The sequence below is a fragment of the Pantoea sp. B566 genome (assembly GCF_024793925.1).
Lineage (GTDB): Bacteria > Pseudomonadota > Gammaproteobacteria > Enterobacterales > Enterobacteriaceae > Pantoea > Pantoea ananatis.
Window position 1 is genome coordinate 1,209,479 of sequence record NZ_JANUQL010000003.1, and the last position, 57,671, is coordinate 1,267,149.

Sequence of the window (57,671 nt, forward strand, 5' to 3'; positions counted from 1 at the left end):
CAGCCTGAGTGGATTTGCATAATGTGGAAATGCGCCCAGTTCATATTTTTCGTGATGATGTCCCACCGTTCACCGTCGGTCGTAACAGGAAACGGTGAAAGATGTTGGATCATCATGGCGACTATCTTTTCCAGCTGTCGGTCTGACGTTTGGAAGCCAGACAACAGGGAAGATGCCAGATTGCCAATATCGGCCCAGGCCTGCGGCGTCGTTTCGCGTCCAGCAAACCGGTCGGCGCACAGTGTTTGCCACTGCGCCAGTAGCGTTATTAGCTCGGGCGCACGCAGATGATTATCCCAGGGGAAGAACCCATCGCTCAGCCACCACTGCATAAACGCTGGCGGCACCAGTCGGTAATCTTTACCTGCCCGTAACGCCCCAAACAGGCCTTCCACCTGTTCCACCGTGAGATATTCACAACGGTCAAGCAGGCAGCCCAGTGCAGGGGAAAGCCCGGTGATACGTTCAAATGCATTACTGTCGGGTTGATGGACCATCGCCGCCGCAAGGGTGCCTTTACCCTCGATCCAGTAGCGACTCTGGCCCGTGGTAATCTCTCGCTCGCGGGCATGTCGCAGCACACGTGCCGCAATAAAAGCGAGCAGTTCGTCATCCCCATAGAAACTGCCCCATTCCAGACTTTCGTCCTGCTGTACGTGCACTGTGGGTACCGAGATGTTGACCTGATGGTTGGCAAGCCATTCGTTGAGCTGAGCCAGAGACTGAGCGCCCACTAACCGAACCGGGTCCTGAGCCGGGTTAAACAGCAATAAGGTGGGAATGCCCCGTACGCTAAAGCGCTGCATGATGGAAGGATATTTTTCGACATCAAGTTTGGCGACCAGTAAATGTCCCGCCGTGTTGCGGGCCAGCTTATCGATAATCGGCGACATCGCTCGGCAAGGCGCGCACCAGGGGGCCCAGAGATCGACGAGAACCGGTAACTGAGCATCGGCCAGAAAGACATCAAGCTCAAGATCGGTTAATTCAATGGATTTATGCGTCATAGTGTTTCCTTTGCAAGCGTTAACGCTCATTAACGGGCCGTGAGCGTGAGAATATGAGGGTGGAAGTGTTCAAGCTCTTTACGGTGTGCCACGCTGATAAGCGTACAGTTGGGCAACTGGTCGATAAGCGCCTGATAAAGTCGGTTTTCTGTCTGCGGATCGAGTGCGCTGGTCGCTTCATCAAGAAACAGCATTTCGGGTTTGTGCAACAGCACCCGGGCCATCGCCAGCCGTTGCTGTTCGCCGCCGGAGAGCACCTGCTGCCAGCGGTCAAATTGTGTTAACGAAGCGGCGTGAGCCTCCAGGCAGCAGTCAATTAACGCCTGTTGGCACTGCTGATCGGTAAAAACGTCAGGTTCAAGCGGATAGGTCAGCGCACTTTTTAACGTGCCTACCGGGATATAGCTTTTCTGGGGTAAAAAAAGCGTACGAACAGACTCGGGGGCAATAATAGTGCCTTCGCCATAAGGCCAGAGCCCGGCACAGGCGCGCAATAGCGTGCTCTTACCACAGCCCGAACGGCCGCGAATCACCCAGCGCTCGCCCGCCTGTACCTGCCAGTGCGGCAGATGGGACAGTAACGAACCATCTGGCTGCCGAAGCGTCAGGTTCTCGCACTGCAGGCGCGTCCCCTGGTGCTTCAGTAAAATCCCTGAGGGCTTATCGCGCGCTTTATTTAACGCCCAGAGCAGATCACGAAGTCGGTTGGACAGCGCCATCCAGTTGGTAAATGACTGATAAGCCTGTGGGAAAAAAGAAAGCGTGCTAAGCAAGGTTCCGTAGGCCATCGTGATCTGCGTCAGGCCGCCCATCGTTATTTTTCCCGACAGTAGCAACGGGAGTGCCAGCAGCGTGGGTAAGGGCGAAAATACCTGCGAAAAAAAGCTCTGGAAAAAGTTGAGTCTGAACGTCTTACGCATCATCAGCAGGGTATTGGCGCGCACCCGTTCAAAGCGCGAAAATAGCCGCCGCCGTTCACGCTCTCCACCTTCAAAAAAAGCAATTTGCTCGGCGTTTTCCCGAACCTGCATGCCAAGGAAACGAAAGTCAGCTTCCACCGTTTGTTTATTCATATTCACGCCGATCAGGACTTTACCCAGCCAGTGCGCCAGCGCGAGATGGGCAACAGAATACAAATAGACGACAATCACCATGTAACCGGGAATAGATAATGTCGTGCTGCCCAGGCTAATGGATAACGCGCCTGATAATCCCCACAGCACAATGGTGAAAGTGACCATGTTGACCAGCACATTAATAATGTTGGTCGATAAATTGATTGTGACGTCGGTAAAAAGATTGATATCTTCCGCAACGCGTTGATCGCTGTTGCTGATAACGTTGTCCCGTTCTAACTGATAATAAGCAGGATGTTCTGTCCAGCGTTCCACAAAGCGAGCGGTCATCCATGTCCGCCATCGCAACGTGAGATAGTTTATCGCCAGTACGCTTATCAAAGGCAATACCGTGGTTAACGCGCCGATAATCAGGCTTTCAATCATGACATTGCTGATTACCGGCCAGTTGAGTGCGACCAGTGCATCGGTTAATTTTCCGTGTAGCCTGTTCAATGCGACAAAGGCATAGGTCGTGGTAAAATTAATTGTCAGGATGATAGCCAGTAATAATATAGCCAGCCATTTCTCTGATGATATCCAGAAAGGATAGATTAATTGCCACGTACCCGGACGGTTATCATCCGATGGGATTTTATTTACCACGTTAGTATACTCTGGTGATTTACATGTATCAGAACGAATAAGTCAGCGTCAGACGTGCTGTCCTGTCAGGTTTCACACTGATAAACTGAGGGGTTGAGGTGTAATAATAGAGCGTGCGATTAAATATATTATTCACGCCCAGCGTCACCGTATATTTAGGCTGATGATAGAAAACGGAGGCATCCGTTTGGGCCCAACCGCCCTCTTTAAAATAGTTGTTTCTGTAACCGTTCCAGGTACTGCTTGCTGCCTGTACCCCGACACCCGCACCCAGTCCCTGTAATTTCCCTTGCTGTATTTCATAGGTGGTCCAGAGGCTCGCGGTATGTTTTGGCTGACCCACAACTTTGCTTTGGTAACCGATAAGTGCCGCGTTGTCGGGATCTTTTGACTGAGAGAAAGTATAACTGGTGGTGATATTCCACCCCGGCAATATCTGACCATTCAAATCGAAATCGAAACCTTTGGTTTCCCTTCCTTGTGTCCCGACTGGTTGACCGGCAAAATTCGTAATGATGAGATTTTTTTGAATAATGTCAAAGGCTGACGTCGTAATCGTCAGGTTATCGTCGAGCAGACTGAATTTAAAGCCGGCCTCCTTCGATTTTCCTGTGGAAGGTGCAAATGCACTTCCGGTCCGGGGGTCCAGCAATCCACTTGTCTGAAAACTGTTGAGTAAATTAGCATAGACGGTGACCTCAGGCGTAATGTCATAACTCACACCGTAGCTGGGCACCCATTTCGTTTCATCTGAAAAGGTAATTAAAGTGCGCGTCGGTGAAACATAGGCTGTCGATTTTGACGTCCATTGCGCTCGCTTGGCGGACAATTGCAGATGCAGCTTTTTCCAGAAATCAATCTGGTCCTGAAGAATAATTCCCTTTTGTTGTTCAAGCGTATTATAGTTTTTAGCGGTTGGATCGGGTATTGGCGGAAAAGAAAGGCTGTCAGGATTGTTATAATTTCCCGTCGTGAAGATTCGCCCTTGAGCCAGTTCCCAGTCGGTGGTCTCTGTATGTTGGTAATCATAACCCACCAGAACATTATGGGTTAACGGCCCGGTATCGAATTTGCCCCGGATATCGTTCTGCAGGCTTAAGGACGTGGTGTCCTGTCTGATACCCAGCTCGTGGCTCAGTAAATTGCCATTGCGCGCGGCATTGTAAACTTCATGAACGCGGAAATTATTCACGCTGTCCACATAAGCGGCTTTACTGTTAAACGACCAGTTATCTGACAGATCCTGCTTTAGTTCATAATAGGTAGTTTTAGAATCAAGAGCGAAGTGGTCATCTTTATCACCCAGTCGGTATTCAGGCAGTTTTAAAATATGGCCGTTACTATAAAGAGTTGCTGCAGGGCCTGATTTTCGGGTATTGGTAAATTCGGCGCCCACTTTTATATGTGTTTTTTCCCCTTCCCATGCGAGAACCGGTGCAAGGTAGTCGGCACGATTACCATTAAAATCCGGGAAGCTGTTATCGGAGTGCATGGTGGATGCATTAAGGCGGTAGCGGAACGTTTTATCGTCGTTTAATGGTCCGCCGAGATCGATTGCGGTTTTGACTTCACCATATTTGGCCACCTCGACTTTTATTGTATGCAGTGGGTAAGCCGTCGGCGCTTTACGGACAACGTTAACCGAACCCGCAGGTGAGCTGTTTCCTGCTAATACCGCCTGTGGTCCTTTTAATACCTCAATACGCTCAACACCATCAATACTGGAGTAACCTAAAGGGCTGCCGTTTACCGCGTTGCTGGGATTGGATACGCCGTCTGTGGAACCTGAGGTGATGGCAAAACCTCGGATGCTAACGCCATTTTGTCCGCGATTACCGGTACTAAGATTGACCCCTCCTACGTTACGCAGCGCATCTTCCACAGAGGTGGCCTGCTGATCGTCCAGCACTTTGCGGCTGATGACCTGAACGGACTGTGCCGTATCCTGCAGGGATAAATTGGTGCGCGTCGCAGAACTCGACATTGATGGATTATATACCGTTTCATCTTCGCTGCGTTCTGCCTCACCGTTAACGGTAATCGTTGGCAGAGTCTGACCGCTGTCCTGCGCAGCTTGCAGATCTGAGGCGGGTTTAACCGGCGAGGTGGGATTCATCGCATAGATAGTCAGCGTACCATTAGGTGTGGTAGTGACGGAAAGTGGCGTTCCCTGCAACTGTTGCAAAAGAGCCTGCTTCAGCGTGAAGTGACCTTTAATCTCTTTAGCCTGGTAAGGCGCCACCAGTTTAGGATCGAACGAGATGGTTTGATGACTTTGACGGGCTATCGCTAATAAACCTTGCTCCAGAGAACCGGAAGGCACGGAATAATTGATTGCCGCAGGCGCTGCAGCATAACCATCCTGCAACGCAAGTAGCGGAAAGGCAGTAATGGCCAGGGCAATATTTACCGCCAACGCCAGACGGCCTTGGGTAAAATACGTTTTCTTTGCATGATGCGGTGCTTCGTTCATTGCTACAGCTCCAGCAGAAAAGGTAAAGGGACTACGTCATATTGTTATGAGTCGATTATTCTTCTCAGTAGGTATGTGCAATGAGATTTAAAAAGTGACACCTCATTAAGGTGTTTGTGTGAAAAAAATCACTTAACTTGAAAACATTAATAATATTAACTATTTAAATTCAAAATTAATTTATAAGTTATTCATCACTGTGTAACCCAACGCCGAGTGAACGGCGACGCATTAGCGCACCATTCTGGTGCTTAATTGGATGTGAGTTTTTACTGGGCGCTCTCTGGTGAATCAACACTCGCATCAATGACGCTTCGCCTCAGGAAGATGAAACACGTTAATAAAAAAATCATACTCTTGTCTTTCGTTCTGTCTTGTCTCCGCCGTCAGCGACAGATGAACGCAGCACCTTTGCGGTGCAGACTACTGAGGCTGGCCTTCCAGCGTCAAAAAGATGGCACAAGAGAAGTGAGTGGCAGAGCGTAACGATGCATTTATAACAAGCTGAATAGTAATAAATAAAAAAAATAAACTTAAAAAAGAAAAGTCCGGAAACACATTGGCCTTTCTTTTGCTTGGTAGGCAAAGGTTTTTCCCACAATAAGCTGCACCTTAGCGCAAGGTAGAAAGTGGGTTCCATTTCTCGGTCTTTATTGAGGCGCTGAGAAAGGTGTTAAGTTTTCAGATGGGGGACATTATGCCTGCCGACATGACCGATCGTTCAGATATATTAACGCTTATTTTTCGCAGCGATTATCGCTGGCTGACGGATAAATTACGGCGTCGAATTAGCTACGGCACCATGGCAGAAGATATCGCTTCTGAAGCGTTTTTACGTCTGGCGGCAATTCCGGAACTGCCCCACATTCGCGAGCCCAGGGCCATGCTGACGACACTGGCCCAGCGCGTGTTATATGAAAACTGGCGACGCCGCGACCTTGAACAGGCTTATCTCAAAGCTCTGGCAGATAGCCCGCAGCATTGTCACCCCTCGCCCGAAGAACTGGAGATGGTGATGGAGTCTTTACTGGCTATCGATCGCGCTCTGGATGGCCTGTCCGTAAATGCGAGAAAGGCCTTTTTGCTCAACCAACTGGATGGCATGACCTATGCTGAAATCGCTAAAGAGCTTGGCGTATCAGCCAGTATGGTGCGTAAATATGTGGCTAAAGCACTGACGAATTGTTATCTGGTGGCTCAGGGTCAATCTGACCCGATGGCGGGACATCACAAATGAAACTTACCCAGCGTCCCGACGACGTCGCGCAGGAAGCAATTGAGTGGATGGTACTGTTACGCTCGGGCGATGCCACAGAAGATGACTTCCGGCAGTATGAGCGCTGGCGTTATTCCGACGATCGTCACGACGCCGCCTGTGCAAAAATTGAAGCAACGTTGGGTAAAATTCAGACGCTAAACCACAGTATACCCACAGAAAATCTGCGCCAGACGTTGCTTGCGCCGTCAAGCCGCCGTCAGTTCCTGCAAAAAGCCTGTGGCGTTGCCGCGTTAGGTGTGTTCAGTGGGTTGATATTAAACCAGCGATATCCTTTGCCCTACCTGTTATCCGATGCTTATACCGATACCGGACAGCGGCGCAGGATCCAACTTAACGACGGCAGCACGCTGGATATGAATGCCCGCACGGCGTTGAATATTTCGCTGGATGAAACCTTGCGCAAAGTGGAACTGCGCACCGGTGGCATTATTGCCGAAGTGGTCGACGATCAACGCCCGTTCACCATTGCCACCCACGCAGGGCGAATTCTTGCGCAGGAAGCCCGTTTCCATGTTCGGCAGGAATCGAGCGGTATTCATTTGGCCGTCCTGAACGCGGTGGTAAAAGTGACCAATCGAAACGGTGACAGTCGGCAGGTTCAGGCAGGCCACGGTCTGTGGTTCGATCATCAGTCGTTTATTCCGCTGGGCGTCTCGCCCTATGAGGAAACCGCATGGACGCAGGGTCGCCTGGAAGTGAAAGATGCTACGCTGGGTTCCGTGATTAACTCACTGAAAAATTACAGTCCTGCCGTCATTCGCGTCGCCCCGGCCGTCGCTGACCTGCGAGTCAGCGGCAACTTCCCGCTTGATAATATTCCCTACACGCTCGACGCGCTTGCCCAAACAATGCCGATTGCGATCACTCGCACTACGAATTACTGGATCAGGATCGAGCCGGCCGCGTCATAAAAATTTGCGTTTTTTCTTCCCCGGCCGGTGTCATTTTTTCATTCTCGTTGCACATACAGGATAAGTCTTCCAGAAACTGCTGCTGAGAATCATTAAGCAGTAGCGATTTATCGTGAGGTAGTAGTGAAAGCAGAGCGCCTTATTTTCAAAGATCATCTTTCAGTGCCTGGAATACCAACGGCTCCCCTGATTGCTCCGCAAGGCGCGCAGAGTTCCTGTAAAAAAAATCTGCCAAAGCTGGCGGTGAGCGCGGTGGTTATCTTGCACCTGGCACTGATTGCCATGGCTATTACCCACACCACTCAATACCATCCGCTGAATATTATTAATCCCGCGACCCAAACCAGTATTGAAGCAACCATGGTCGAGGCGCCCGCTGAACCCGTATCGGTTCCGGAGGTCGTCAAAGCGCCACCTGTCCTGACCGCCGATAACAGCACGCGCGAAATCGATCAGGATGACGTCAAGCCGGTTGTACCGCCACCTGAGCCAAAAGTCGTGCCGCCTAAGCCCAAACCAAAGCCGGTTGTTCGACACAAAACGTTAACGGAAAAAACGCACCCGGTCGAACCGGTTAAACCTTCACCCGTGCAAAATGCAAAAGTGGCGGAACGAACGGCGATTCCCGCCACGTCTCAAGGGCAAATGCTGAAAAGCGTACCGAATGCTGCCCCCAGGAATGTCGCCACAGTGGGTTGCCAGGTACCGGCTCCGGACTATCCACGTAGGGCGAAACGGCTTCAGGAACAGGGCGAGGTGCTAATCCGCCTGATCATTAACTCCGATGGCACGGTGAAACACCGCGAAATTGCACGGAGCAGCGGCTTTGACGATCTGGATCAGGCGGCAATGGAAGCCGTTTCCCGAATACGCTGTAATCCATACATGGAAAACGGCCAGGCGATTTCCGTTATGACGATTCAACCCATCACGTTCAAATTATCCAGCTAGGGCAGGATGATGATGAGCGGGCGCTTTTCTTACTAATTGAGGATGCATTATGAATGAGTTTGGCATTGAACATGTATGGGAACAGGGTGACATCATTACCCGGTCAGTGGCCATTATCCTGCTAATTATGTCGGTCATGTCCTGGTCGGTCATTGTTATAAAATGCATACAAGGCGCGGGCATGAAAAAGATAGCCCACCGCACCAAGCATTTATTCTGGAGTCAAAAGACGCTACCGGCAGCCATTGATACCTTGGGTGCCAACGGTAACAACCCGTTTCGCGACCTTGCCATCGCCGGACACGCGGCCATGTCCCACCAATATACGATTGAAGCAGGCATCAGCAACAATCTGGATATTAGCGACTGGCTGGCCCGCGCCCTGAAAAACAGTATCGACGACAGCGCTGCCAATCTGCAATCAGGCCTGGGGATCCTTGCCTCCATTGGCAGTACGGCGCCATTTGTAGGTTTGCTTGGCACCGTTTGGGGGATCTATCATGCGCTGCAGTCCATCAGCATGGCCGACCAGCCCGATCTGGCTCACGTTGCCGGGCCGGTGGGCGAAGCGCTTATCATGACGGCATTTGGCCTTTTCGTGGCTATCCCGGCAGTTCTGGGGTTTAACACCATAAGTCGTCGCAACCGCGCCCTTCAGCACGCCATCGCGCGTTTTGCCAACGACCTGCACGCTTATTATCTTACCGGATCACGTATTACGTCTAACGTAGAGCAACTGCACGCTGGCGATAAAGCTCAGTCGAGCCCTGTTCAGCCATTTCGCGCCAGTCAGCCAGTTTAGCGCGGCCTTCTCAGGAGACGTGAAAAATGAGTATGTCAGGTAAATCACAGTTTGAGTCAGATGACGATCCGCTGGTCAATGATATTAATATGACCCCTTTTATTGATGTCATGCTGGTATTGCTGATTGTCTTTATGATTACCTTGCCGGTGATCAATCCGGCGGTAAAAGTCAATTTGCCCAAAGCTAACGCCAGCATGGTCGATAAGAACATTAAATCGGTGAATATCTCGCTGACGGCCAACGGGAATATTGCCTGGGATAAAGAAACACTCGATGACGCCGCCTTTGTAGCCCGGCTGCAGGATGCGGCAAAACTGCCTGAACCGCCGCATATCCGTATCTATGCGGATCAGGGAACCCCGTATGGGCGAGTGGCCTTCGTGATGACAAGTGCCCAGAGTGTTGGTTTAACAAAGTTTGATTTTGTGGTGGATAAAAAAGTGCCGGCTGCCTGAGCGTCATTTAACTGCATTTGTCAATAACAGATAAAAAACACAGGCTGTTCGATAGTCAGGAATGACTGTGCCGAGCGGGTTAATCAATGATCAACAGCGAATAAAGGCCAATATGCGCTGTTAAAAAAGCATCATGCCAGGATTTCGTTTAAGGGAAACATTTATTCTGATGCGTAGAACGTCGCCCCGATAAACAGGGTTCATGATTCCGGAAAGGCGCGATAAACAATGATAAAAAACCCACGCGCTGTCAGATTGTCGATTGTCGCTGCGGCCGTATGGGGCGAAGGTTTTTTACTGGAACCTATTAGCAAATATCCGTCATGAACGGGAATTTGATAAAAGGTCAATTGCCTTTATCTCCTCACGTTATATCGTAAATCTGGCCGAAATCCTGGAGTAAGGCGATCGATAAACCCGGCCCAGTTCGGTCAAAACCCACGCGATAGTGGGTTTTGAGTGGCTCCGCCGCTTCATCACCTTCGCCAGAAACATCCGACACTGGCGGGTTTATCCCTGTTCAGCATTGCAGATCGATCAGCACCATGTTCCAGCTGAGAGGCGGGAGCGACACCTGTTTCTGGCGACGCTGCTCATTTGTCAGCGTGCGGGGTTGCGGCACCACATTATCCGGCTGAGAGAAGGTATTTCTGGCATCCAGCGCATAGCCGGCTAACACGATATGTTGTGAGAGTACTCCCTCACCAAACGCATCCAGCATAAACCTGATGTCTGTTGCGTCATGGTCGTGTGTATTGAGCGCAAAGAAGGCAATTTGCTGCCTCTCTTCATTGTACACCGCCGCGCTTTGTACCTGCCGGGTTTCGCCATGCACCGTGTTAACGGTGGGAACGTTGGCAAAATAGCGCAGCGCGTGCCCGCGTCCATACTGGCTCACCATTTGGAAAGGCCAGAAGATGGTCTGGCGAATCACCTCGCCGCCGGGGCGGGTAAAGATGGGAGCAATCACATTGACCAACTGGGCCAGCGACGCCATTTTCACCCGGTCACAATGATTGAGTAATGAACACATCAGCCCGCCAAACGTCAGCGCGTCCAGGAAGGTATAAGACTGCTCCAGCAGGGGCGGCGCTTCCTGATAAAGGTTGTTGGGATCGATAAAATGATCCTGCCAGGGTTCGCCTTCGATTGACCAGATGTTCCATTCATCAAACGACAGCATCATCTTTTTATCGCTGCGCAGTTTGGCTTTTACATAGTCCGCCGTGGCCGTGATGGTATGAATAAAATCATCCATTCTCTGGAACGACGCTAAGAAATCCTGCGGGTTACCGGTGCTGTTTTCAAAATAATGGTGGCATGAGAGGTAATCGATCTGATGATAGAGCCCTTCCAGAACGATACGATCCCATTCCGGGTAGCTGGCCTGTAACGAGTTAGAACTGCCGCAGGCGACCAGCCTGATATCCCGGTCGACCCAGCGCATGATTTTTGCCGTTTCCCGCGCTTTTTTGACGTAATCCTCCGCGCTCAGCTGCCCGGTTTGCCACTCGCCGTCCATCTCATTACCCAGGCACCAGAGTTTAAAATTATACGGCGTTTCCCGACCATGCTGGATGCGCAGATCGCTGAGCGCAGTGCCGGACGCCAGATTACAGTATTCAATAAAGTAACCGGCCTCCTGCGGCGTACCTGTGCCAAGGTTGACGGCGATCATTGGCGTCACCACATATTTCTCACACCAGGTGGCGAACTCATCGATGCCAAACTGGTTGCTTTCTTTCGTCAGCCACGCATAATCCAGCCTGACCGGGCGCCCGGCTTGCGGGCCAATGCCGTCACGCCAGTTATAGCCCGAGACAAAGTTACCACCGGGATAACGTACGGTGCTGATCCCCAGATCCTTCACCAGTTCCCCCACGTCCTGCCGAAAGCCGTGTTGATCTGCCGTGGCATGCCCAGGTTCATAGATGCCGCTATAGACAGCGCGGCCAAGATGCTCAACAAAGGAGCCGTACAGGGCATCGTCCACCTGGTCGATGTAGTTTTGTTTTTGGAAAAAGTACGTAATCATTTTCTTCCCTTCTGTCTTCATAACGAATTACGGATAAAGGCTTACTCGGGATGCGTTGAGAACAGATCGTCTTCAATGGTTTTCATTTTGGCTGTGGTCAATATGTAGCGCGAACGGACCAGCCACACAGACAGCAGATAACCCACGACGGGAATCCAGACCATCAGCGCATAAATCCCGGCGATGGCGCGGCTGCTTTGCACAGCAATGTTGGCCTGATAACCGGTGACCGACAGGACAGCCCCCACAATCGCGCCGCTGACGGCCAGCGCAATTTTGAGTGAAAACAGGTTGCCAGAGGCACAGATCCCAGACAGGCGCTTGCCTGTTTTCCAGTCGCCATAGTCATCAACGTCACCGATAAACGACCACAGGATAGGCGCACCAATCTGATGAATGACTGACAGGATAAAAAACCAGCCAAACACCAGTACCACGTTCTGGGCGGGCAAAAAGAAGAACACCACTGACATCGCCAGCGCGACCGCTTTGCATGCCTGATAAACCTGAACCTTACACCACCGGTTCGTGAAAAACGGGGTAATGTAAGAGCCAAGAATACCGGCAACAATGCCGGTGCTCAGGAACAGCGTGGCGTAGTAATCGTTTAATCCCATCACGTACTTCGCAAAGTAGATACAGGCGGCGCCGCGCACAAAAGAAGGGATACAGTCCAGAAACATGGCAAAGACACAGACGACCCACTGATCGTTTTTTGTGATTTGCCGGATAATAGTGAAAATGGATTCTCCGGCATTGCTCTTGGGTGTAATGCGCTCCCGGGTGGTTGCCACACAAAAAACAAACAAAAACAGGGAAATGATGGCAAAAATGGTGATGACCCAGAAGAAACCGATTTGCCGGTTTCCGTTACCGAAAAAGGCCACCATTGGCAGTAATGTCAGCGTGCAGAACAGGCTGGCGAGCCCGGCGCCCATAAAACGGAATTGCTGACAGGACACCCGTTCTTGCGCGTTGGTAGTGATTACGCCGCCCAGCGAGCAATAAGGAATGTTAACCCCGGAATAAAGCAGCGACAAAATCAGATAGGTAATAAAGGCATACATGACCTTTGCCTGGCCCTGTAAATCCGGTGTGTAAAACATCACCATACAGCTAATGGCAAAGGGTACGGCAAAGCCAATAATCCAGGGACGAAAACGGCCCCATCGCGTCGCGGTTTTATCAATATAAGCGCCGTAAAAGGGGTCGAAAACCGCATCGGCAAATCGTACAACAAGAAAGATGGTCGCCACCACGCCCGGCGCAAGGCCAAATATATCCGTATAGAAAAACGACAAGAACATGGTTATCGGATTAAACAACATATTGCAGGCCGCATCGCCGGCGCCAAAACCGGCTTTTTCAATAAAGCCCACTCTGCCCGAGCGCGCCGACTGAACACGACCACCGGGGTGACTGTTAGAGATAGTGTGAGTTTTCATTTTCCACCTTCCTGAAAAGAGGTGGAGATAAGCATATGTTTTTGAGGTGTTTTTAACCTACAGCATGCCTCTCATAAGTCAAATCACGGCGATATCCTCCATATATTTAGCGTAAATAGCTATAAATACAGAGTGTAAAACCCGCATTTTGCAGCGCCTGTTTATCAGGCCAACAACATGTCACTAAGAGAAAAAAAACACGCCTGAGCGACAGCAGGAACAGGTTCAACAAAATCATGAGCATCGGGAAAATATAACCTTAATTCAATGACGCTCATTTATATGCAGGGAGTTAACGCGCGCATGGCATCCCCGGTTCAATATGACGATACTGATCTCTGCCTGTCCTGAATAACCGAAAGGCTAAAGACCTGTTGCCGAAACTGACCGTTATGAGGCGGCGAAAAATACCTCTGTGGCACAGTACAAAGCCGGTTACCCATGCACTGCCCTGGTGAACGCGCCAGCGCTCGCAGGACGCGTACGTGAACCTCAGCACAGGCAGTACAGTCATGGCCTGAACGAGCCAGACTTTCGTTGACTGCCCCGCTCTGCCGCCCCTGTTCACGCGTCAGACAGGCTGGCGATGCCACAGGCGTAAAGTGGCACTATGGCATGATAAATCAATTCAATTAACTTACCCCTCGCACGACGTTCAAACGCACGCTACGCTTATCGCCATTATCAGGTTTGTGATTGAATACAGACAAATTTCCAGGCATACGATTAACATGAATTATTTGAACGACATACAACACTTTATCGAGAACAAACCTGCTCTTTCCATTGCTATTAACATCGTTGTGTTGATTGTCGCGGGCCTGGTTGCGCATCTGATTTGTAAGTTTTTGGTTGTCAAAGTTGTACGTAAGGTGTTCTTCAGCAGCCATAAAAATCAGGTGCCGCTGGACAAAGACGTCAGGCTGTCTGAAAAGCTGTCTAATTTTATTCCGGTGATCACCGTCTACTTCCTGCTGCAGTTTATGCCGGACTTACCCGAGCATCTGCTGATTGCCATTAAGACCATCTGCGGCATTTTGTTTATGGTCTATCTGTCGCTGTTCTTTAATGAAGTACTGGAGATTATCAATATCTCCTACGTAAAAAAGTCGAAACGTAAAAACCATTCCATTAAAGGCTATATTCAGGTCGGCAAAATTCTGGTGCATATCATTTCGGCGATTATGATCCTGGCTATCATGTCGAATAAGTCGCCAGTCATTATTATCTCCAGTCTGGGTGCGGTGGCAGCGGTACTGATGTTGATATTTCAGCACACTTTACTGTCGCTGGTGGCGAATATACAGCTCTCTTCGAATGATGTGTTGCAGCTAGGCGACTGGATAGAGCTTCCGGTCAATAATATCAGTGGAGAGGTAGTGGATATCGCCCTTCACACCATTACTATTCGCAACTGGGACAATACTCTGTCCCGCGTTCCCACCAAAACCTTTCTGACCGAAACCTATACCAACTGGCAGGCCATGTTCTCATCCGGTGCACGCCGGATCATGCGCAGTTTCTACATTGATCAAACGTCCATAAGCTTTGTAAATCACGCCATGCTGGAGCCCATGACGCAGATTCGCGGCATTAATGAACAACTGTCCAAACTTATGGATGGTCGCGAACTGAGTGCCGTCGGCGATCGCTGGTTCGTTGAAAATGGCATGACGAATTTGATGATCTTTCGTCACTATCTCACCGCCTGGCTGGCTCAGCGAGATGATATCCATAAAGAGATGTATATCGTGGTGAGGTCAATGAAGCCGTCTTCTGAGGGGCTGCCCATTGAGATCTACTGCTTTACGTCGTCAGTGCTTTGGGTCGATTATGAACATACCCAATCGGCCATCTTCGAATACGTATATGCCATCGCTAACGTCTTTTCGCTGCGCATTTACCAGCGTCCTGCAGGCAGCGACCTGAGTTTTCTGGCTCAGGAACGTCTTCGCCCTGAGAGTGAGCATGAAGCCCAGACCTGAAAACCTCTGATTGGCCTGCTGCCTGACAGACATCAACAGGACTAAACGATTTCTGTTTGCCGGGCTGTGCTGAACAGCCCGCTGCTGATGGTTGCAATATCAGACTTTCCCGATAAACTGCTAAAAAATCACCATTATTGATATTAATTAATAAGTTAGTGATAAACCCTTAATGTCTAATGCTTCACAAAAATAACAAATAAGACAGCGGTTCATCAAACTGAAACATTTTTGTCATAAAAAAAGCTTATTCTGTTTCCTCCTGAAATCGAGGGTACAGATATGATCATCCAAGCTAAAAACCTGAAGGATGCAGAAAATTTACTGCACTCAGGTATCAATAAGGTGGAGCTGGCATACGACATCGGTTGTGACGATTTCTTTCGTCTGGCAAGTCAGTGGTGCGATCGCGGTGCGCGCATCAGCAAAGGCCAACAACATTTTGTCGTTTCACTGAAAAACTTCTCCATCCCGCCAAACGATTGATTATAACAAGCTACCAACCTCACACCGCGTTACAGCAAAGCAACGTGTGATTTCAAGCGCCAACCAGACCTTTTCTAAGCCGCTCACCCTGAGCGGCTTTATCCTTTATGCATCAACCCTCTGCCCCTCTTCTGAGTGTGGTAGTCAGGCATCGGGCAGCCTCGTCAATCGCGTTCATCAGACATCATAATCCGGTATCAGTCAGCCTGACGGCATCCAAGCTGGCGTGGTCGCGAGCATGGCCGGTTAATTCGTACAGATTACCCTCGCGCATTTCTAGCAGACGATCGGCATGAATAAAGTAGTGGTCGTCGTGGCTGATGGCGAATACCGTTTTACCGGCGGCCTGTAACGCCGGCAGTAGTTCACGATAGAAAACCCGGCGGAAATGGGGATCCTGATCGGCTGCCCACTCATCCAGCAGCAGGACATCGCGCTGTTCAGCCACGGCCAGCAGCAACGCCAGCCTTTTACTTTGCCCTTTTGACAACTGCAGATTCAGGATCTTATTCCCTTCAATCTTTAGCTTGTCCTGCATTTTAAGCTTTTCCAGCCACTGCTGAATCCGGGCGGGTGACGCCGGATCGCCTTTGCTGTCAATCAGGCGATCAAACAGATGGACATCGGTAAAGACGGCGGAAAAGTGTTTGCGCCAGCGATCGAGGTCGCCCATATCAACCGGTTTGCCATCGATTAACAGGCTGCCGGACTGAGGGCGATACAGTCCGGTGAGCAGCATGGCCAGCGTCGATTTGCCGCTCCCGTTACCGCCGATTAAAAACACCAGCTCGCCGCGCTGGAGCCGCAAGTTAACCGGTCCGACCTGGAAACCGTTATCGCCGTAGTGAAAGGTCACATCTCGCAATTCAAGCGTCTGCCAGTCGGTTTCGCCGTTAAAGGTGGGAAAGTCAGGTTCATAGGGCGCGAGATCAAAGGTATTGAGCTTGCGAAAGGCGACCTGAGCGCTCAGTAGCGTAGGCAGAGCGCCGACCGCGGACAGCAGCGGCGTGCGCAAAAAAAGCAACGTCAGGGAAAAGGTGGCCGCGACGGCCGTATTGGCCCATCCCAGACTGTTAGCCATGTAAAACACCATCCCGATAGCGCCCAGCATCATGATGTTTGACCAGTTAACGGCACTGAGATGAAAGGTATCGGCACGCACAATATGGTGCCGGTAGGTGTTGGCGTCCTGCTGATAAACCGTTTCATAGATGAGTCTGGCACGCTCACGGTTAAGCTGTAGCTCTTTACGCCCCTCGATCACCGTCTGGTAATCGCGGTAGAGATTGTCTTCGACATCGCGTAGCTTCGCCATATGCTGATAAACCCGCGACACCAGCATCCAGCCGCCGATGATGGTCACCACCAGCCAGCCGCTGGTGACCAGCAGCATTCTGGGTGACAGCCAGGCAAGATACAGCGCTGAACCGAGCGTGATAATGATGCCCTGAATTAACTCAGGCAATCGGACAAAAGCGAGGGTGATTGCCCGGACATCGCTGGTTAATCCCGCCAGCAGTTGTGCGCTACCAATCTGTTCGATGCGCTCCACGCGCGTGTCCAGGATACGCTTGATAAATTCGCCACGCATGCGCCAGACAAACTGATGGCCCAGCCAGGTCAGCGCCAGCTGTGAGGCCAGCGTTACGCCCATCAGCATCACGACCTGGAACAGAAACGCGGGCAGAACAGTCAGGGAAGTATTCACGGCGACGATCATTTCGCTATTGATAAAAGCAATCATGCCAATACCCAATGCGGCACTCAGCAGGGTGAGCAAAATTACGCCAATAAACGGCCAGCGATACTGGCAGAAAACCACATTCAACAACGCCATAGAACCTTACCAGACATGAAAATCAGCCTGCAGTGTAATGTGATGGCAAATGATAGCAATAGTTATTCGCACTTTGCGCGGGGGTTAAAAAGCCCGCCTGAATGTCAGGTTATAGCGAAAGGCGCCGGTGAGCGGATGGATGCCTGCCTTGAGCGGCAGGATGCCGTGATAGCGCAGTCGCGAAGGCCCGCCCCACACCACCACATCGCCATGTTCCAGCAAAACCCGCTGTGCATGGTCGCCCCGCTCAAAGCCACCAAACTGAAAAACCGCCGCCAGGCCCAGTGACACTGAAACGATGGGCTGGCGTAAGTCTTTTTCATCCTTGTCCTGATGCAGCGTCAGCTTAGCGCCGGGTTCGTAGCGGTTAACCAGGCAGGCATCCGGATTGAAGCCCGGGAAGCCGGCCTCTTCAGCCGACTGCTGCGCCAGCCGGCGAAACGCATCCGGCATTGCCGGCCACGGACGTTGACTGCTGCTGTCCTGTTCACTGTATCGGTAGCCGCGCGCATCTGTCGACCAGCCGAAGTCCCCACAGTTGGTCATCGCAACGGACATGCGATGTCCGCCCGGCGTGATGCGGTGCTCAAACGGATTACATTCTGCTATTGCCATCATGGCCTGATACAGATCTTCCGCCTCATCGCGTGCGCGACGGCGTAAAATCACCGCGCCATCAGCCAGGGGTTCTTGCCAGGGTGAGGCATCACTAAACAGATCCAGCATAGCGGTTCTCTCAGTCAGTCAGATGGAATAATAAAAGCAGAGAACTGGGGCGACATCCAGCTGACGAAGCGATCGCCTTCCCGGGTGATTAAATACACCGCCAGTTTCTCTTTAATCGCCAGCGCTTTGGCTTTTTCAGTACCTAACACCATGAGGCCGGTGTCCCAGCCATCCGCTTCCAGCGCCGTAGTGGCAATCACGGTCGCTGACACCAGCTTATGGTCAATTGGGCGGCCAGTCGCGGGATCGATAATGTGTGAAAGACGTTTGCCGTCTAGCTCATAATAGTTTCGATAGCTGCCAGATGTGCTGATGCCGTGTCCCTGTAAGTCTACCCGCGCCTGCACGGCATTTTCGCGATCGGTCGGTTTCTGAATCGCCACCCGCCATGGCTGGTTCTGCGCATTCATCCCGCGGGATAGCACAGCCCCCCCCACCGAGACCAGATAATTGTTAATCCCCTCCTGTTCCATCAGTCGCGCAAGGTGATCGGTCGCAAAACCTTCTCCCACCGTGGAGAGATCAACATACAAGCCTGGCAGATCCTTCTGTAACCACTGGCCTTCGCCTCCCTGTATGACACGTAAATGTTGTAAGCCGGTCAGGGCTTTGGCCGCGGCAATCTGGCTGTCATCCGGAATATGGTTGGGCTGCTTATCGGGGCCAAATCCCCATAAATTCACCAGCGGCCCGACCGTAATATCCATGGCGCCCGAGGTTTTTTTGCCGATACGCAGCGCAATCGTCACGATATCAGCCATGTTTTCACTCACCGGCTGAGGCGTTGTTGCACGGCTCTGATTAAAACGTGACAGCACTGACGTCGGTTTCCACGTCGAGAGTTCCGCATCATCGGCATCCAGTCGTTGCTGGATGCGCTGTTGTAGTGCCGCTTTGCGTCCAGCCTCCACGCCTGCCAGGCTGACTCGCCACACCGTTCCCATCGTTTTGCCTTCCAGCACCATGGCGTCATGGGCTTTGGATGACGTGTCGTCACATCCCATTAACAATGACATTAAAGCTACAAACAGGAGATTTATCTTAAAACGCATCATTATTTATCCGTAACAGGTCATCTGTGCATATTTCAAAGCACAAACACTAAGTAAAGTAACTTAAACATGGTTGATAAAACTTATTAGGTCGATCACACTGCTACGTTCCGCTCGCTCCTGAGAGCGTCAGAATAAGGAGTCACAGATGATTTATGTAATCCTTGCCGCTGTGCTGGGCCTGTTCGTATTAGGAAGCTATAAAACATGGCAGCAACGCCGTAATCGCAACATGCCAACCACTTACCTGCGCCGTCGTTGATCGCCCCTGCACCATTTAAGGTCATCAGCCCCCTAATTCGCGCGCCATTGTAGCAAAATCACCTGTTTTTCCGTGTCTATGAGAGCGGTTGGGCTGGCACGATTCCTGCACCAGAAACCTTAACTGTGTTGCTGAGAGGTGTGGGATGGATAAGTCGGAAACCGTGATGACTGCGATGCAAAACTGGCTGAGTTTTGCTGCGTTTACACTTTCAGGTGTGGCATTCGAGGGGGCCAGATATGGCAACGTGATCGTGCCACAGGATGATAACGAGCCGGAACACCCGGCAGATTAATAAATCAGGGAGCGCACGGGCGCTCCCTGTGACATTTAGAACTGGTACACCAGTCCTACGCCCACCACGTCATCGGTATTAATGCCGGCGGCCTTGGTAAAGTCGTTGTCATCGAGTAAGTTGATTTTATAATCAACATAGGTCGACATGTTTTTGTTGAAGTAGTAAGTCGCACCCACGTCGACATATTTCTTCAGATTCTGTTTGCCCCAGTTCTGCACATCGGTGCCGCGCGAGTTAACGTACGCCAGAGAAGGACGCAGACCAAAGTCAAACTGGTACTGTGCCACTAATTCCCAGTTATCAGCCTTGTCAGCATAGCCGTAGGCCGTGTTTGGCTGATTAGCGCTTGTGCTGTCGCCAAAGCTGATCGCGTTATAGGCGCGCGTGTACATCGCAGCCAGATAAATGTTGTTAGCATCGTATTTCAGACCACCGGTATAAGCTTCCGCTTTATCTCCGCGACCCAGAATGCCCGGCGCATTGCCATTTTGGTTGTTGGTACGATCCGACTGGAAGGTTGCCGCACCGATACCGAAACCGGAGCCCAGATCGTAGGTCGTGCTCAGACCCCAGCCGTCGCCGTTTTCACCCAGCACATCACGCCCACCGCTTGCTTCCGTTGGGTTATCGTTTTTGCCCTGATACTGAACTGCAAAGTTCCAGCCGTCTACCAGACCGAAGAAGCCGTTGTTGCGGTAGGTCGCCATACCGTTGCCACGCTGGAACATAAAGTTGTCTGCGCCATAGGTATCGCCACCAAACTCAGGAAGAACGTCAGTCCATGCGCCAATGTCGTAAGCCACACCGTAGTTACGACCGTAGTCGAATGAACCCGCATTGCCGAATTTCAGTCCTGCAAAACCAACACGGGTGTAGCTGTTTGCCGTACCCTGTGCTTCTGAATTGTTGAGCGCCGCCTGGTATTCCCACTGGCCGTAGCCGCTCAGTTGATCTGTTACCTGGGTTTCACCCTTAAAGCCAAAACGAACATAAGACTGGTCGCCGTTGGCACCGTCGTTGTCCGAGAAATAGTGCAATCCGTCAACCTTGCCGAACAGGTCTAATTTATTGCCGTCTTTATTGTATATTTCAGCCGCATTTGCCGAGCCCGCTGCTGCCAGTAATGCCGGGATCGCCAGGGAGAGAATGTGACGCTTCATTTTTATTACCCTCTGTTATGTGCCTTTTATATTTGCCACTGCAAACCGATGGTAATATCGGTCGGCAAACCATTGTTGTTTCATAATGGGTAATAATCCATCGTAAAAATGCTACTAAATTTCCGAAAGTGTTTCATGATCTGTAAAATTTATTGCTATATGTAAATAAAGGGGAACTTATTAGCCGCACGGAGTGATAAAAAATAAAGCACAAAATGACAACCGCGTTGAAAATAATAGCTATCCGAATGATTTTAGTGGGAATAATCCTAAGCACTCAATGGTAAAACTTATTATTCGCCAGCCAATATACTTACTCCCGCTATCATCATTTATTTCTTATCTTCATTCACCCCGAATGATTTTTTTTTACCCTTATATATCGCCGGGCTTATTGCCCGGCTTTTTTTTGCCTGAACGTTGTCTGTATTGTCTTAGAGAGTTGAATAGCCTGGATAGCTGCGGGATTCTTCACCGTATTTATGGGTTTATTTCGCGCAATATACCGCCTCAGCAGGTAAACTTCAGCGGCTAATTTATCACGCAGCGTAACTAAAATACGTGCCGTCAGAAAACGTGGGCTATATTAGCGTTCACGCATCGATTCTTTGACTTTATTCAACGGCTTAAGCAAATAGTCCATGACAGATTTCTGCCCCGTTTTGATCTCCACATTCGCCACCATGCCCGGTACGATAGGAAAGCGTCGTCCAGCCCTGTTGGTGAGTTCTGCTTTTTGCGTACGCACATAAACCCGGTAGTAATACTGGTCGCGCTTAACTTCATCCTGCAAGGTATCAGGCGAAACGGTTTCCACCACGCCGGTTAAATCCCCGTAAATGGATGAGTCATAGGCTGTGACTTTCACCACGGCTGCCAGCCCGGGCCGAATATAGGCGATATCACGGGGATTGATACGGGTTTCAATCAGTAACTGATCTTCCAGAGGGACGATTTCCATCATTTTTCCGCCGGGTTCGAGCACACCACCTACCGTGGTGACCTGAATATCTTTAACGATGCCGCGCACGGGTGAATAGAGCGTGGCGCGCGTCAGCTGATCCTCTTTGCCTGCGGCTACCTGTAGCTGGGCATCGAGTTCAGCATTGTTTTTCACCTGCTCCTCATGAGCGCGGACCAGATAGTCGTTACGCGCCTCGTCGATTTTTCCACGCAGATCGCTGACCTGCCGGCGCAGGCGAATCACTTCAACCTGCCCCGCCGCGCCTTTTGCCACCAGCGGTTCAGTTAACCGCAGCTCATCCTGTACCAGCCGCAAAGACTGTTGCAGGTTGTTGATGGTCTCGGTGAGGTTACGCCGACGCGATTCATACAGCTGTCTCTCACGCGCCACCAGCTGCGGCTCTTTTTGCGTCTCAGCACTGAATTTAAGTGGAATTCCCGACAGTTCAGCGTTGAGCCGTTCCGATGAAGCACGCAGCGTGCGAACTCTGGCCTGTACTTCACCAAAGTTGGACTGAAAGCGGGTTGGGTCCAGCGTGGCCAGTATCTGGCCCTTTTCTACAATATCGCCTTCGTGCACGTTGAGCTGCTTAACGATGCCACCGTCCAGGCTGTCAATGACCTGGGCGCGCGTAGATGGCGTAACCTTACCGGTCCCGACGGTTACCTCATCAAGAATGGCAAAGTGCGCCCAGATCAGGAAAAAGGCCAGCGCCGCCGTACACAACCAGATGATCGCGGAGGTGCGCCGCTCGTGTCTGGCAAGGTCTTTATCGATGATCACACTCATACCGCACCTCCCTGTGTCGCTTCCGGGACGTTCTGAGTGGCGCGCCGCAATATCTGCTCTTTCGCACCGTCGGCAATAATGCGCCCGTTATCCATCACGACAATGCGATCGACCATCTTCAGCAGCGCGGGGCGATGCGTCACCAGAATCAACGTGCGTCCACTGATCCAGCCCTGCATTTGACGGATGACATGCTCTTCAAGCTGCTCATCCATGGCGGCCGTTGGCTCATCCAGCAGCACCACCTGCGGCTGGCGCAGGATCATTCGACTGAGCATGATCATCTGCCGCTGTCCACCTGACAGCCCTCGCCCCCCTTCATTGATCACGCGATCCAGACTGGCCGCATCCTGCTGAACCAGCGACAGCGCGCCACTAATCCGTAACGCCTGCAGCATTTCCTGTTCGCTGGCGTGGGGATTGCCGAGCAGCAGATTCTGCCTGAGCGTGCCAAAAAACAGCCGCGAATCATGGGACAGCCAGCCAAGCTGGCGGCGCAAATCGGTCGGATCGATATGTGCCATATCCACGCCGTCCACCAGCACTTTTCCCTGGCTGGCCTGCGCCTGGCCAGCCAGTATTTTTAACAGGGTCGATTTGCCCGCGCCCACCTTCCCCAGAATGGCTATTTTCTCTCCAGGCTTAATGTTCAACTGCTGCACGTTGAGCACGTTTTTTTCGTTCTCTTCGTCGTAGGTATAGTGCACGTTGCGCAGTTCAAAGTGGCCGGTCAGGGTCGGACAGTGCGCCATGGTGGCCGACTCGGGTTTATCGAGCGGTTTTTTTAGCAGCTCATCCAGCCCTTTCATCGCGGTTTTGGCGTGCTGCCAACGAGAAAACACCATGGTCAGCTGCATGAGTGGCGCGATGGTGCGCGAAGAGAGCAGGCTGCAGGCCACCAGCGTACCGGTGGTGATTTGTGAATCCAGTACCAGATAAACCCCGAACACCAGCATGCCCGCGTAGGTCAGTTGCTGCACGGTGGAGGCCCAGCCGGTCAGCCTGGCGCCCCACAGACGTTGCTGATTGCCAATCGAGGCGCTGACCTCGTGGGTTTGCTCCCACTGGCGTTGAAAGTAAGGCTCGGCCTGCAGCGCTTTGATATCCTCAATGCCTTCTATCGTCTCGACCAGCACGGCATTCCGCAGCGCGCCTTCGCGCAGCCCGGCTTTTGCCAGACGCGCCATAGGGAACTGCACTAACATCCCCGGAATAATAATGAGCGGAATAGCAGCCAGCGGAATCAGCACCAGCCAGCCGCCGATAAACGACATGATAAACAGGAACAGAATGACAAAGGGTAAGTCTGCGGCAGCGCCGACGGTGGTTGAGGTCAGTAACTCACGAACCTGATCGATTTCACGCAGCTGGGAGATGAAAGAGCCAGTGGATTTAGGCCGTGACTCATTGCGAATATTCATCGCCCGGGCAAACAGCATGGCGGACACTTTCAGATCGATGCGTTTCCCCATCAGGTCAGAAACCTGCGTTCGCATCAGGCGAATCAGATATTCAATGGCGGCGGCAATGAGCACGCCGACAAACAGCACCCACAACGTCGCCTCGGACTGCGCCGGGATAACCCTGTCGTACACCTGCATTGAGAAAAGAATACCGGCGAGAGCCAGGACGTTACTGATTACCGATGCCAGAGATATTTCGCCGATTCGCCGGCCCATGCCGCGAAAGTTTTTCCAGAACCAGTGTGGTTCATAGGGCTGCACGAACTCATCAATGCGGGCATCTCTTCCGCGCGCGGCCACGCCAATCACGCCAATGTCCCCCTGCGCTCTGGAGAGCAGGCTTGCCAGCTCGCCTTCCCGAATGACATCGCCGCCTTCACTAAGCCAGTAGCGCGCCCCGCCCTCGCCATCGATTTCTTCCAGCACGGCGATGCTGTTATTTTCCATCACCAGCACCACGGGCGTGATGTCCTGCCGCCAGCGCAATTGGTTCTGCGGCACCATGGTTAAATGGAGACCCAGCAGCCCGCACAGGCGATCCCGCTGCTGCGCCACCGGCAGGTGTTCAAACCAGCGCATTTGCTGGCGAAGCGTTTTGCCCTCTGCAGGCTTACCGAAGCGTGCCGCCACGCGCAACATCGCAGCAATCCAGTTATCGGTCGTCGGGTTTTGTGCACTCATTGTTCGCGCCTTTTAAAACGGGTTGGCTATTGCAAAGAAGGAAGAAGATCACCACTGTTTTTTTGACGATCGATACCCATGATGTCGAGCAGGTTATCGACGGCAGCGGCGTAACGGACGGTGGCATCCCACCCGTCATAAAGCGCAGTGATTCGCGCGCTGTCGGCCTGAAACACATCCTGCTCAACGCTAAGCAGATCGTTCAGGCTGCGTTTACTGAGCCGGTACTCATCGGCATACACGTTGCGCGTATGTTCAGCGCTGGCTAACTGCGCCTCTCCCGCCAGTTGACGCTGCTGAGCACCGATCATATCGGCGTAAGATGTGGAGGCGTTTTGATTAATCGTGAGTTTGGCTTGCTGTACCGCAGCCTGGGCGGCCAGCCGATCGCCCTCCGCTGACTGGGTTTTGGCATTGACGAGACCGCCCTGATAGAGCGGCGCTTCTACCTGAAGCTGGACTTCATCGTCCCAGTATGAGCGGGTATCGTTTTCGTAACGCGTCCGGCCAGCCTGAACCTTGATGCTGGGCCAGTGACCCGATTGCGCCTGACGGACCCGTTCGCGGGCGGCTTCCTGTTTGTATTGCGCACTGCGCACCGATGCGCTGTTTTCATAGGCGATTTTGTCCAGGGTAATTTGCTGTTGTAACAGCGCCTGGGGCAGCTCAGGCAGCGTGGCAGGCACCACGCCAGTCAGGACGGTAAGCTGCGCGTTGGCAGAGCGCAGTTGGGCCAGATACTGTTCACGCGTGGCATGCATGGCGGCGATACGGGTTTCGGCCTGCAGCACATCCGACTGAGAGTTGAGCCCGGCATCTGCACGCATTTTGGCAATGTCGCGTACGTGCTCCAGCGAGGCGATATTCGTCTGTGCCGTGGCGGCGAGTGCCTGATAACGTTTGACTTCCAGATAAGACTGTAAGGCCTCTTTAGCCACCTGCGTCATGGCGTCAAATAACCCGAAGCGGTAGGCATCTGACAGGGCATGCTGCTCGTCAATGGCACCGTTAGTGCGGCCAAAGTCATATAACAGCTGGCTGAGGGTGATTCCGCCGGACCCATTGTTATTCAGACTGCCAGATGAGTCGGTTTGATGTGAGCGCCCCGCGGCCCCCTGAAGCGATATCTGGGGATACCAGGCGCTTTGCGCGGCACTCAGATCGCCTTCACCAATATGAATCTGCGCCGCCGCCTCGGAAATTTTTGGGTTGCGTGCGAAGGCTCGAAGGATGGCTTCCCGCAGGGTCAAAATGGCGACCTGCTCTTCGCTGGGTGCTGCGCGCCAGTTGAACTCCGCTTTCGGTAAGGGGGCGGCAAATGCCGCGGGCAGGACCAGGCCATTCAGGGCGTAAAAAAACAGGGCTAAACGCGCTTTGTTCATTATTCATACCAACAGGTTTTCTTATGATCATTCGATGACGTCCTGGTGATTTCAGTATGTAAAAAAAGCAAGGGCACGATAAGCATCACGCATTTTATTGTTAATTTATTTAATGCGTTCAGTAAAGACCGCTAAGCGCGAGTTACTATTAATAGTACATACAGAGAAAGTGGTCATGTTAAAAATCACCAATTATCAAATATATTTACTGAAAGGCGATTTTTTAAACAGACACCATTCCCTGCCACTACTTAAGATAAAATTAACGACATCGATTTTAAAAAAGTCATATTTCTTACCATTGAGTCACGAGCGGCCGTCAGTCGGAACGCTGCACTCTCAGGTCCTGGAAGGTCTCGTGATTGTGATTAATGAAGCGGTTGTCAGGCAAGGCGGCATCAAAAGGCGACGATTACGCTTCCTGTCGAACCGGCGTTAATCTGCCCGTTACTCTGGGTCGGTACAGCGTTACCCGAAGTCAAGATAAAACGGCCTGTTTCATCTATCCGTTAGTGGCCGAATGCCCTCACGGCGTGCTTACCCCATGCTGACATGTTGCCAGGAAGAGTGGCGGAATGTTGAAAGCCACGTTGCAGAAAAAAAGCAGCGGAAGCTTGCGCAACCGCTGCTGTGGGTAAGTGCTTAACGTGAATATCGTATGTTAAACGATGTGTACCTGCAGATTGTGTTGAATCAGAACATCGCCCAACGTGTTGTCATTGGTGAGCGCCGAGTTATGGTAGACCTCGTAGGACTGACCATTCACCATGCGTTCGCCACTGATTTCCCACGTGCCCCCCTGGCCATTGACCAGCGTGACAAGGCTACCGTCGGCCCCTTTAATCACCAGGTCATCGCTTTGTTGGTCAGTGATATTCAGCGCCTCGTTGAGATCCAGCTTCACAGCGTTCGTGCCGCTCTGGCCGAGATCGAGCACTTCAATGTTTTCCACTTTCAGACCAAGATCGGTCAGATCCAACGTCAGATGATCGCCGTTCAGCACCAGCGTATCGGTTCCTGCACCGCCATCGATATGGCTGAAGTTCAGATCGCTGACCACAACCGTATCGGCACCACTACTCCCATTTACCGATGCGCCTTCCACGATGCTGCCATCTGCCAGCGTAATGACCACCCCGCCGATGCTGTAACTTTCGTCAACAGGCGTGTCTGTTACGGCTGCCGTTTCAGCGACTGCCGCCGCCGCGACGCCGGTATTGTCCTCCGACGCATTGACCGGCGCGGCCACATCGGCTTCGGTGGTCAGCGTTGAAGCCACGTGCACCGTCGGCGTTGCCTCTTCGGTGGACTGCGTGTTGTGCTGCGTATCATGGCCCGCCGCGGTTGCACTGTCGTCCACCAGTGAGAACAGCGCAACGGACTCGGTCGTTGACGCCGTGGTAACCGGCAACAAAGCGCCTAACAATAGCGTATTGGTCGTGGTGTAGCTGTTGCCCGCCACATCCGTAATCGTGACCTTCGCCAGCGTATTGAGCGACAGCAGCAGTCCCCCAACCGATAACAGCGCGGGGCTGAAGTTAGCCGCGTAGCGTCCGAGCGCATCCGTGGTGGTGTTAATCGTCGGCCCATTGCTGCCGTTAGCCAGCAGCAGCGTAACGCTGACTTTTGACCCCTGAGCCGCATTCAGAGAGCCCCCCTGCACCGTCAGCCCGTTGATCAGCGATGACACCACACTCAGCACAGGATCGACGCCCAGAAGCGGCTGATTGTGCGACAGCGCCGTGAAGCTGCTGGAGGCTGTGGTGCTGTTACCGCCCACGTCGGTGATGGTAACGGCTACAGAATGGCTGCCATCCGCAATGCCTTTCAGGGTGGCTGACGGCACACTGATACTCCAGGCACCGTTACTGCCAATCGTCGTGGTGAAAATGTTGCCCGCCACGTTGACGGAAACCCGTCCCCCAATCGCGTTACTGCTCGTACCGCTAATGGTTTCTGCAACATTCGCCTCGGCAATATTCAGATAACCATCCCCACCAAAGTAGCTGTTGATGCCCGCCGTTGGCGTGGTCCGGCTGGCAACGCCCAGCGAAGCCGAGGCATTACCGCTGTTGCCCACGCCATTCGTCACGCTTGCCGTGACGGTATAGAGTCCATCCGCGATCGCCGCGAGATTAGAGGCCGAAACCGGAAGGCTCCAGTTGCCGTTGCTGCTGACCGTGGTAGTAAAGGTCTGGCCGCCAATCGTCACCTGCACCAGCGACCCTTCCGCATTGGTCGCCGTACCGCTAATCGTCTGGGTGGTTTTCACATCGGCAACGCTTAATGCGTTATCACCAAACAGCGAAGTAATGGTTACGGCGGGTGGGGTATTACTGATGACGGTCAGGCTGCCGCTGCCTGTCACGGTGTTGCCATTCACATCTGTGGCAGTCACCGCAACCGCTTTAAGGCCATCGCTGATACCGGTTAAATCACCTTTTGGCACGCTGATTGTCCAGTTGCCACCGCTGATCACTTTCGTTGAATAGGTAATGCCGTTGAGCGTAGCACTGACCGTCGCCCCGGCAGCCAGATTCGATGTCCCGCTGATGGTCTGGTTAGAGGCCAGGTCCGCAGCGCTGAGGATGCCGTCACCAAACACGGTATTGACCGTCAGGGTGGGTTGAGTCAGCCCCAGCTGCACACCGCCGCTGGTGGAGGTGGTGTTACCTACGGCGTCGGTAACCGAGGCACTCACGGTAAAGTTACCGCCGAGCAGCGTAGCCAGAATGGCGGGGGATACCGTGGCCGAGAAGGTGCCGTCGTTGTTAACGATCGCCGTTGCCGTGGTATTACCAATCGCCAGCCTGACGGTACTGCCTGCGGCTACGCCGGTGGCGGTACCGCTGATGGTCTGGGTGACCAGCGACTCGGCAATATTCAAAATGCCGTCACCAAACAGTGGGTTGAGCGTGACTTTAGGTAAGGTGTTAATCCCTACCGTGGCCGACGCCGTGCTACTGGTCGTATTCCCTGCCGCATCCGTGACGCTGACGCCGACCGTCAGCGTACCGTCCGTCAGGCCCTGGAGCAGCCTTGGCGTCAGTGACACAGCAAAGTTCCCGCTGGCGTCCGTTGCCGTCACGATTTGCTGGCCGCCAATCGTCACTACGACACGGGAACCGGCCTCTGCACCGTTCACCACGCCGCCAATCGTCTGGCCCAGTAACGCATCCGCGGCATTTAACAGGCCATCGCCAAACAGCGGACTGATCGTGAGGGTAGGCGCGATGGTATCGACGCGAATACCGGCGCTGGTAGAGGCGGTGTTACCGGCCTGATCGGTGACCGTGGCGCCAATCGTGAGATTTCCCTGCGTCAGAGTACTCAAAATATCCGGCGCAACCGTGGCGGTGAACGTGCCGTTGCTGCCGACCGTTGCCGTGACCTGGCTGTTCCCCACGTTCAGCGTGACCACCGAACCGGCAGCAACGTTATTCACCACGCCGCTGATGGTCTGGCTGGTGGCAATATCAACCAGGTTAAGCACGCCATCACCAAACAGCGACGTCAGGCTGATGGTCGGCGTTTGTGTGAAGATACCAATGGTTGCGCTATTGCTGGCTACGTTACCGACGGCATCGGTGACAGTCACGCCCAGCGTCAGATTGCCATTAAGTAAGGAAGAGAGATCGCCGGACGGCAGCGTCACGCTCCAGTTGCCCCCGGCTTGCACCGTGGTGTTATACGTCTTCGTCCCCAGGATAACGGTCACGCGTGAGCCCACTGCCGCGTTCTCGATAATCCCGCCAATCTGTTGATCAACCGCGGCCTCGGCAATATTCAGCAGATTATCGCCGCCAAACAGACCGGTCAGGTTATCCACGACAGGTACGGCATTCACGATGGCATTGACCGTTTCACCCACGCTGCGGCTGTTGCCTGCTGCATCGGTTAACGTCACGTTCAGGGCCAGTTCACCGTCGCTCAGCAGGCCGAGAACACTGGGGGGAACAACAATCGCCCACTTCCCGTCCTGGCCCACGGCGCTGGTCAGGGTAGTGCCGCCGATCGTGACCGCGACGGTTGCGCCTACGCCTGCAGAGGTCGCCGTACCGGTAATGGTCTGGGCAATCGTGGTGTCGATCGCGCTCAGCGTGCCGTCACCAAAGACAGAATCCACTACCAGCGTCAAGGCGGCATTGACCACTTTGTTCACGGTAATCGTGGCATCCGTCTGGTTGCCAGCCTGATCGTTGACGCGCACGCCAAAGACCAGCGCACCGTCGTTGAGGCTGGACAGCACCTGCGGCGTGAGGTCGATGCTCCAGACGCCGTTAGCGCCAATGATCCCGGTGGCGACAGGGGCGCCATCGCCCACGTACAGGGAAATGGTTTGTCCCTCTTCCGCACCGGTTGTCCGGCCCGTTAATACCTGCCCGACAGCAACATCGGCGGCGTTAATCAGGTTATCGCCGAGGAAGGCGTCAATCTCAATCAGTGGTGCTGCGGTATCGACGTTAATGGTGCGGCTGGCACTGCCCACGTTGCCGGCGGCATCGGTCAACTGCGCATTAATGGTCGTTTCACCGTTGGCCAACGCCTGCATATCACTGGCTGGCACGCTGGTAGACCAGGTGCCGTCGCCCTGCACGATCCCCGTGTAGGTTTTGCCATTCAGGGTAACCGTTACCGTACGTCCCGTTTCGCTGGTGTCCGCCGTACCGCTAATGGTCTGACGCGTTGAACTTTCACTGGCGTTAACCACATCGTCACCCGTGAAGCTGTTAATCGTCAGTACCGGTGCCGTCAGATCGATCTGAACGGTGCCGCTGGTGGTCACGGTATCCGTTCCGTCGGTGGCATTGACGGTAATCGTGACCGGACCATCAGTGCTGCCAAAATCACTGACCGGTAAGATTGCCGTCGTCCAGTTGCCGTTAGCATCAATCGTCGTGCTGTAGTCCACGCCGTTGATCACGACGGTAACGACACCGGTGGCACCGAGATTTTGTGACGTTCCACTCACCACGACGCCACCTGCCTGCTGATCGACCGTGCTGATGATGTTATCACCCGATACGGTGCCCAGCGTGACTAGCGGTCCTGGTGGGGGTGTAAGATCAACCGGCACCGTCAGATCCTGCGTGACCGGATTGCCCGCTAGGTCGCTGACGGCAAGCGTTAACGTGGTATCCGGTGCGACGAAGGTGCTCATTTGTTCTGGCGTCAGGGTCAGACTCCAGGCGCCGTTGGCACCGACAACCGCCGTACCTAACAGCGTGCCGTTATAGGAGACGGTTAACTGTGACCCGGTCTCCGCACCGTTAGCGATGCCGCTTAACACCTGAGGCTGAATACTCTCGGCATAATTCAGCCCATCATCACCTGCAAACGTCACGCCGGTGATCGCTGGCGCCGTTGTGTCGATTACCAGGGATTCGTTGAGCGTCGTACTGTTACCGGCAGGATCGGTGACGGTGATGGCTAACGAATAGGTGCCATCGGTTAAGGCGCTCAGTTGCGCGTTACTCAACGGCAATGTCCAGCTTCCATCCGCCGCTATCTGGGCAGTGAAATCGGTGGTGCCGATAGTCACCACAACCTGTTGCCCAGCGCCGGTTTCACCGGTATTGCCCGTCAGCGTGATACCGTTCTCGACGTCAGTGGCGTTGACATAGCCGTTGCGTGGCAGCGGATCCACGCTCGGGGCTGGCGGTGTCAGATCGGCGGTAAAGTCAAACTGTGCCGTAGCCGGATTACCCGTTGCATCCACCACATTCACCGTCACGCTGTGCGGGCCACTTCCGATGGTATTCAACGCATTAGGTGGGATCGTGACGCTCCAGTTACCATTCGCATCAACGGTACCCGGATAGCGTATTCCATCCAGATCCACGCTGATACTTGCCGCCTGGTTTGCACCGAGGCTACCGGTCGTCCCGGTCAGCGTTACGCCAGCAGCGGCCTCGCTGATGTTCAGCACGTTATCGCCACCAAACTGCAGGTCAGTAAAGGTGGGCACGGGAACGGTGACGGCGGTGACCACATTGAGCGTAGTGCTGTCAGTGTTGCCGGCAATATCCGTGGCGTTGACGGTAATAACATGACTGCCGTTGGGGATCTGCGCCATCTGCGCCGGCGTCAGGACCAGTGACCAGCTTCCGTCCGGCAGAACGGTTGCATTCAGTGGCAAATCGTTATTAAAGCCGCTGATGGTCACCGTTACTGTCTGGCCCTCGCCGCTGATACCTGTCGAGCCGGTCAGCGTCTGGTCTTGTGCCGCTTCAGCCGCATTCAGTGCTCCGTCACCGAACGGCAGAGTCAGGCTGACATCCGGCAGGGTTTGTATTGCTACCACAATGTTGCTGTTTATCGTGGCCGTATTGCCGTTGGTGTCCGTCATGGTTACCGCAACGGGCCAGTTACCGTCTGGCAGCGTCTGCAGTAATGCCGATGGCAGAGCCAGGGACCAGGTGCCATCACCGTTGAGCGTGGCGGCATAGGCCGTACCGTTGACGGTTACCGTAACGGAGGCGGCATTATCAATATTCAGATTGCCGCTCAGGGTGCCATCTGCCTGCGCCTCTATCGCGTTGATACGGCCATCACCAAATGGCGTGTTCAGCGTCGGTTCGGGGATAGGTGCCGTGGCCGTCGTAAAGTCTTGCGTAACGGCAACAGAAGTATTACCGGCCCGGTCAGTGGTGATCACGCTGATCGTGTGCGTTCCGTCTGCCAGACCGGCAATCACATCGGGCGGCAGGCTGGCGCTCCAGTTACCGTTCGCATCGACAGAGACGGTTAGTGGCGTGCCGTCTACGCTGACGCTGACGGTTTGTCCATCGCCAAACGGCGTGGTGCCGGTAATCAGCTGCACGGAGGCGGCTTCAGTGGTATTAATCACATTATCGCCAAACAACGTGGCGGCTATGGTCGGATCGGCCGGTACGGTCACCAGAATCTCAATGCCTGCGCTGACTTCAGCCGGGTTGCCTGCCGCATCGTTGGCCGTCACCACCACCTGGGTCAGGCCATCGGGTAAGGCATCGAGCGCGCCCGGCGCCAGCGTTAAGGTCCATGCACCGTTGGCACCAACGGTCGTATTAAACGGCTGATCGCCGATCGTCACCGTGATCGGGCTGCCCTCTGGCAGATTAGTCGCACTGCCGCTCAGGGTGAGTTCACCGGCAGCATCGGCCTGACTGACAATGCCATCACCAAACGGCGTATCCAGCGTCAGCTCCGGCAGTGTGCGGAAGGCCACATCCAGCGTGGTGCTGGTGTTGGTAGTGACATTGCCGCTGGCGTCCGTTGCGGTAATCGTCAGCGTCTGGAGCCCGTCATTGAGCTGCTGCAAATCCGCGGCGGGGATTGCCAGTGACCAGACACCATTCTCATCTGCACTGGTGGTGTAGGTGATTTGGTTCAGGACGACGGTGATCTGCGCGCCCGGATCGCTGTTGCCATTCACGGTCAGATCCTGCAGCGACTCGGCCAGATTAAGCGATGTGCCTGCACTCAGGCTGATATCACTCAATACCGGTAATGTCGTGTCAATCGCGACATTGTGGTTAGTCAGGGCGGTATTACCTGCCACGTCATTTGCCGTGACGACAAAGGTCTGTTGCGAGCCGGAAGGCAGACCACTCAGAGCCGAAGACGGCACGGAGACCGTCCAGTTACCCGCCGCGTCAACGGTGCCGGTGTAGCCGACGTTGTTCAGCGTGACGGTCACTACCGTTCCCTCTGCCAGTTGCGTACTGTTGCCGCTGACATCCAGATCCGCTCCGGCTTCAATGGCGTTGATAATGTCATCACTGGCGACCACATCCACGCTCAGGGTCGGCAGCGCCGCGCCACTGGCAATAACATTAAGGGTCGCATCGCTGCTGGTCGGGTTGCCTGCGCTGTCGGTGGCACTCACCACCACGCTCTGAGGACCGTCCGGTAAGGCACTGACGTCAGCCTGTGGAATGGTCACCGTCCAGCGGCCATCTGCCTGCACTTCTCCAGTGTAGCTTTGCCCGTTGAGCGAAACGGTGATCACCTGACCAGCGGTCAAATTCGTACTGCCGCCGCTGATGGTTAAGTCCGCAGCCGCTTCGCCCTGGTTAAGGTAATTATCCCCGCTGATGGCATCGAGGGTCAGTACCGGAAGCGACGCGCTGTCTGCGACGCGCGTCAGGGTCTGGGTGAGCGTGGTCTGGTTGCCTGCGGCATCGGTCAGCGTGACGTCCAGTGAGTAAGAGCCATCCGGCAAGCCCTGCATGACGCTGGCGGGTATCTCAAGAACCCAGGTACCGTCAATCAAGACAAGGGTTTGATAGGTTTCGCCCTGAAGCGTCACCGTCACCGTTTGCCCTGCATCGGCCAGCGATGCTGTACCCGAAACGGAAATATTTTGCAGAATTTCCAGCGAGTTAATCTGATTATCACCGGTTACAGGATTCAGGCTGAGTTCCGGTGGAGTAAAGTCAACGGTGATTGCGCTGCTCAGGCTGCCGCTGCTGCCTGTCGCATCGCTAACGGTGACGACAAGCGTATTTGTGCCTTCGGGCAAGGCCTGCAGGACGGTACTACTCAGCGTGACCGTCCAGTTGCCCTGAGCATCCACCGTGGCTGCATAGTCATTACCGCCTAGCGTGACGGTCACAATCTGGCCTGCGCCGGTCAGCCCTGTCGTGCCCGTCAGCGTTTGTTCACTGGCTGCCTCAATCTGACCCAGGTAGCTGTCGGCAAAAGGCGTATCAATGCTTATCGCTAATGTACCGGTCGCCACGGTAATATCACGGGTTTCAGTTGAAAGGTTCCCCGCAGGATCGCTGACGCTCACCGTCAGGGTATAACTGCCCGCTGCGACGTCTGCCAGGGCGCCCGCTGGCAGCGCAAAGCTCCAGTTGCCGTCAGCATCTACCGTGGTGTTCCATACCTGGTTATTCAGGGTGATGGTCACAACCTGCCCCTCGCCCGCATCGCTGCTGCCGCTCAGGACGATCGGCGCCGTGCTTTCTGCGGCGTCTACGATATTGTCCCCGGCGACGGGATCAAGCGTCAGGGTCGGTGGCGTGAGGTCAACATTAACGTTACCGCTTACCTCGCGGCTGTTCCCTGCCGCGTCCGTGACCGTGACGGTATAGTCCGTGCTGCCTTCATTCAGTGCGGCTAAGGCATTGGCAGGAAGACTCACACGCCAGTTACCATTTCCGTCTACCGTACCGGTATAAACATTGCCGCCCAGGGAAACGCTCACGGTCTGGCCCACACCGCTTACGCCGGTCGTTCCGCTAAGCTGCTGTACGCTGGAAATATCCGTGGCATTCAGGATCCCGTCGCCGAAGGCCGTGATCACCACAGGGTTGGGAACATTGTTAATCGCGACATTGAGCGTGGCTGAACTGCTGAGCACCGCGCCCGTTGTATCCGTCGTCGTTACGGTTAAGGCCGCAGGGCCATCCGTCAGGGCTGCCAGAGCGGATGGTGGGACGATCACGCTCCATGTACCGCCAGCAGAGACCACGGCGGTGTAAGTGACATTATTAAACTGCAGCGTGACAGTGCTGTCCGGTGCCACATTGACGGTGGTTCCCGTAATGATCAACGGTTCCCCCGCCTCGTTGGCATTCAGGAAGTTATCTCCGCTTATCGTATCAAGCGCCACACCGGAAGCATTACTGTTGACCGTCAACGCAAGATCCGTCGAGGTGGTATTGCCTGCGGCATCGCTGACGGCAATTGTATAGGTGGCGCTACCATCGGCCAGCGCCGACAGAACGGAAGCAGGAACAGTGAGGCGCCACGATCCGTCCGCCAGAACGGTACCGCTAAACACGTCACTGCCCACGGTCAGCGTCACAACCTGCCCCGCCTCCACGTTGGTGGTGGTGCCCGACAGTTCCTGATTGACCTGACGTTCAGCGCCGTCAACCAGATTGTCACCGGCAAACGGGTTCAGGGTCAGCGTGGGTAATGAAGCCGCATCGGCTTTCACCGTCAGGCTGCTGGTGTCCGTTGTGATATTGCCCGCGGTGTCGGTAGCAGTGATGGTCAGGGGATAGCTGCCGTTGGTCAGACCGTTCAGTGCCGCAGCCGGTACTTCCAGCGTCCAGCTCCCGTCCGGATTGGCGGTGGTGCTGACGGTGGTTCCGTTAATGTTGACTACGATAACGGCATTACCTTCGCTGTTACCGCTCAGGACCAAGGGCTGCTGAAGTTCAACTGCATTAAGAACACCATCGCCAGACGGTGTTGCTACCGTCAGGGCTGGCGGTAAAGTATCGACCGTCACGCTGCCGGCGGCATTACTGGTGTTGCCGGCAATGTCGGTAAGGGTAACCGTATAAGGCACCGATCCCTGTGGCAGTGTTGAGAGCACCGCTGAAGGAATGTTCACCTGCCAGTTACCGGTGTTATCGACAATACCGGTGTAATTGACGCCATTGAGCGTAACCACCACGCGCTGGCCTTCCCCGGTTACGCCACTGTTGCCGGTGATAGCACCGCCCGCTGCCGCTTCACTGCCGTTCAGTACGCCATCGACAAACGCATCGCCCGGTGTCGCAACCGGTACATCGGTCGCCACAACGTTGATATTCGAGGTGCTGGTTGCCAGCGTATTGCCGTCCGCATCGGTAATGGTGGTGGTAACAGGAAGCGCGCCGTTGGGTAAGCCAACGAGGCTGCCCGCCGGCAGCGTCACCGTCCAGGTGCCATCCGCGCCTACCGTACCGGTGTAGTTGTTACCGTTAACGGTGACGTTAACAATGCTGCCTGCCGGGATATTGCTGGTGCTACCGCTAAGCACGACCTCACTGGCCACGTCATCGGCATTAAGATAATTGTTGTTTCCTGCCGGAGCCAGGGCAACGCTGCTTCCTGTTGCGTCAACCTGGAAGGTCAGTTCGGTGCTGGTGGTATTACCTGCGGCATTCACCACGGTGACGGTCAGAGCCTGACTGCCCTCAGCCAGCGTTGCCAATGCTACGGGTGGTATAACGATGCTCCAGTTACCGCTTGCTTCTACCGTACCGGTATAGGTTATACCGTTAATGGTGACGCTAACTTGCTGTCCGGCCTCTACGTTTGTTGAGGTACCGGTGAGCGTTTGTGGCAGTTTTTGTTCTGAACCATCCAGCACGCCATCACCCGCAAAGGTGCCGCTGTTCACACTCAATGTTGGCTGCACTTCTGGTGCCGTTGCGACGTTTAGTTCGCTGGTGAACGTCGTCTGACTGCCATTGGCGTTGGTAATGGTGACTGTAAAAGGATTTCTACCCGAGGGTAACGCAGCCAAATCGGACTGATCGATACGGAATGACCAGCGTCCATTGGTGCTGACCAGCGTGCGGTAGAATCTGCCGTTAAGTGACATCGTGACCTGATCGCCATTCTGCCCGGTACCGCTCAATATCAGCGGCTGTGTCAGATCGCTTACGCTGAGCGTATTGTCACCGCCCACGGGATCCACACCTAATGAAGGCGGTTGCGTATCGACATTGACCGTGCTGGTCTGTGTCACCACATTCCCGGCCTGATCGATCGCGCTTACCACAAGCGGATTATTGCCCTGTGGCAGTGCAGCCAGATCGGCCGCAGGTACGGTCACACTCCAGCTTCCGTCATTACTTACTGGCAGGTCATAGATTTTACCGCCGAGCTGAACCTGTACCTGCTGGCCAGCCCCGGTGACACCGGTATTGCCGCTTAATACCTGATCGCTGCTGCTTTCGGTATTATTGAGAATACCGTCACTCAGCGAGCCGCTATCAAGCGAGATGGCAGGCAGCGTAGTGGCCTGCAGGGTCATATCGGCGGTGTTGGACAGCAGATTACCATTGGCATCCACGGTGCTGATGGTGATTTGTTTCACCCCATCACTGACGCCACTAAAGGCACCGGACGGAATGATGACGGACCAGAGTCCATTGGCATCCACGGTGCCGGTGTAATCGACACCATTAAAGTTCACAACGACCTGCTGCCCCTGGGCCACCCCTGCGACCGATCCTTTTACGGTCAATCCTTGAGCTGCTTCCTGAGCGTTAATAAAACCGTCGCCCCCCAGCGGCTGCGTGATAACCAGTGTACCTGCTGCACCTGCTGGCGCTTCGACGGTAAACGGCTGACTGTCTGTCGCATTATTACCTGCGGTGTTCGTCACACTTACGTCGATGGTGGCCGCACCCGCCGCTAACCCAGCAAGCGCTACCGACGGCACGCTCAGGCTCCAGCTGCCGTCCGGCCCAACTGTGGTGGTGTAGGTCTGGCCACCCAGCGTCACGGTGACGGTCTGGCCCACCTCCACGTTGCTGGTGGTGCCGGACACCAGCTGATCGCTGGCCTTCTCGCTGTTGTCCAGGACGTTGTCACCGGCAAAGTCATTCACCGTTATCGTCGGTGGGCCTGGAGGGGTAACCGGTGCGTCAACCGTAATCACCTGCTCAGCACTGGCCGCCGTTCCCGCCGCGTTGCTCACGGTCACGTTGAGCGTGGTGGTGCCCGCGGCCAGCGCGGTCAGCGCCGCCGAAGGCACGCTCAGGCTCCAGCTGCCGTCCGGCCCAACTGTGGTGGTATAGGTCTGGCCGCCCAGCGTCACGGTAACGGTCTGGCCCGCCTCCACGTTGCTGGTGGTGCCGGAGACCAGCTGATCGCTGGCCTTCTCGCTGTTGTCCAGAACGTTGTCACCGGCAAAGGGATTAACGGTCAGGGTCGGTGTTGCTGGCGTTCCAGGCGTTCCCGGTGCTGCCGGTGTGTCACCGCCTCCGCCTCCGCCTCCGCCGCGACTGGTGCCCAGTGCTAACCCCCCCAGTCCTAACAGGCCAACACCACTCGCCGTCATCAGGCCGGTAGAAATATTGCTGTTATCAGCCAGCAGGAGCGGCTCCACGTTATCCAGTGACTCAAATCCGGGCGTCACGGATGTTGTCGCTAAATCTGTTGCGCCTGCCGTCGTGGGAAAGAGTGCATGCTCTGGTGGGTTCACGCCATCATCAAAGACCAGTTCACTGTGGTCGCCTGCGGCATCGTCGAGGAAGAATTTTTTATAGCGGACGGAGCTTCCGTCACGCATCTGGACGATGAGATCGTCGCCCTGACGTTGGTATTGTACGACAGCCTCACGCGTACCATTAATGCGTACTACGCTCGGTTCATTAAGAGTGATCGTTTGCGTTAAGCCGCCGTCGACCTGAGACGTAAGCGTACCATTTGCACGGGAAATGATATCGACGCGACTTTGAGTGAGTTCTGCCATCTTGACCTTGCTCCACCAGAATATCTAATTAGCTGAAATGAAAACCATAAAAATAAATTATGATTTTTCATTGACGTTTTTTCATGCTGTGTATCGGAAAACGTTTCAGCCTGGCGGAGGCGGTTTAAGAAAACAGGCGAAGCAAAAGGCAACTCCGCAAGTAGTGACTTTGTTTTTTTAACATTTGTATTAATCGATGCTCACAAATGGCAACATCGTGCAATCAATAGTTAACTGCCTGCGTTTAAAAATCAATCATAAGATGCAGTTTTATTTATGAATTAATAAAAATAACATTAGAAATTTTTGTGATTTATTAGGGAGGAAAAAGGCGGAATGCATGTTATTGCATGTCAAAATATTGCTAAATATTTCCAGTAAATTGCAAAAGTGCCGGAAATGTCTCTATTTTTTTGTTTTCTGGGTTCCTGCCCGATACTGAAGTTCAGCTAAGCAATTCACATCACTAAACTGTGATGCAGATCGTTCCTGAAAGAGGGCCGGTGCAGGGTTTACCCGCGGGTTATGCCAGGAAAGTTCTGGAAAAAAAATTTGTCGCGGTAAAAGTCGGTACACTGGCCGCTGACAGGGCTGATAAAAGCGGTCCGGAAAACCTGTTAAACCTGTGTTCTCACAGCGTTTTGCAGCCAATTAATGCTACACTTTTCTGCTTTGCTACTGATGAATTAGGGCCATGACAGCATTGGATGCCGCAAAATCAACTCCCTCTGACCGCCGCCTGAGCGGGGGCACACGCATCATTTTTTTGATCAATGGCCTGGGAATGTCAGCCTGGGCGCCACTGGTGCCCTATGCACGCGATCGCTTGCATTTAGATGGTGCTTCCCTGGGGGCCCTGTTGCTGTGTCTGGGTATCGGTTCATTGCTCGCGATGCCGGTAACCGGCACGTTGGTAGCGCGCTTTGGCTGCCGTACAGTGATGATATTTTCAACGCTACTGGTGTTATGTATGATGCCGCTGCTCGCCACGGTGCAAACGCATCTTTTCATGGCCGCCGCGTTGATGCTGTTTGGTGCCGGACTGGGCATGCTGGACGTCGCCATGAATTATCAGGCCGTTGAAGTGGAAAAAGCAGCTGGCAAGCCGATGATGTCAGGCTTTCATGCTTTTTTTAGCCTGGGCGGTATTCTGGGTGCCGGGGCGGTCAGCCTGCTGTTGAGCCTGGAATTGACGCCACTGCTTTCCGTGCTGATCGTGATGGCCGTGATGATGGTGCTGTTGTTGTGGCGAATCCCCACCTTTATGAATCAGCGTTTGCACCAGCCCGATCAGCCGTGGCTGGTCATCCCACGTGGACGCGTCGCCTTTTTGGGCATGCTGTGTTTTATTCTGTTTTTAGCAGAGGGCGCCGTGCTCGACTGGGGCGCACTCCTGCTGTTGCAAAACCCTGTGATGACGACCGCGCATGCCGGGCTCGGCTACGCGCTGTTTTCCGTTGCCATGACAGTTGGGCGTTTTAGCGGGGATAAAATTATTCATCGCTTCGGCCGTTATCCTGTCATGTTGGTGGGCGCGCTGGCGGCGGCATCAGGAATGGCATTAGCGGTGCTCCTCCCATGGCCCGAAGCTTCATTGCTGGCGTTCTTACTGGTCGGCTTTGGATTATCGAATACCGTGCCGATGTTGTTCAATGCGGCAGGTAACCAGCATGATATGCCGGCTAACCTGGCGATTTCCGCCATGACAACGTTGGGATATGCAGGTATTCTTTCTGGTCCGGCGTTGATCGGGTTCATTTCTCAATGGATTAGCCTTAGCGGTGCGTTTTTACTCATAGCACTGTTATTGTTGGCTGTGGCTGTCAGTGCGCGCAACGTTGCGCGATAAATCAGGTATCTGAGACGCTATGTTGTATAAGTTTCCGCTGACATCCGGCAATGTCACTCGCTTTTTTATCGTATTTAATCTGGTGCTGTTACTGGCGCTAGGCTTTATGGTGCAAAACTCCGTCAATGCCTGGTTGACCGACAAACGTTACGCCATGGCGGATATGGCGCGAGATATTCAGAAACGTATTGATGCCTACCGTTTCGTTACCTGGCAGATTTATGAAAACCTGTCGACCAGTGCTGCCGGTACGCCTCCTGCCAGTAATCTGCAAGAGACGCGCCTGCGTCCGGATGTCTACTATCTGGAAAAAACGCGCCGCAAAACCGAAGCGCTGATTTTCGGGTCCCATGACAGCAGCACGCTGGATATGTCGATGCGAATGTCCAGCTATCTGGACACCTTATGGGGTGCAGAAACGCCGACCTGGTCCATGTACTTTTTAAATGGTCAGGACAACAGCCTGATCATGATCTCCACCCTGCCGCTGAAAGACATGACGACGCGTTACAAAGAGAATGCCATCAGTTCTCTGGTTGAGGCACGACGTGCTGAAATGCTGCAGCAGGCCAATGCGCTGGATGAGCGTGAAAGCTTTTCTCCCCTTCGCCATCTTGCCTTTCAGAACGACCACTATTTTACGTTGCGCACCACGTTTAATCAGCCCGGTCATCTGGCGACTGTGGTGGCATTTGATCTGCCCATCAACGACTTAATTCCCCTGAATATGCCGGTGGAGAATTTCCAGCTGCGTCAGGATGCCACGCTGAATAACAACGCCAGCAGCAACCAGGACGATGTTGAAACCACACAGGTAGCCCTGGTCAATCACGATATTGAAATCGCCGCTGCACTACCCAGTACATCGCTACAGCTGGTTTACCGTGTGCCACTCTTACGCCTGTTGCTCGACAGCGCACATAATTTGATGTGGCCGCTGCTGATTAACCTGGTGCTGTTTTTACTCTCGCTTAGCGGCATGTTGTTGCTACGTCAGCAGTCTCTACGACCCAGTGAGAATCAAAGCGCCGAGCTGGATTCGCTCCGGGTGCTCAATCAGGAGATTGTGGCCAGTTTGCCCGTTGGCCTGCTGGTCTATGATTTTGCCAGTAACCGCACGCTGTTGAGCAATAAAATCGCTGAGCATCTTTTGCCTCACCTGAATCTGCAGAAAATCATCAATATGTCCGACCAGCATCAGGGCGTACTGCAAGCCACCATCAACAATGAAGTGTATGAGATTCGTCACGCACGAAGCGTGCTGTCTCCGCACACCCAACTGTTCATGATGCGCGATCAGGATCGCGAGCTGCTGGTGAACAAGAAACTGCAAAAAGCGCAACAGGTGTTAGATCGCAACCACCAGATGCGTCAGCAACTGCTGCATCATCTTGGTCACGCGTTAAATCAGCCGCTGGAAAAAATTGTCTCGCAGCTGGTGCACCTGAGCCAGCGAGAGAATGACGAAAGCGTGCTGGATATTCTGGATGAGAGCCAGTCACTGGCACGTCTGGTCGACGATATTGTGCTGCTGAATCGCCTTGAAGCGCACGACTGGTCGCCTGACGCCAGTGTGTTTAATCTGCAGGAACTTCTGGACGAAATCGCGCTGGAAAGCCTGCCACTGCTGCGTCGTAAAGGGTTATCGTTGGTGGTGAATAATCATCAGCCGAACGATGAAGTACGCTTTGGCGATCGCCGTGCCCTGCGCAAAGTGCTGACGACGCTAATGCACTATGCCCTGATCACCACGCGCTGGGGCAAGATTACCCTTGAGGTAAAAACCGCCGAACAGCACCCTGACCGCCTCTATATCGAGCTGGTGGATACGGGAGCTGGGCTCACGATCGATGAACTGGCCAATGTCGATTTTCCGTTCCTGGGCGATACCAGCCAGGATCGTTATGGTCAGGCTTCGGGCATGGCCTTTTTCCTGTGCAAACAGCTGTGCAAGCAAATGGGCGGCAGCCTGGAAATCGTTGCTAAGGCGGACATTGGCACCCGATATAACATTCAGCTTCCGCTTACGCTTGAAGAGAAGCACGAAGACGATCAAGAGAAGATTCTCGAAGGGATTACCGCCCTGGTTGAGATTGCCGTTGAAGACGTGCACAAGATCGTCTGTCGCCATCTGGAGAACTGGGGCGCACGCTGCCTGACGCCGGATGAACGTATCTCAGGCCAGGATCACGATGTACAGATTACTGACGATCCCAGCAAACTCAGCGGCTGGGCTTTATTGCTGGCGGAGGATGAACCTGGCCATCATGCTTTAAACGACCAACAGTATCGCGTCAATTTCAATCTCAGCAATGCATTACTTGATGCCTTGCTGGCACTGATTGAGAAGCAATTGTCCCACGATGTGATGGAGGATGACACTGAAGATGACGCCGGCACGGCACTGTTAAGTGGAGGCTATTTCCAGCTGTTTACTGAGACAGTACCGGATGATGTAAAGAGATTGTATACTGAGTCAGCGATATCAGATTATGCCTCGCTTGCTCAGACAGCTCATCGCCTTAAGGGCGTGTTTGCTATGCTCAATTTGACACCGGGCAAACAGCTTTGTGAAGCGTTAGAACACCACATCAAAGTATGTGACGATTCAAACATTAAAAATACCACCAGTAATATTGACGCTTATGTCAATCAACTGCTGCAGCAAGGTAACCAATAAGATGAATAACTTGAATGTAATTATTGCCGATGATCACCCAATTGTTCTTTTCGGTATCCGAAAGTCTCTGGAACAAATTGAGTGGGTTAACGTTGTAGGTGAATTTGAAGATTCAACGGCGCTAATCAACAACCTGTCCAAACTTGATGCGAACGTCCTGATCACCGACCTCTCTATGCCAGGGGAAAAATACGGCGACGGTATTACGCTGATTAAATATATCAAACGTCACTATCCCGATCTGTCCATCATTGTTCTGACAATGAACAATAACCCAGCCATTCTGAGCTCGGTGCTGGATCTGGATATTGAAGGCATTGTCCTGAAACAGGGGGCGCCAACCGATTTGCCAAAAGCGCTGGCGGCACTGCAGAAAGGCAAGAAATATACGCCGGAAAGCGTCGCCAAACTGCTGGAGAAAATCAGCGCGGGCGGCTATGGCGATAAACGTCTGTCACCTAAAGAGAGCGAAGTATTACGCCTCTTTGCTGAAGGTTTCCTGGTGACCGAAATTGCCAAGAAGCTGAACCGCAGTATTAAGACCATCAGTAGCCAGAAAAAATCGGCCATGATGAAGCTGGGCGTGGATAATGATATCGCCCTGCTCAACTACCTGTCGTCCGTCAGTGCGACACAAATCGATAAAGATTAAGTCCTCAGGCGGTGCGTTTCGCACCGCCTCTTTTCCCTGCTACCCTACCCGCGTTTTCCGTACCCGCTCTGCATAAATGCCCAGCGTTGTTTTCAACACGTCCAAGGTCACCGGCTTCGACAAACAGTTGTCCATCCCTGCATCCATGCAGCGCTGTTTTTCTTCTGCCAGCGCGTTGGCGGTGACGCCGACTACCGGAAACACGTGCCCCAGCTGGCGCAGTCGCTGCGTCAGGCGATAGCCATCCATATTCGGCATGTTGACATCGGTAAGCACGATATCGATGTTATTACGACTGAGAACGTTTAACGCATCGACGCCGTCCTGGGCGGTCTTAACCTGATAACCCAGGGTGCCAAGCTGTTCTGACAGCAGCATACGGTTGATAGGATGATCGTCAACGATCAGTACCATAATGTCGTCATTATGAATTTTTTCTTCCACCGGACCGTCGAGCGCCAGGCCATCGTTCACCTCCGCGTCAACCGTAATCCGGTAAATGCGCGCCAGCAGCGTGGGTAACTCATGCAGGGTTGCCGTGCTGTGGATCCAGCGTCCCGTCTGAGGCTCACGAGGCATGTCCACGTGCGAACCGTCAAAAGTGATAACCGCCCGCACTGGCGCGTGGATGTCGGGCACGTAATCTGTCAGCACCACATCATCACTGCCCGGCTGGGCCTGATATTCAGCAACCTGGATACCATGCTGCTTTAGCAGCCGTTCAAGGTACTGCGCCAGATATTCATTGCGCATCGCCAGCCAGATTTTCTTATCCTGTAAGCCGTCCAGCAGCGGAATGGAAGGCTGTTTACCGTTGTAGATCGGAATACGGACAATAAACTGGCTTCCCATTCCCGGCTCAGACTCAACCTCAATGTCACCGTCCATCATGTTGATCAGTTTTTCACAGATCGCCAGCCCCAATCCGGTCCCCTGGAAATTACGCTGTACGCCGTTGCCCACCTGGAAAAAGGGATCAAACAGTCGGGTCAACTCTTTAGCCGGAATACCCACACCGGTATCACGCGTGCGGAACGCCAGATAGCCTTGTGTGACATAGGCATGCAGAATAATACAGCCCGTATGGGTGAATTTAATGGCGTTATTCAGAAGGTTAGAAATCACCTGCTGCAGTCGCAGAGGATCACCATCAAGTGCCTGCGGAACATCGTGCTCGATATAGCAGTAAAGCGTCAGGCGCTTCTTCACCACCAGGGAGAGATAGTTTCCGACAATATGGGTGATCACTTCGCGCGGCGAGAAAGGTCGCGGCTCTATTTTCAACTGTTCCGATTCAATTTTGGAGAAGTCGAGAATATCGCTGATGATCTTCAACAGCAGGCTGGAAGAGTTATTCATCGCGGTCACCAGCGAGTCTATACCGCTCGGCAGCTGCCGCGTCTGCAGCAGATCCAGGTTACCAATGATGCCATACAACGGCGTACGAAGTTCGTGACTGACCGTTGCCAGGAACATGGATTTCGACTGGCTGGCCTGCTCTGCCGCGTGGGCCATTTCCTGTAAGGATTGCTCCATGCGCACGCGGGCGGAGACATCCACCAGCACACAGATCGCCACGTTTTCATTGCGGTAGCGGGAATGCACAAAGCTGATTTGCAGGTTAGTATTACTGCCCGTCAGGACATCAACAAAGTTAACCTGCTGCCCGCCGATAATCTCATTTAATCGCTTACGGTCTTCCTGCGTCAGCAGCGTCAGATAGTTGTGTGCCAACTCGTTACTGAGAATATTGGTACCATCGCTGGTGCGTAAAATGCAGATCCCTACCGGCGCTGAAGCGACAATTTTACGGTTGAACTGCTCGTGCTCTTCCAGCCGGTGTGCGTTTTCTTCCGCTGGCAAAAACATGCGTCTCTCAAACAGCCAGGCAAGCGTAAACAGCAGGATGGCGCTCAGGATATTCAGCAACAGGGCATTGATCATCATCAGTTTGAGCTGATCGACCAGCACATCGGTAGAGACCGACCACACCACGTTAAGATTCGACGGTGGCAACGGTTTTTTCAGCACCAGCTGACGGTAACCGTCAAGATAGCCAAACCAGGTTTTATCATCAGGCAATTCATTTAATGAAAAGCCCAAACCGCCCCGGCGCGAGGTCAGGAGCGGAGCGTAATTTTCATCCGTAATCGTTGCCGTGACGGGCAGGCTACCGGGCTGAATAAACGCATCAAGCTGGATATTTTGCTCGACGCCCAGCAGGGCCTGAAGTTTATCCGCCACGTAGATCGGCATGATAACAGAGAAGTTTCCTACGCCTGGCTGGGCGCTGCTGTTTACCCAGTAGACCGGGTTGCGACGCTCCTCTTCCGAACTGTTGCGGTAGCGCTGAAGGTTTTCCTGCAACAGCTTGAGGCTGTTATCGCGGTTAACGTTGTTACCAATAGCAAAATCCGCCAGACACTTGTTATCGCCACCAATGAGGAACACCCGGTTGAGCTCATAAGATGAGGCGAAATGACTCCTCCAGTAATTGATATAGTTACTGAGTGAGTCCAGTGAGTTGCGCCAGGTCGCGCTCATGGCGGTGCAGTCATCACTGGAAAAAAGGGGGGTAAACTGCGGTTGAATCGTCTTTCCTGCCGTTGACCGATCCGAGGCTTCTCCCCCGGCGCTGGCGCTGGTGAGGTGGTTTTCAGCGATGAACTTAAGCTCGCGCATCTTGCCCGCTGAGAGGCGAACGTACCAGTCAATTGTGCCGTAGTTGCCAGCAAATTCCTGCCGTACCTTGTTCTCTTTATCGTGAAGTACGCTAATGATGTAGAAGGTGGTCAGCACCGCGCCCAGTAGCCAGATTAGCAGCGCCAACGCGCGAAACAGATAGCGCGAAATGCGAAGCGTCGTGCGGAAAGAGACTAGATATTTCAAAGGTAACTCGCAGGTGGCAAGGTTAGTCGCATCGTGGGATTTTTAATGCTCATACACTAGCTTTATCGCAGCAAAAAAGCCAGTCGGTGACGGGCACCCGGCGCAGTTTGGGACTATTTGCCCCTGAGGAAATCATCCTTTGCCAAACCTGCCGCAAAAAAAACGGCAGGTCGGGTGATCCCTGACCTGCCGTTGCTCTTAACGTACGACGCGCTAATTACTCATCGTCGTCCGCTGCGGGTACGTCATCGTCTTCATTGTCGACTTCAGGTACGATATCGTCATCCCCTTCCGCCACGCTGCCGTCGATGGAGTCCAGCTCTTCTTCTTCCACCGGCTCAGCCACGCGTTGCAGTCCAACCACGTTCTCGTCCTCTGCCGTACGAATCAGAATCACACCCTGGGTATTACGGCCCACGATGCTGACTTCAGACACACGGGTTCTCACCAGGGTGCCGGCATCGGTGATCATCATGATCTGATCGCTGTCGACCACCTGCACTGCACCAATCACCGGGCCATTACGCTCGGTCACTTTGATGGAGATCACGCCCTGCGTCGCACGGGATTTGGTTGGATACTCACTGTTCGCGGTACGCTTACCGTAGCCGTTCTGCGTCACGGTGAGAATCGCGCCCTCTTCACGCGGCACAATCAGGGAAACCACACGATCGTTTTGCGCCAGCTTGATACCGCGTACGCCCGAGGCCGTACGGCCCATGGCACGCACGGCAGATTCGGCGAAGCGAACCACTTTACCGGCGGCCGAGAACAGCATCGCCTCGTCGTTACCGTTGGTCAGCGCTACGCCAATCAGCTCGTCATCATCGCGCAGGTTAATAGCGATGATACCGGCGCTGCGTGGACGGCTGAACTCCTGCAGACCGGTTTTCTTCACCGTGCCGCTCGCGGTTGCCATAAAGATATTGAAGCCTTCGGTATATTCGCGCACAGGCAGAATCGCCGTGATACGTTCATTCGCTTCAAGCGGCAACAGGTTGACGATTGGACGTCCACGAGCCCCACGGCTGGCTTCCGGCAGCTGGTAAACCTTCATCCAGTAGAGTCGGCCACGGCTGGAGAAGCACAGAATCGTATCGTGGGTGTTTGCCACCAACAGACGATCGATAAAATCTTCTTCTTTAATGCGGGCGGCAGACTTGCCTTTGCCACCGCGACGCTGCGCTTCGTAATCACTCAGCGGCTGATATTTTACATAGCCCTGATGCGACAGCGTGACGACCACATCTTCCTGATTGATCAGGTCCTCGATGTTGATGTCTGCGCTGTTCGCAGTGATTTCCGTGCGGCGCTCATCGCCGAACTGATCGCGCATCAGTTCCAGCTCTTCGCGAATGACTTCCATCAGGCGCTCAGAACTTCCCAGGATGTGGAGCAACTCCGCAATTTGATCCAGAAGCTGTTTGTATTCATCCAGCAGCTTTTCATGCTCAAGCCCGGTCAGTTTCTGTAAACGTAAGTCCAGAATGGCCTGAGCCTGCTGTTCAGTCAGGTAATATTTACCCTCACGAATACCAAACTGCGCTTCCAGCCACTCTGGGCGGGCAGCATCATCACCGGCACGCTCCAGCATGGCAGACACGTTGCCCAGATCCCAGGATTGTGCGATCAGGCCCGCTTTCGCTTCGGCAGGCGTGGGCGCACGGCGGATCAGCTCAATGATCGGATCGATGTTAGCCAGCGCAATCGCCAGGCCTTCAAGGATATGCGCACGATCGCGAGCTTTGCGCAGTTCAAAAATAGTACGACGCGTGACCACTTCACGACGATGGCGAACGAAGGCTTCCAGAATCTCCTTCAGTGCCATAATCTTCGGCTGGCCCTGATGCAGCGCCACCATGTTGATGCCGAAAGAGGTTTGCAACTGAGTCAGTGAATAGAGGTTGTTGAGGACGACTTCACCAACCGCATCACGCTTGATTTCAATGACAATACGCATGCCGTCTTTATCAGACTCATCACGCAGCGCACTGATGCCTTCAACGCGTTTTTCTTTCACCAGCTCGGCGATTTTCTCAATCAGGCGCGCTTTGTTCACCTGATACGGCAGTTCGTGAATGATGATGGTTTCACGCCCGGTTTTGGCGTCCACTTCCACTTCGCCACGGGCACGGATATACACTTTACCGCGACCGGTGCGGTAGGCTTCTTCAATGCCGCGACGACCGTTAATGATGGCCGCTGTCGGGAAGTCAGGCCCCGGAATGTGCTCCATCAGCCCTTCGATGCTGATGTTTTCATCTTCGATATAGGCGAGGCAGCCGTTGATCACTTCACGCAGGTTGTGCGGTGGAATGTTGGTTGCCATGCCGACTGCGATACCGGACGAACCGTTTACCAGCAGGTTAGGAATTTTGGTGGGCAGAACTTCAGGGATCTGCTCGGTGCCGTCGTAGTTCGGAACGAAATCAACGGTCTCTTTTTCCAGGTCAGCTAACAGGTCGTGGGCGATTTTGGACATGCGCACTTCGGTATAACGCATCGCCGCAGCGGAGTCGCCGTCGATGGATCCGAAGTTGCCTTGACCGTCCACCAGCATGTAACGCAGGGAGAAAGGCTGGGCCATACGTACAATGGTGTCGTAAACGGCAGAATCACCATGGGGGTGATATTTACCGATAACGTCACCGACGACGCGGGCAGATTTTTTATAGGGTTTGTTCCAGTCATTACCCAGTTCGCTCATCGCGTATAGTACGCGGCGATGTACTGGCTTCAGGCCATCACGCACATCGGGTAAAGCTCGGCCAACGATGACCGACATGGCGTAATCGAGGTAAGAATTTTTTAACTCTTCTTCGATATTAACCGGTGTAATTTCTCTCGCAAGGTCGCTCATGGAGCCGCTATCCCTCTACTAATCCCGGATTTTAAAGGTGCGAAAGTATATCACAGAGCAATTCGCTGGTGAACGTTAACCACCTTATTAAGGTGCTTTTCCTCAAGTTGATAAGGTGCGTCAGAGTCAGTTAAGCGTTTATACTGATGTCACGTTTTGTCAGGAGTCACGATTCAATGAATGCACAACCACAGAATCATCAGCACAATGTCGATGCACAGGAAATTGCCAAGTTTGAGGCCGTTGCCTCGCGCTGGTGGGATCTGGAGGGCGAATTTAAACCGCTGCACCGTATTAACCCTCTGCGGCTGGGCTATATTGCGCAACACAGCAACGGGCTGTTCGGCAAGAAAGCCCTGGATGTTGGCTGTGGCGGCGGCATCCTGGCCGAAAGCATGGCGCGGGAAGGCGCGGTGGTCACCGGGCTGGATATGGGTGCCGAACCGCTGGAAGTGGCGCGTCTTCATGCCCTGGAGAGCGGCGTCACGCTCAGCTATGTGCAACAGACGGTGGAAGAGCACGCCAGCGCGCATGCGGGCGAATACGATGTGGTGACCTGCATGGAGATGCTGGAACATGTGCCCGATCCGCGTTCGGTGGTGCACGCCTGCGCGCAGTTGGTGAAACCCGGCGGTGAGGTGTTCTTCTCGACTATCAACCGCAATCCCAAAGCCTGGCTGATGGCCATTTTTGGTGCTGAATATGTGCTGCGCATGGTGCCGCGCGGCACACATGATGTGAAAAAATTTATCCGCCCTTCTGAGTTGCTGGGCTGGGTCGATGAAACGCCGCTACGTGAGCGCAATATGATTGGCCTGCACTACAACCCCATCACCGATAAGTTTCGTCTGGGTAACGGTGTGGATGTGAACTACATGATACACACGCATCACGGCGACGCCTGATAATCCTGCAGCGTGTGGCTCTGCCCTGCCCACGCTGCTGTCATCCTGTTGTCATCTGCGCAGGTTAGCGTTTCCGTGGGGCGGATCCAGGGCATTGGCTGAGACGGTATCTGCACGTTTTGCTCTCCCGCGCTGAGGTGTTGGAAAAGTTAGCGCAATGTTTGAAAAATCAGCGGTCGATCATAAATTGCAATATTTTCTCTGAATGGTTGACACGACCTGCGGCCTTACGAGACGCGGCTTAAGAAAACCCTCAGAAAATACAACCCCCGCAGACATCATTTTTTCCTCTTGTTAAGCGCCAGCAAAATACTAGAATAAGCCTCCATATTGTTATGCATATCGTCAACAACCCCAAGATGTAGTGTTTATCCACAACATTATTCACAATGAATATGCTGTGTATAAATCGGGATTTCTTTTAATTATTGGATACTCACGCAAAGGTAAAAACGCGACATGAACCAAAGTCTGCTCGTTACTAAACGCGATGGCCGCCAGGAGCGCATTGATCTCGACAAAATTCACCGTGTCCTCGACTGGGCGGCCGAAGGGCTGAACAATGTGTCGGTTTCACAGGTAGAGCTGCGTTCCCACATTCAGTTTTATGATGGCATCAAAACGTCTGACATCCATGAAACGATCATCAAGGCCGCTGCAGACCTTATTTCTCGCGATGCCCCTGACTATCAATACCTTGCTGCCCGACTGGCAATCTTCCACCTGCGTAAAAAAGCTTACGGTCAGTTTGAACCGCCCGCGCTGTACGATCAGGTTGTTAAGATGGTCGATCTGGGCAAGTACGATCGCCATCTGCTGGAAGACTACAGCCGTGAAGAGTTCGAGCAGATGGATGGCTTTCTCGACCACTGGCGCGATATGAATTTCTCCTACGCGGCCGTGAAGCAGTTAGAAGGCAAATACCTGGTTCAGAACCGCGTTTCCGGTGAGATCTACGAAAGTGCCCAGTTCCTGTATATCCTGGTCGCCGCCTGCCTGTTCTCAGGTTATCCGCGCGATACGCGTATGGATTACATCAAGCGTTTCTACGATGCGATCTCGACCTTCAAAATCTCGCTGCCAACGCCCATCATGTCGGGAGTGCGTACGCCTACGCGTCAGTTCAGCTCCTGCGTGCTGATTGAGTGCGGCGACAGCCTGGATTCGATCAATGCCACCTCCAGCGCCATTGTGAAATACGTTTCTCAGCGCGCGGGCATTGGTATCAACGCCGGACGTATCCGCGCGCTGGGCAGCCCTATCCGTGGTGGCGAAGCATTCCACACGGGCTGTATCCCGTTCTATAAGCACTTCCAGACTGCGGTGAAATCCTGTTCGCAGGGCGGCGTTCGTGGCGGCGCAGCCACGCTGTTCTACCCAATGTGGCACCTGGAAGTCGAAAGCCTGTTAGTGCTGAAAAACAACCGTGGCGTTGAAGGCAACCGCGTGCGTCATATGGACTATGGCGTGCAGCTCAACAAAATGATGTATCAGCGTCTGCTTAAAGGCGAAGACATCACGCTGTTCAGCCCGTCAGACGTGCCTGGCTTGTACGATGCCTTCTTTGCCGATCAGGATGAGTTTGAGCGCCTCTACACCAAATATGAAAAAGACAGCAGCATTCGCAAGCAGCGAGTGAAAGCCGTGGATCTGTTCTCGCTGATGATGCAGGAACGCGCCTCAACGGGCCGTATCTACATCCAGAACGTCGATCACTGCAACACACACAGCCCGTTTGACGCCAGCATCGCGCCGGTTCGCCAGTCTAACCTGTGTCTGGAAATTGCGCTGCCGACCAAGCCGCTGAGCGACGTCAACGACGAGAACGGTGAAATCGCGCTGTGTACGCTGTCAGCGTTCAACCTGGGCGCCATTGACAGCCTGGACGATCTGGAAGAGCTGGCGACCCTGGCGGTACGTGCGCTGGATGCCCTGCTCGATTATCAGGATTACCCGATTCCTGCCGCACAACGCGGTGCGATGGGCCGTCGCACGCTGGGTATTGGCGTGATTAACTTTGCTTACTACCTGGCGAAGCACGGCGTGCGTTACTCCGACGGCAGCGCCAACGGCCTGACGCACAAAACCTTTGAAGCCATTCAGTATTACCTGCTGAAAGCCTCAAACGAGCTGGCGAAAGAGCAAGGTGCCTGCCCGTGGTTTAATGAAACCACCTATGCGCAGGGCGTACTGCCGATCGACACCTACAAGAAAGATCTGGATGCGATTTGCAATGAGCCGCTGCACCTAGACTGGGAAACCCTGCGTGAGCAGATTAAAACCCACGGTCTGCGTAACTCAACGCTTTCTGCGCTGATGCCGTCTGAAACCTCATCGCAGATTTCAAACGCCACCAATGGTATTGAGCCGCCGCGTGGTCATATCAGCATCAAGGCATCCAAAGACGGTATTCTGCGTCAGGTGGTGCCGGAGTATGAGCGTCTTAAAGATCAGTACGAACTGCTGTGGGATATGCCCTCCAACGACGGTTACCTGCAGCTGGTTGGCGTGATGCAGAAATTTATCGATCAGGCTATTTCGTCTAACACCAACTACGATCCGTCACGCTTCCCGAATGGCAAAGTGCCGATGAAGCAGTTGCTGAAAGATCTGCTGACCGCCTATAAGTTCGGCGTGAAGACGCTCTATTATCAAAACACCCGTGATGGTGCGGAAGATGCGCAGGATGATCTGGCACCTTCTATTCAGGATGATGGCTGCGAAAGCGGCGCCTGTAAGATCTGACGGTCGGGCGGGAGCCATTCCCGCCCACATTTTCCCGCGAGGCCGGTGCTGAGCCTCGTCTACATTGGACAGTTTTTTATGGCTTACTCCACTTTTTCTCAGAATAAAAATGACCAGTTGAAAGAGCCGATGTTTTTCGGTCAGTCCGTTAACGTGGCCCGTTTTGACCAGCAGAAATACGATATCTTTGAAAAGCTGATCGAAAAGCAGCTTTCGTTCTTCTGGCGTCCTGAAGAGGTCGATGTTTCACGCGATCGCATCGATTACCAGGCCCTGCCCGATCACGAAAAACACATTTTTATCAGCAACCTGAAATATCAGACGCTGCTGGACTCCATTCAGGGACGCAGCCCGAACGTGGCGCTGCTGCCGCTGATCTCCATTCCTGAGCTGGAAACCTGGATCGAAACATGGGCATTCTCAGAGACGATCCACTCACGCTCCTACACCCACATCATTCGTAACATCGTAAACGACCCGGCGGTGGTGTTTGACGATATCGTGACCAACCAGCAGATTCTGGCACGTGCTCAGGATATCTCGCAGTACTACGATGATCTGATTGAGATGACCAGCTACTGGCATCTGTTAGGTGAAGGCACCCATCAGGTTAACGGTAAGTCCGTCACCGTCAGCCTGCGTGCCCTGAAAAAGCAGTTGTACATCTGTCTGATGAGCGTCAACGCGCTGGAAGCCATCCGTTTCTATGTCAGCTTTGCCTGCTCGTTTGCGTTTGCCGAGCGTGAGCTGATGGAAGGCAATGCGAAAATCATCAAGCTGATTGCCCGCGACGAAGCCCTACATCTGACCGGTACTCAGCACATGCTGAACCTGCTGCGCACTGGCGAAGACGATCCTGAAATGAAAGAGATCGCCGCCGAATGCCGTGAAGAGTGCTTTGAGCTGTTCAAAAAAGCGGCGCTGCAGGAAAAAGAGTGGGCGGAATACCTGTTCAGCGGCGGTTCGATGATCGGCCTGAACAAAGATATCCTGTGTCAGTATATTGAATACATCACCAATATTCGTATGCAGGCGGTTGGCCTCGATCTGCCTTTCGAAACGCGTTCTAACCCGATTCCCTGGATCAACGCATGGCTGGTGTCGGACAACGTTCAGGTGGCCCCGCAGGAAGTGGAAGTCAGCTCCTATCTGGTCGGTCAGATTGACTCCGAAGTGGGCGAAAACGACTTCGACGATTTCCAATTGTAATGATGAGCCGTTCCGTTGTTATTCTGCGCAGTTCCGGTACCCGACTGGAGGGCGCAGACGATCACCCTAACCTGCTGACGATGCTGGAAGCCAACAACCTGTGTGTTGAATTCCAGTGCCGTGAGGGCTATTGCGGCTCCTGCCGGATGCGGCTACTGAGCGGCGAAGTCGACTACGCGGAAAAGCCGCTGGCGTTTATTGAGCAGGGCGAGATCCTGCCCTGCTGCTGTAAGGCGAAGGGCGAGATCGAGCTTGAACTCTAGGCTTGCATCTCAGGCAGTTAAAAAACCGTCATTCCAACCGAATGGCGGTTTTTTTTCTGGCGCTGGCTCAGGGAATACGGGCAATCACCTTGATTTCAAAATCGAAGCCTGCCAGCCAGGTAAGATCAACAACGCCACGTCCGCAGCATAAAACCGTCAGCGCGCGCCGCTTAACGGTTTGTCGGCGCTTTCATAAGACAGGCTGGGCGACGCCAGCCCCTTACGTAAGCTCAGGCTTAGTGCTTCACCGTTTCGATCACATCGATCCAGCCGTGCCCTGTGCTTACCTCACTGCCGTGTAGCCAACGGCGCAACATGTTCATCGCCATCATCGCCACCACTTTTTGCCGGGTTTCCAGATTATGACGACCGTGGTTAAACTTCACGCGTTGTCCCCAGGTCGCCTCCGGCGTGTGTAGCGCAACGGAAATCTCGCCTTCGCTCAGGTTGCCGACCGACAGGGCCAACGGCGTCTGCAGCCTCGCCGCCAGCGCCTGCGTGCGCATCACCTGTACCTCAAGGCTTTCGTCCTGCTGCGGCAGAATTTCGGTGGCGCTCAGGGGAACCTCAGCCGAAGCCAACTGCCAGTTGAGTAACCCCGCCGTGTACTGCTCGCTGATTGCGAGACGTAGGTTACGTTGATTCAGTTCTCGCGCCAACAGCGCAGGCAGCCCCTCCAACCCTTCAAAAATCGTGCATTCCGCCAGCAGTAAACGCACCTGCTGCCAGACCTGCTCCATCGCCACGCGCTGTGAGGCAGGCCCCGTGAGCTTAATTTCGATAATGGGCATTGATGAACGGTAGCCCATCAACACGTTTTCCGGCAGCGCCAGCGGCTCCAGTTCATTAGCAATATCGCTTTCACCCCGACCAAAGGTCGTCAGCCGCAGGCACAGCGGCGGCTCTGGCAGGTCAAATTTATTTTTCAGGCGGGGGATGATTTGTTGTTCAACCATCACTTTAAATTCAGAGGGTACGCCGGGGGTAAAAAACAGCCAGCAACGGTTGAGCTGCAGGGCAAATCCACAGGCGGTGCCGACCGGATTATCGAGCATTTCGGCATTGGCAGGAATTTCGGCCTGTTTGCGATTGCTGTCGGCCATCACACGTCCACGACTGGCAAACCAGGCTTCCATAGTTTCAAGCCAGGCTTCCTGCATCACCAGTTCAACGCCACTCGCCATCGCAGCCGCCTGGGCGCTAAGGTCATCAGATGTGGGCCCCAGGCCGCCGTTAACGATGAGCACATCCGCTTCAAGACTACGTGCCTGTAAGGTCTCAACCAGGGACGACAGGGAATCACCTACTGTTGTACGGCTGGTCATCGGCATTCCGTGCTGAAATAACACATCAGCCAGCCAGGCCGCGTTGGTATCGACGATTTGACCGTGTAACACTTCATCGCCCGTGGACAGCATTTCGACTCTAATCACGTTCTTTCTCCTTGTGCCATTAGGTTCACTTTAGAAAGCCCCTGCGTAAAACACAATCTGTAAGGGAGATTTAGCGTCGAATAAGGCCGCGTCTGGCGAGAGGATAAGGAGGAGATAAGAAGATAAAAAGCAGGCAAGGGATGTTGAGAAAGCGCAAACGGACAGGAGTGAGCCTGCCCGTTGTACGTATTGCACTACGCGTTTAGCTTAACGGCGAGCCAGCAGCAGGCCTAAAACCAGCCCTGCCGTTGCACCAATACCGATGCCCTTCCACGGTTTCTCATGAACGTAATCGTCGGCACGGTAAGCAACCTGTTTAGCACGATAGTAGTAGCTATCGGACGCCTGACTAACACGTGACTTTACATCTTCCAGCGCTCGTTCAGCTTTGGTTTTCAGTTCGATGTATTTCTGGTCGGCCGGATCCCCTGATGACTTCAGCACTTCTTCCAGCGTTTCGGTCAGCAGTGCGATATCGTCGTCATAGCCTGTTTCAAAAGATTCAGTCTGTTTTACCATCATTTCCTCCATGTGAATTGCAAAGCACCTGGTTAACTATAGTCCCAAAACAGGGCTTTGCGTGGAACTCCGCCAGGAATTGCCTGAAAATCAGCGTGAGTAAACAAAACGGCAGTGAATCTGTGTCACGCTGGGCGCTACGCAAAGAAGTGTAAGAGATGGCCTGCTGGCAGCGATTTCGCTTCGCTTATTTGATTTATCTGATAAATTTTCAACGAAATGAATTTTTATCTACGCCGACTGTCGTACCCAGCTGTTGCCTGTAATAATCAGGCCATGTGCATATCAATGCGCTGACACGACAG

At 53.5% G+C, this 57,671-nt stretch carries 33 protein-coding genes (1 of these 33 cut by a window edge); 16 read left to right on the top strand and 17 right to left on the bottom strand.

Features of this window, described 5'->3' with window-relative positions:
* The 3 genes in view from NYE92_RS07310 to NYE92_RS07320 are tightly spaced (at most 29 nt apart) and all read right to left on the bottom strand, a layout consistent with a single transcriptional unit that may run on beyond the window.
* On the bottom strand, window positions 1–1,007 hold the 5' portion of the coding sequence (locus tag NYE92_RS07310) for a co-chaperone YbbN (RefSeq protein ID WP_259018803.1). The gene continues 250 nt to the left of window position 1, outside the view; the window shows 1,007 of its 1,257 coding nt (coding positions 1–1,007); the start codon lies at window positions 1,005–1,007; its stop codon lies off the left edge, out of view.
* 29 nt (window positions 1,008–1,036) lie between these two features.
* A complete protein-coding gene (locus NYE92_RS07315; RefSeq protein ID WP_072138172.1) occupies window positions 1,037–2,728 on the bottom strand; it encodes an ABC transporter ATP-binding protein/permease in 1,692 nt (563 codons plus the stop codon).
* A gap of 28 nt (window positions 2,729–2,756) precedes the next feature.
* Window positions 2,757–5,201, bottom strand: a complete 2,445-nt coding sequence (locus tag NYE92_RS07320) for a TonB-dependent siderophore receptor (RefSeq protein ID WP_259018804.1) — start codon at window positions 5,199–5,201, stop codon at window positions 2,757–2,759.
* 685 nt (window positions 5,202–5,886) lie between these two features.
* On the opposite strand from NYE92_RS07320, the gene NYE92_RS07325 reads away from it, so the two are divergent.
* From NYE92_RS07325 to NYE92_RS07345, 5 genes are all read left to right on the top strand, one after another.
* Window positions 5,887–6,438 (top strand): sigma-70 family RNA polymerase sigma factor, encoded by a 552-nt coding sequence (locus NYE92_RS07325; protein ID WP_014594144.1) that lies wholly within the window; start codon window positions 5,887–5,889, stop codon window positions 6,436–6,438.
* Window positions 6,435–7,391 (top strand): FecR family protein, encoded by a 957-nt coding sequence (locus NYE92_RS07330; RefSeq protein WP_013026469.1) that lies wholly within the window; start codon window positions 6,435–6,437, stop codon window positions 7,389–7,391. The genes NYE92_RS07325 and NYE92_RS07330 overlap by 4 nt, the downstream gene beginning before the upstream one ends.
* Before the next feature lie 252 nt (window positions 7,392–7,643).
* Entirely contained in the window at window positions 7,644–8,342 is a 699-nt protein-coding gene (locus tag NYE92_RS07335) for an energy transducer TonB (protein WP_231858601.1), read from the top strand.
* A gap of 49 nt (window positions 8,343–8,391) precedes the next feature.
* Window positions 8,392–9,144, top strand: coding sequence for a MotA/TolQ/ExbB proton channel family protein (locus NYE92_RS07340; protein WP_259018805.1), 753 nt, complete (start codon window positions 8,392–8,394; stop codon window positions 9,142–9,144).
* 26 nt (window positions 9,145–9,170) lie between these two features.
* Window positions 9,171–9,602, top strand: coding sequence for a biopolymer transporter ExbD (locus NYE92_RS07345; protein ID WP_013026472.1), 432 nt, complete (start codon window positions 9,171–9,173; stop codon window positions 9,600–9,602).
* A gap of 520 nt (window positions 9,603–10,122) precedes the next feature.
* Here the strand turns inward: NYE92_RS07345 and NYE92_RS07350 are convergent.
* Both NYE92_RS07350 and NYE92_RS07355 read right to left on the bottom strand, forming a co-directional pair.
* Entirely contained in the window at window positions 10,123–11,637 is a 1,515-nt protein-coding gene (locus tag NYE92_RS07350; RefSeq protein WP_259018806.1) for an alpha-N-arabinofuranosidase, read from the bottom strand.
* A gap of 41 nt (window positions 11,638–11,678) precedes the next feature.
* The gene (locus NYE92_RS07355; RefSeq protein ID WP_259018807.1) at window positions 11,679–13,082 is read right to left on the bottom strand and encodes a glycoside-pentoside-hexuronide (GPH):cation symporter; all 1,404 of its coding nucleotides are present in this window, start codon (window positions 13,080–13,082) and stop codon (window positions 11,679–11,681) included.
* Between the two features lie 731 nt (window positions 13,083–13,813).
* On the opposite strand from NYE92_RS07355, the gene NYE92_RS07360 reads away from it, so the two are divergent.
* Window positions 13,814–15,067 carry a mechanosensitive ion channel family protein gene (locus NYE92_RS07360; protein ID WP_014594147.1) on the top strand — a complete coding sequence of 418 codons (1,254 nt, stop codon included), beginning with the start codon at window positions 13,814–13,816 and terminating at the stop codon, window positions 15,065–15,067.
* Between the two features lie 282 nt (window positions 15,068–15,349).
* A complete protein-coding gene (locus NYE92_RS07365; RefSeq protein ID WP_013026476.1) occupies window positions 15,350–15,553 on the top strand; it encodes a hypothetical protein in 204 nt (67 codons plus the stop codon).
* A gap of 184 nt (window positions 15,554–15,737) precedes the next feature.
* On the opposite strand, the gene NYE92_RS07370 is transcribed toward NYE92_RS07365, so the two are convergent.
* From NYE92_RS07370 to apbE, 3 genes are all read right to left on the bottom strand, one after another.
* Window positions 15,738–17,390 carry a multidrug ABC transporter permease/ATP-binding protein gene (locus NYE92_RS07370; protein ID WP_072138175.1) on the bottom strand — a complete coding sequence of 551 codons (1,653 nt, stop codon included), beginning with the start codon at window positions 17,388–17,390 and terminating at the stop codon, window positions 15,738–15,740.
* Window positions 17,391–17,474: 84 nt separating this feature from the next.
* Window positions 17,475–18,116 carry a DNA oxidative demethylase AlkB gene (gene alkB / locus NYE92_RS07375; RefSeq protein WP_013026478.1) on the bottom strand — a complete coding sequence of 214 codons (642 nt, stop codon included), beginning with the start codon at window positions 18,114–18,116 and terminating at the stop codon, window positions 17,475–17,477.
* Window positions 18,117–18,130: 14 nt separating this feature from the next.
* A complete protein-coding gene (apbE, locus tag NYE92_RS07380) occupies window positions 18,131–19,171 on the bottom strand; it encodes an FAD:protein FMN transferase ApbE (RefSeq protein WP_029569017.1) in 1,041 nt (346 codons plus the stop codon).
* A 145-nt stretch (window positions 19,172–19,316) separates the two neighbouring features.
* Here apbE and NYE92_RS07385 point away from each other — a divergent pair, with 145 nt between their 5' ends.
* Together NYE92_RS07385 and NYE92_RS07390 are read left to right on the top strand one after the other, a co-directional pair.
* Window positions 19,317–19,430, top strand: a complete 114-nt coding sequence (locus NYE92_RS07385; RefSeq protein WP_013026480.1) for a hypothetical protein — start codon at window positions 19,317–19,319, stop codon at window positions 19,428–19,430.
* A 145-nt stretch (window positions 19,431–19,575) separates the two neighbouring features.
* Complete coding sequence (locus NYE92_RS07390) at window positions 19,576–19,725, top strand: hypothetical protein (protein ID WP_014605391.1); 150 nt, start codon at window positions 19,576–19,578, stop codon at window positions 19,723–19,725.
* A 35-nt stretch (window positions 19,726–19,760) separates the two neighbouring features.
* Here NYE92_RS07390 and ompC read toward each other — a convergent pair whose 3' ends face one another.
* The 5 genes from ompC to NYE92_RS07415 form a co-directional block, all read right to left on the bottom strand.
* Window positions 19,761–20,888 (bottom strand): porin OmpC, encoded by a 1,128-nt coding sequence (gene ompC, locus NYE92_RS07395; RefSeq protein WP_014594150.1) that lies wholly within the window; start codon window positions 20,886–20,888, stop codon window positions 19,761–19,763.
* Window positions 20,889–21,474: 586 nt separating this feature from the next.
* Window positions 21,475–22,641 carry an HlyD family efflux transporter periplasmic adaptor subunit gene (locus NYE92_RS07400; RefSeq protein ID WP_014594151.1) on the bottom strand — a complete coding sequence of 389 codons (1,167 nt, stop codon included), beginning with the start codon at window positions 22,639–22,641 and terminating at the stop codon, window positions 21,475–21,477.
* A complete protein-coding gene (locus NYE92_RS07405; protein WP_014594152.1) occupies window positions 22,638–24,785 on the bottom strand; it encodes a type I secretion system permease/ATPase in 2,148 nt (715 codons plus the stop codon). The genes NYE92_RS07400 and NYE92_RS07405 overlap by 4 nt, the downstream gene beginning before the upstream one ends.
* A 26-nt stretch (window positions 24,786–24,811) precedes the next feature.
* Window positions 24,812–26,167 (bottom strand): TolC family outer membrane protein, encoded by a 1,356-nt coding sequence (locus NYE92_RS07410; RefSeq protein WP_013026484.1) that lies wholly within the window; start codon window positions 26,165–26,167, stop codon window positions 24,812–24,814.
* A gap of 661 nt (window positions 26,168–26,828) precedes the next feature.
* Window positions 26,829–39,362 carry an Ig-like domain-containing protein gene (locus tag NYE92_RS07415; RefSeq protein WP_259018814.1) on the bottom strand — a complete coding sequence of 4,178 codons (12,534 nt, stop codon included), beginning with the start codon at window positions 39,360–39,362 and terminating at the stop codon, window positions 26,829–26,831.
* Window positions 39,363–40,056: 694 nt separating this feature from the next.
* On the opposite strand from NYE92_RS07415, the gene NYE92_RS07420 reads away from it, so the two are divergent.
* Genes NYE92_RS07420 through rcsB form a run of 3 tightly spaced genes read left to right on the top strand, consistent with a single transcriptional unit; the run spans window position 40,057 to window position 44,543 of the window.
* Window positions 40,057–41,211: an MFS transporter gene (locus tag NYE92_RS07420; RefSeq protein ID WP_259018815.1), complete on the top strand. Its 1,155-nt coding sequence runs from the start codon at window positions 40,057–40,059 to the stop codon at window positions 41,209–41,211.
* A gap of 19 nt (window positions 41,212–41,230) precedes the next feature.
* Window positions 41,231–43,891, top strand: a complete 2,661-nt coding sequence (rcsD, locus tag NYE92_RS07425) for a phosphotransferase RcsD (protein WP_014605388.1) — start codon at window positions 41,231–41,233, stop codon at window positions 43,889–43,891.
* Between the two features lies 1 nt (window position 43,892).
* Window positions 43,893–44,543: a response regulator transcription factor RcsB gene (gene rcsB / locus NYE92_RS07430; protein ID WP_014605387.1), complete on the top strand. Its 651-nt coding sequence runs from the start codon at window positions 43,893–43,895 to the stop codon at window positions 44,541–44,543.
* 39 nt (window positions 44,544–44,582) lie between these two features.
* On the opposite strand, the gene rcsC is transcribed toward rcsB, so the two are convergent.
* Together rcsC and gyrA are read right to left on the bottom strand one after the other, a co-directional pair.
* Window positions 44,583–47,432 (bottom strand): two-component system sensor histidine kinase RcsC, encoded by a 2,850-nt coding sequence (rcsC, locus tag NYE92_RS07435; RefSeq protein WP_014605386.1) that lies wholly within the window; start codon window positions 47,430–47,432, stop codon window positions 44,583–44,585.
* Window positions 47,433–47,649: 217 nt separating this feature from the next.
* A complete protein-coding gene (gene gyrA, locus NYE92_RS07440; RefSeq protein ID WP_259018817.1) occupies window positions 47,650–50,292 on the bottom strand; it encodes a DNA topoisomerase (ATP-hydrolyzing) subunit A in 2,643 nt (880 codons plus the stop codon).
* 176 nt (window positions 50,293–50,468) lie between these two features.
* Between gyrA and ubiG the strand changes: the two genes are divergently transcribed.
* From ubiG to yfaE, 4 genes are all read left to right on the top strand, one after another.
* Window positions 50,469–51,197 carry a bifunctional 2-polyprenyl-6-hydroxyphenol methylase/3-demethylubiquinol 3-O-methyltransferase UbiG gene (gene ubiG, locus NYE92_RS07445; RefSeq protein ID WP_259018818.1) on the top strand — a complete coding sequence of 243 codons (729 nt, stop codon included), beginning with the start codon at window positions 50,469–50,471 and terminating at the stop codon, window positions 51,195–51,197.
* A 459-nt stretch (window positions 51,198–51,656) separates the two neighbouring features.
* Window positions 51,657–53,942 (top strand): class 1a ribonucleoside-diphosphate reductase subunit alpha, encoded by a 2,286-nt coding sequence (gene nrdA / locus NYE92_RS07450; RefSeq protein WP_013026495.1) that lies wholly within the window; start codon window positions 51,657–51,659, stop codon window positions 53,940–53,942.
* Between the two features lie 78 nt (window positions 53,943–54,020).
* Window positions 54,021–55,151 carry a class Ia ribonucleoside-diphosphate reductase subunit beta gene (gene nrdB / locus NYE92_RS07455; protein WP_014594159.1) on the top strand — a complete coding sequence of 377 codons (1,131 nt, stop codon included), beginning with the start codon at window positions 54,021–54,023 and terminating at the stop codon, window positions 55,149–55,151.
* A 2-nt stretch (window positions 55,152–55,153) separates the two neighbouring features.
* Window positions 55,154–55,414 (top strand): class I ribonucleotide reductase maintenance protein YfaE, encoded by a 261-nt coding sequence (yfaE, locus tag NYE92_RS07460; protein ID WP_014605383.1) that lies wholly within the window; start codon window positions 55,154–55,156, stop codon window positions 55,412–55,414.
* Window positions 55,415–55,650: 236 nt separating this feature from the next.
* Here yfaE and NYE92_RS07465 read toward each other — a convergent pair whose 3' ends face one another.
* Together NYE92_RS07465 and elaB are read right to left on the bottom strand one after the other, a co-directional pair.
* Complete coding sequence (locus NYE92_RS07465; RefSeq protein ID WP_028715401.1) at window positions 55,651–56,847, bottom strand: nicotinamide mononucleotide deamidase-related protein YfaY; 1,197 nt, start codon at window positions 56,845–56,847, stop codon at window positions 55,651–55,653.
* Window positions 56,848–57,054: 207 nt separating this feature from the next.
* The gene (elaB, locus tag NYE92_RS07470; RefSeq protein ID WP_015699853.1) at window positions 57,055–57,366 is read right to left on the bottom strand and encodes a stress response protein ElaB; all 312 of its coding nucleotides are present in this window, start codon (window positions 57,364–57,366) and stop codon (window positions 57,055–57,057) included.
* Between the last annotated feature and the right edge of the window lie 305 nt (window positions 57,367–57,671).

Coding starts and splice junctions, on each gene's coding strand:
- NYE92_RS07320 (WP_259018804.1), bottom strand. CDS start 5,201: ATGAACGAAGCACCGCATCATGCAAAGAAAACGTATTTTACCCAAGGC.
- NYE92_RS07325 (WP_014594144.1), top strand. CDS start 5,887: ATGGGGGACATTATGCCTGCCGACATGACCGATCGTTCAGATATATTA.
- NYE92_RS07330 (WP_013026469.1), top strand. CDS start 6,435: ATGAAACTTACCCAGCGTCCCGACGACGTCGCGCAGGAAGCAATTGAG.
- NYE92_RS07340 (WP_259018805.1), top strand. CDS start 8,392: ATGAATGAGTTTGGCATTGAACATGTATGGGAACAGGGTGACATCATT.
- NYE92_RS07345 (WP_013026472.1), top strand. CDS start 9,171: ATGAGTATGTCAGGTAAATCACAGTTTGAGTCAGATGACGATCCGCTG.
- NYE92_RS07350 (WP_259018806.1), bottom strand. CDS start 11,637: ATGATTACGTACTTTTTCCAAAAACAAAACTACATCGACCAGGTGGAC.
- NYE92_RS07355 (WP_259018807.1), bottom strand. CDS start 13,082: ATGAAAACTCACACTATCTCTAACAGTCACCCCGGTGGTCGTGTTCAG.
- NYE92_RS07360 (WP_014594147.1), top strand. CDS start 13,814: ATGAATTATTTGAACGACATACAACACTTTATCGAGAACAAACCTGCT.
- NYE92_RS07365 (WP_013026476.1), top strand. CDS start 15,350: ATGATCATCCAAGCTAAAAACCTGAAGGATGCAGAAAATTTACTGCAC.
- NYE92_RS07370 (WP_072138175.1), bottom strand. CDS start 17,390: ATGGCGTTGTTGAATGTGGTTTTCTGCCAGTATCGCTGGCCGTTTATT.
- alkB (WP_013026478.1), bottom strand. CDS start 18,116: ATGCTGGATCTGTTTAGTGATGCCTCACCCTGGCAAGAACCCCTGGCT.
- apbE (WP_029569017.1), bottom strand. CDS start 19,171: ATGATGCGTTTTAAGATAAATCTCCTGTTTGTAGCTTTAATGTCATTG.
- NYE92_RS07385 (WP_013026480.1), top strand. CDS start 19,317: ATGATTTATGTAATCCTTGCCGCTGTGCTGGGCCTGTTCGTATTAGGA.
- NYE92_RS07390 (WP_014605391.1), top strand. CDS start 19,576: ATGGATAAGTCGGAAACCGTGATGACTGCGATGCAAAACTGGCTGAGT.
- ompC (WP_014594150.1), bottom strand. CDS start 20,888: ATGAAGCGTCACATTCTCTCCCTGGCGATCCCGGCATTACTGGCAGCA.
- NYE92_RS07400 (WP_014594151.1), bottom strand. CDS start 22,641: ATGAGTGTGATCATCGATAAAGACCTTGCCAGACACGAGCGGCGCACC.
- NYE92_RS07405 (WP_014594152.1), bottom strand. CDS start 24,785: ATGAGTGCACAAAACCCGACGACCGATAACTGGATTGCTGCGATGTTG.
- NYE92_RS07410 (WP_013026484.1), bottom strand. CDS start 26,167: ATGAACAAAGCGCGTTTAGCCCTGTTTTTTTACGCCCTGAATGGCCTG.
- NYE92_RS07415 (WP_259018814.1), bottom strand. CDS start 39,362: ATGGCAGAACTCACTCAAAGTCGCGTCGATATCATTTCCCGTGCAAAT.
- NYE92_RS07420 (WP_259018815.1), top strand. CDS start 40,057: ATGACAGCATTGGATGCCGCAAAATCAACTCCCTCTGACCGCCGCCTG.
- rcsD (WP_014605388.1), top strand. CDS start 41,231: ATGTTGTATAAGTTTCCGCTGACATCCGGCAATGTCACTCGCTTTTTT.
- rcsB (WP_014605387.1), top strand. CDS start 43,893: ATGAATAACTTGAATGTAATTATTGCCGATGATCACCCAATTGTTCTT.
- gyrA (WP_259018817.1), bottom strand. CDS start 50,292: ATGAGCGACCTTGCGAGAGAAATTACACCGGTTAATATCGAAGAAGAG.
- ubiG (WP_259018818.1), top strand. CDS start 50,469: ATGAATGCACAACCACAGAATCATCAGCACAATGTCGATGCACAGGAA.
- nrdA (WP_013026495.1), top strand. CDS start 51,657: ATGAACCAAAGTCTGCTCGTTACTAAACGCGATGGCCGCCAGGAGCGC.
- nrdB (WP_014594159.1), top strand. CDS start 54,021: ATGGCTTACTCCACTTTTTCTCAGAATAAAAATGACCAGTTGAAAGAG.
- yfaE (WP_014605383.1), top strand. CDS start 55,154: ATGAGCCGTTCCGTTGTTATTCTGCGCAGTTCCGGTACCCGACTGGAG.
- elaB (WP_015699853.1), bottom strand. CDS start 57,366: ATGGTAAAACAGACTGAATCTTTTGAAACAGGCTATGACGACGATATC.